The sequence below is a fragment of the Pseudoduganella sp. genome, assembly GCF_041914865.1.
Lineage (GTDB): Bacteria > Pseudomonadota > Gammaproteobacteria > Burkholderiales > Burkholderiaceae_D > Rugamonas.
Map to the genome: position 1 here is coordinate 20,424 of NZ_JAYSCO010000030.1, position 43,649 is coordinate 64,072.

44 protein-coding genes, 1 tRNA gene and 1 pseudogene are annotated in these 43,649 nt (G+C 64.3%); 21 read left to right on the top strand and 25 right to left on the bottom strand.

The features are described 5' to 3' along the window. The 3 genes from ACE3TQ_RS15195 to ACE3TQ_RS15205 all read left to right on the top strand — a co-directional run. Nucleotides 1-3,892, top strand: a 3,892-nt coding sequence (locus ACE3TQ_RS15195; RefSeq protein ID WP_374583123.1) for a beta strand repeat-containing protein, incomplete at its 5' end; no start/stop codon positions are given. Nucleotides 3,893-3,911: 19 nt separating this feature from the next. Then, nucleotides 3,912-4,550, top strand: coding sequence for a hypothetical protein (locus ACE3TQ_RS15200; RefSeq protein WP_374583124.1), 639 nt, complete (start codon nt 3,912-3,914; stop codon nt 4,548-4,550). A gap of 65 nt (nt 4,551-4,615) precedes the next feature. After that, a complete protein-coding gene (locus ACE3TQ_RS15205; protein ID WP_374583125.1) occupies nt 4,616-5,005 on the top strand; it encodes a VOC family protein in 390 nt (129 codons plus the stop codon). Between the two features lie 66 nt (nt 5,006-5,071). Here ACE3TQ_RS15205 and rsgA read toward each other — a convergent pair whose 3' ends face one another. From rsgA to ACE3TQ_RS15235, 6 genes are all read right to left on the bottom strand, one after another. Next, complete coding sequence (gene rsgA / locus ACE3TQ_RS15210; protein ID WP_374583126.1) at nt 5,072-6,097, bottom strand: ribosome small subunit-dependent GTPase A; 1,026 nt, start codon at nt 6,095-6,097, stop codon at nt 5,072-5,074. 224 nt (nt 6,098-6,321) lie between these two features. Beyond that, nucleotides 6,322-6,681, bottom strand: a complete 360-nt coding sequence (gene speD, locus ACE3TQ_RS15215; protein WP_374583127.1) for an adenosylmethionine decarboxylase — start codon at nt 6,679-6,681, stop codon at nt 6,322-6,324. Continuing rightward, on the bottom strand, nt 6,678-6,842 hold the full coding sequence (locus tag ACE3TQ_RS15220) for a hypothetical protein (RefSeq protein WP_374583128.1): 165 nt from the start codon (nt 6,840-6,842) through the stop codon (nt 6,678-6,680). The genes speD and ACE3TQ_RS15220 overlap by 4 nt, the downstream gene beginning before the upstream one ends. Next, nucleotides 6,839-8,326 carry a DUF4178 domain-containing protein gene (locus ACE3TQ_RS15225; RefSeq protein ID WP_374583129.1) on the bottom strand — a complete coding sequence of 496 codons (1,488 nt, stop codon included), beginning with the start codon at nt 8,324-8,326 and terminating at the stop codon, nt 6,839-6,841. Before ACE3TQ_RS15225 ends, ACE3TQ_RS15220 begins: the two co-directional genes overlap by 4 nt. Nucleotides 8,327-8,336: 10 nt before the next feature. Continuing rightward, entirely contained in the window at nt 8,337-9,383 is a 1,047-nt protein-coding gene (locus tag ACE3TQ_RS15230; protein WP_374583130.1) for an SPFH domain-containing protein, read from the bottom strand. A 19-nt stretch (nt 9,384-9,402) separates the two neighbouring features. After that, entirely contained in the window at nt 9,403-9,789 is a 387-nt protein-coding gene (locus ACE3TQ_RS15235) for a DUF350 domain-containing protein (protein ID WP_374583131.1), read from the bottom strand. Between the two features lie 64 nt (nt 9,790-9,853). Between ACE3TQ_RS15235 and ACE3TQ_RS15240 the strand changes: the two genes are divergently transcribed. After that, nucleotides 9,854-11,365, top strand: coding sequence for a polyamine aminopropyltransferase (locus ACE3TQ_RS15240; RefSeq protein ID WP_374583132.1), 1,512 nt, complete (start codon nt 9,854-9,856; stop codon nt 11,363-11,365). Then, nucleotides 11,365-12,969 carry an FAD-dependent oxidoreductase gene (locus tag ACE3TQ_RS15245; RefSeq protein WP_374583133.1) on the top strand — a complete coding sequence of 535 codons (1,605 nt, stop codon included), beginning with the start codon at nt 11,365-11,367 and terminating at the stop codon, nt 12,967-12,969. The genes ACE3TQ_RS15240 and ACE3TQ_RS15245 overlap by 1 nt, the downstream gene beginning before the upstream one ends. An 8-nt stretch (nt 12,970-12,977) precedes the next feature. Here the strand turns inward: ACE3TQ_RS15245 and ACE3TQ_RS15250 are convergent, their stop codons facing one another. The 4 genes from ACE3TQ_RS15250 to ACE3TQ_RS15265 all read right to left on the bottom strand — a co-directional run bounded on the left by ACE3TQ_RS15250 (nt 12,978) and on the right by ACE3TQ_RS15265 (nt 15,027). Then, nucleotides 12,978-13,334 carry a hypothetical protein gene (locus ACE3TQ_RS15250; RefSeq protein WP_374583134.1) on the bottom strand — a complete coding sequence of 119 codons (357 nt, stop codon included), beginning with the start codon at nt 13,332-13,334 and terminating at the stop codon, nt 12,978-12,980. A gap of 36 nt (nt 13,335-13,370) precedes the next feature. Next, nucleotides 13,371-13,580 carry a hypothetical protein gene (locus ACE3TQ_RS15255; protein ID WP_374583135.1) on the bottom strand — a complete coding sequence of 70 codons (210 nt, stop codon included), beginning with the start codon at nt 13,578-13,580 and terminating at the stop codon, nt 13,371-13,373. 37 nt (nt 13,581-13,617) lie between these two features. Next, entirely contained in the window at nt 13,618-13,896 is a 279-nt protein-coding gene (locus tag ACE3TQ_RS15260) for a hypothetical protein (protein ID WP_374583136.1), read from the bottom strand. A 75-nt stretch (nt 13,897-13,971) separates the two neighbouring features. Then, nucleotides 13,972-15,027 carry a hypothetical protein gene (locus ACE3TQ_RS15265; RefSeq protein WP_374583137.1) on the bottom strand — a complete coding sequence of 352 codons (1,056 nt, stop codon included), beginning with the start codon at nt 15,025-15,027 and terminating at the stop codon, nt 13,972-13,974. On the opposite strand from ACE3TQ_RS15265, the gene ACE3TQ_RS15270 reads away from it, so the two are divergent. Beyond that, nucleotides 15,026-15,631, top strand: coding sequence for a glutathione peroxidase (locus tag ACE3TQ_RS15270; RefSeq protein ID WP_374583138.1), 606 nt, complete (start codon nt 15,026-15,028; stop codon nt 15,629-15,631). The two genes, ACE3TQ_RS15265 and ACE3TQ_RS15270, sit on opposite strands and share 2 nt — an antisense overlap. Here the strand turns inward: ACE3TQ_RS15270 and ACE3TQ_RS15275 are convergent, their stop codons facing one another. After that, nucleotides 15,632-16,045 (bottom strand): rhodanese-like domain-containing protein, encoded by a 414-nt coding sequence (locus ACE3TQ_RS15275; protein WP_374583139.1) that lies wholly within the window; start codon nt 16,043-16,045, stop codon nt 15,632-15,634. It lies immediately after the preceding gene. A 97-nt stretch (nt 16,046-16,142) separates the two neighbouring features. On the opposite strand from ACE3TQ_RS15275, the gene ftrA reads away from it, so the two are divergent. Together ftrA and ACE3TQ_RS15285 are read left to right on the top strand one after the other, a co-directional pair. After that, entirely contained in the window at nt 16,143-17,105 is a 963-nt protein-coding gene (ftrA, locus tag ACE3TQ_RS15280; RefSeq protein ID WP_374583140.1) for a transcriptional regulator FtrA, read from the top strand. 22 nt (nt 17,106-17,127) lie between these two features. After that, nucleotides 17,128-17,487: a DUF1428 domain-containing protein gene (locus ACE3TQ_RS15285; protein ID WP_374583141.1), complete on the top strand. Its 360-nt coding sequence runs from the start codon at nt 17,128-17,130 to the stop codon at nt 17,485-17,487. Here the strand turns inward: ACE3TQ_RS15285 and pabB are convergent. The 3 genes from pabB to ACE3TQ_RS15300 are packed head-to-tail and all read right to left on the bottom strand — an operon-like array spanning nt 17,473 to nt 20,547. Beyond that, nucleotides 17,473-19,293 (bottom strand): aminodeoxychorismate synthase component I, encoded by a 1,821-nt coding sequence (gene pabB / locus ACE3TQ_RS15290; RefSeq protein ID WP_374583142.1) that lies wholly within the window; start codon nt 19,291-19,293, stop codon nt 17,473-17,475. The genes ACE3TQ_RS15285 and pabB overlap by 15 nt on opposite strands. Continuing rightward, entirely contained in the window at nt 19,290-19,865 is a 576-nt protein-coding gene (gene slmA / locus ACE3TQ_RS15295; protein ID WP_374583143.1) for a nucleoid occlusion factor SlmA, read from the bottom strand. Before slmA ends, pabB begins: the two co-directional genes overlap by 4 nt. Beyond that, complete coding sequence (locus ACE3TQ_RS15300) at nt 19,837-20,547, bottom strand: pyrimidine 5'-nucleotidase (RefSeq protein ID WP_374583144.1); 711 nt, start codon at nt 20,545-20,547, stop codon at nt 19,837-19,839. Before ACE3TQ_RS15300 ends, slmA begins: the two co-directional genes overlap by 29 nt. Nucleotides 20,548-20,565: 18 nt before the next feature. Between ACE3TQ_RS15300 and ACE3TQ_RS15305 the strand changes: the two genes are divergently transcribed. Continuing rightward, the gene (locus ACE3TQ_RS15305; protein ID WP_374583145.1) at nt 20,566-21,465 is read left to right on the top strand and encodes a TraB/GumN family protein; all 900 of its coding nucleotides are present in this window, start codon (nt 20,566-20,568) and stop codon (nt 21,463-21,465) included. Nucleotides 21,466-21,471: 6 nt separating this feature from the next. On the opposite strand, the gene ACE3TQ_RS15310 is transcribed toward ACE3TQ_RS15305, so the two are convergent. Together ACE3TQ_RS15310 and argB are read right to left on the bottom strand one after the other, a co-directional pair. Then, nucleotides 21,472-21,546, bottom strand: a tRNA-Thr gene (locus ACE3TQ_RS15310). A 39-nt stretch (nt 21,547-21,585) separates the two neighbouring features. Then, nucleotides 21,586-22,509 carry an acetylglutamate kinase gene (gene argB, locus ACE3TQ_RS15315; protein WP_374583146.1) on the bottom strand — a complete coding sequence of 308 codons (924 nt, stop codon included), beginning with the start codon at nt 22,507-22,509 and terminating at the stop codon, nt 21,586-21,588. Between the two features lie 122 nt (nt 22,510-22,631). On the opposite strand from argB, the gene ACE3TQ_RS15320 reads away from it, so the two are divergent. Together ACE3TQ_RS15320 and ACE3TQ_RS15325 are read left to right on the top strand one after the other, a co-directional pair. Continuing rightward, entirely contained in the window at nt 22,632-22,838 is a 207-nt protein-coding gene (locus ACE3TQ_RS15320) for a hypothetical protein (protein ID WP_374583147.1), read from the top strand. Next, nucleotides 22,838-23,113 (top strand): SemiSWEET family sugar transporter, encoded by a 276-nt coding sequence (locus ACE3TQ_RS15325; protein ID WP_374583148.1) that lies wholly within the window; start codon nt 22,838-22,840, stop codon nt 23,111-23,113. The genes ACE3TQ_RS15320 and ACE3TQ_RS15325 overlap by 1 nt, the downstream gene beginning before the upstream one ends. On the opposite strand, the gene ACE3TQ_RS15330 is transcribed toward ACE3TQ_RS15325, so the two are convergent. After that, entirely contained in the window at nt 23,043-24,086 is a 1,044-nt protein-coding gene (locus ACE3TQ_RS15330; protein WP_374583149.1) for a PHB depolymerase family esterase, read from the bottom strand. The two genes, ACE3TQ_RS15325 and ACE3TQ_RS15330, sit on opposite strands and share 71 nt — an antisense overlap. A gap of 67 nt (nt 24,087-24,153) precedes the next feature. Here ACE3TQ_RS15330 and ACE3TQ_RS15335 point away from each other — a divergent pair, with 67 nt between their 5' ends. The 10 genes from ACE3TQ_RS15335 to ACE3TQ_RS15380 all read left to right on the top strand — a co-directional run bounded on the left by ACE3TQ_RS15335 (nt 24,154) and on the right by ACE3TQ_RS15380 (nt 37,021). Continuing rightward, nucleotides 24,154-24,369 carry a DUF1289 domain-containing protein gene (locus tag ACE3TQ_RS15335; RefSeq protein WP_374583150.1) on the top strand — a complete coding sequence of 72 codons (216 nt, stop codon included), beginning with the start codon at nt 24,154-24,156 and terminating at the stop codon, nt 24,367-24,369. A 4-nt stretch (nt 24,370-24,373) separates the two neighbouring features. Next, the gene (locus ACE3TQ_RS15340) at nt 24,374-25,282 is read left to right on the top strand and encodes an MBL fold metallo-hydrolase (RefSeq protein ID WP_374583151.1); all 909 of its coding nucleotides are present in this window, start codon (nt 24,374-24,376) and stop codon (nt 25,280-25,282) included. Nucleotides 25,283-25,375: 93 nt separating this feature from the next. Beyond that, the gene (locus tag ACE3TQ_RS15345; protein ID WP_374583152.1) at nt 25,376-26,920 is read left to right on the top strand and encodes a hypothetical protein; all 1,545 of its coding nucleotides are present in this window, start codon (nt 25,376-25,378) and stop codon (nt 26,918-26,920) included. An 85-nt stretch (nt 26,921-27,005) separates the two neighbouring features. Beyond that, nucleotides 27,006-27,965 (top strand): NAD(P)H-dependent flavin oxidoreductase, encoded by a 960-nt coding sequence (locus tag ACE3TQ_RS15350; protein ID WP_374583153.1) that lies wholly within the window; start codon nt 27,006-27,008, stop codon nt 27,963-27,965. 238 nt (nt 27,966-28,203) lie between these two features. Continuing rightward, nucleotides 28,204-29,469, top strand: a complete 1,266-nt coding sequence (locus ACE3TQ_RS15355) for an ABC transporter substrate-binding protein (protein ID WP_374583154.1) — start codon at nt 28,204-28,206, stop codon at nt 29,467-29,469. A gap of 95 nt (nt 29,470-29,564) precedes the next feature. After that, nucleotides 29,565-32,141, top strand: a complete 2,577-nt coding sequence (locus ACE3TQ_RS15360; protein ID WP_374583155.1) for a TonB-dependent receptor — start codon at nt 29,565-29,567, stop codon at nt 32,139-32,141. A 61-nt stretch (nt 32,142-32,202) separates the two neighbouring features. Then, nucleotides 32,203-33,549, top strand: coding sequence for a sugar MFS transporter (locus tag ACE3TQ_RS15365; protein WP_374583156.1), 1,347 nt, complete (start codon nt 32,203-32,205; stop codon nt 33,547-33,549). Nucleotides 33,550-33,581: 32 nt separating this feature from the next. Beyond that, nucleotides 33,582-34,910, top strand: coding sequence for an ABC transporter substrate-binding protein (locus ACE3TQ_RS15370; protein ID WP_374583157.1), 1,329 nt, complete (start codon nt 33,582-33,584; stop codon nt 34,908-34,910). Beyond that, nucleotides 34,882-35,595: a response regulator gene (locus ACE3TQ_RS15375; RefSeq protein WP_374583158.1), complete on the top strand. Its 714-nt coding sequence runs from the start codon at nt 34,882-34,884 to the stop codon at nt 35,593-35,595. The genes ACE3TQ_RS15370 and ACE3TQ_RS15375 overlap by 29 nt, the downstream gene beginning before the upstream one ends. Continuing rightward, nucleotides 35,588-37,021: an ATP-binding protein gene (locus tag ACE3TQ_RS15380; RefSeq protein ID WP_374583159.1), complete on the top strand. Its 1,434-nt coding sequence runs from the start codon at nt 35,588-35,590 to the stop codon at nt 37,019-37,021. The genes ACE3TQ_RS15375 and ACE3TQ_RS15380 overlap by 8 nt, the downstream gene beginning before the upstream one ends. Nucleotides 37,022-37,030: 9 nt before the next feature. On the opposite strand, the gene ACE3TQ_RS15385 is transcribed toward ACE3TQ_RS15380, so the two are convergent. The 8 genes and pseudogenes from ACE3TQ_RS15385 to ACE3TQ_RS15420 all read right to left on the bottom strand — a co-directional run. Next, nucleotides 37,031-37,612 carry a hypoxanthine-guanine phosphoribosyltransferase gene (locus tag ACE3TQ_RS15385; protein WP_374583160.1) on the bottom strand — a complete coding sequence of 194 codons (582 nt, stop codon included), beginning with the start codon at nt 37,610-37,612 and terminating at the stop codon, nt 37,031-37,033. A 95-nt stretch (nt 37,613-37,707) separates the two neighbouring features. After that, nucleotides 37,708-38,964, bottom strand: a complete 1,257-nt coding sequence (locus ACE3TQ_RS15390) for a phenylacetate--CoA ligase family protein (protein ID WP_374583165.1) — start codon at nt 38,962-38,964, stop codon at nt 37,708-37,710. Further along, nucleotides 38,964-39,317, bottom strand: a complete 354-nt coding sequence (locus tag ACE3TQ_RS15395; protein WP_374583161.1) for an MmcQ/YjbR family DNA-binding protein — start codon at nt 39,315-39,317, stop codon at nt 38,964-38,966. The genes ACE3TQ_RS15390 and ACE3TQ_RS15395 overlap by 1 nt, the downstream gene beginning before the upstream one ends. 2 nt (nt 39,318-39,319) lie before the next feature. Continuing rightward, nucleotides 39,320-40,120, bottom strand: coding sequence for an ABC transporter ATP-binding protein (locus tag ACE3TQ_RS15400; protein ID WP_374583162.1), 801 nt, complete (start codon nt 40,118-40,120; stop codon nt 39,320-39,322). Nucleotides 40,121-40,127: 7 nt separating this feature from the next. Then, nucleotides 40,128-41,432 carry an ABC transporter substrate-binding protein gene (locus tag ACE3TQ_RS15405; RefSeq protein WP_374583163.1) on the bottom strand — a complete coding sequence of 435 codons (1,305 nt, stop codon included), beginning with the start codon at nt 41,430-41,432 and terminating at the stop codon, nt 40,128-40,130. Between the two features lie 30 nt (nt 41,433-41,462). Beyond that, nucleotides 41,463-42,521 carry a branched-chain amino acid ABC transporter permease gene (locus ACE3TQ_RS15410; RefSeq protein WP_374583164.1) on the bottom strand — a complete coding sequence of 353 codons (1,059 nt, stop codon included), beginning with the start codon at nt 42,519-42,521 and terminating at the stop codon, nt 41,463-41,465. A 3-nt stretch (nt 42,522-42,524) separates the two neighbouring features. Next, a complete protein-coding gene (locus ACE3TQ_RS15415) occupies nt 42,525-43,421 on the bottom strand; it encodes a branched-chain amino acid ABC transporter permease (RefSeq protein WP_374583166.1) in 897 nt (298 codons plus the stop codon). A gap of 5 nt (nt 43,422-43,426) precedes the next feature. Next, a pseudogene (locus tag ACE3TQ_RS15420) lies at nt 43,427-43,649 on the bottom strand (ABC transporter ATP-binding protein); the annotation flags it as partial.

Consider the following 43,649-nt stretch of genomic DNA (forward strand, 5'->3'; position numbering starts at 1 on the left):
CAACCCGACCGACAGCACCGTGGTGGAAGGCGCTTCGCTGCAGTACACGGTGACGCTGAACGCGGCCGGTGTGGTGGCGGGCGAGTTTTCGCTGACCCTGGGCGGCAGCGCGAGCGCGGGCGACCTGGGCGCCGTGTCGTTCAGCGATGGCGTAGCGTGGAAGAACGGCGATGCCAGCACTGGCATCGTGGTGGTGCCGGCCGGTGTGGCGAGCTTCAAGGTCACCGTGGCGACGGTGGATGATGCGGCCATCGAATCCGCCGAGAGCCTGGTGCTGACGGTCGGTGGCGTGGCTGCGACCGGGACGATTACCGATAACGATTCGCAGAGCGTGTCCGCAGTACTGGCGGAAGATGCGGCCAACACCGGCGCCAACCCGACCGACAGCACCGTGGTGGAAGGCGCTTCGCTGCAGTACACGGTGACGCTGAACGCGGCCGGTGTGGTGGCGGGCGAGTTTTCGCTGACCCTGGGCGGCAGCGCGAGCGCGGGCGACCTGGGCGCCGTGTCGTTCAGCGATGGCGTAGCGTGGAAGAACGGCGATGCCAGCACTGGCATCGTGGTGGTGCCGGCCGGTGTGGCGAGCTTCAAGGTCACCGTGGCGACGGTGGATGATGCGGCCATCGAATCCGCCGAGAGCCTGGTGCTGACGGTCGGTGGCGTGGCTGCGACCGGGACGATTACCGATAACGATTCGCAGAGCGTGTCCGCAGTACTGGCGGAAGATGCGGCCAACACCGGCGCCAACCCGACCGACAGCACCGTGGTGGAAGGCGCTTCGCTGCAGTACACGGTGACGTTGAACGCGGCCGGTGTGGTGGCGGGCGAGTTTGCGCTGACCCTGGGCGGCAGCGCGAGCGCGGGCGACCTGGGCGCGGTGTCGTTCAGCGATGGCGTGGCGTGGAAGAACGGTGATGCCGGTACTGGCATCGTGGTGGTGCCGGCCGGTGTGGCGAGCTTCAAAGTGACCGTGGCGACGGTGGATGATGCGGCCGTTGAGTCGGCCGAGAGCCTGGTGCTGACGGTCGGAGGCGTGGCTGCGACGGGAACCATTACCGATAACGATGTACAAAGCGTTTCCTCCGTCCTGGCAGAGGATGCCGCACATGCGGGTGCCAGCCCGACCGATTCCAGCGTGGAGGAGGGCGGTTCACTCCTGTACACCGTGGCGTTGAATGCCAGCTCGCCGGTCGCAACGGAATATACGCTTACCACTGGCGGATCGGCGGCTGGCGCCGATCATGGTGCAATGTCCTTCAGCGATGGCGTGGCCTGGAGGAATGGCGATGCGAATAGCGGCATTGTCGTGGTGCCGGCTGGTGTGACCAGCTTTAAAGTGACGGTTGCAACAGTTGATGACGCGCTGATCGAGTCGGCCGAGAGCCTGGTATTGACGGTGGGTGGCGTGGCTGGCACCGGCCACATTACGGATAACGATAGCCAGAGCGTGACCAGCGTTACGGCGGAGGATGCCGCCCATACCGGCGCTAACCCTGCCGACAGTTCGGTCGTTGAAGGCGCAAGCCTGCGCTACAGTGTGGTGCTGAACACCGCCAGCCCGGCTGCGTCGGAGTTTACGTTGGGACTGGGTGGTTCGGCTTCTGGTGCTGATGTCGGCGCGGTGTCCTTCAGCGACGGGGTGGCGTGGAAGAATGGCGATGCAGGCACTGGCATCATCGTCGTCCCGGCTGGTGTCGTGAGCTTCGCTGTCACGGTGGCGACTGTTGATGATGCCGTCATTGAGTCGGCCGAGAGCCTGGTGCTGACGGTTGGCGGTGTGGCCTCGGCTGGGACCATTACGGACAACGATTCGCAGTCGGTTACTTCGGTTTCGGCGTCGAATAGCGTAGTGGAGGGCGGTAACCTGGAATACGTGGTGGCCCTGAATGCGGCCAGCCCGTCCAGCACGGAATTCAGCCTTGCCGTTGGCGGTACTGCGGGTGTCGGGGATAGTAACGCCCTGGTGTTCAGCCACGGCGTGGCATGGAAGAATGGCGATGCGACGACGGGGATTGTCGTTGTACCTGCGCATGTGACTTCGTTTACGATCACTGCGCCGACCGTCGACGATGCACTGGTCGAGTCGGCAGAAAGCCTGGCGATTACGGTAGGCGGCGTGGCGGCCACCGGGACCATTATCGATAATGATGTCGCCCCGCCAGTGGTTGTCATTCCGCCAGTTGTTACCCCGCCGGTCGTCACACCGCCAGTAGTAACTCCACCTGTGGTCACGCCGCCAGTAGTCACGCCTCCGGTCGTAGTGACCCCGCCAGTGGTGCAGCCAATATTCGGCGCGGCACTTGATCCGACCACTGACGACGGTGCCAGCAATGCCGATCTCGTAACCAGCGTGATTGCGCCAGAATTCACGCTTTCCGGTGCCGGATTCTTCAGCTCCGGCGGCAGCGCGCGGCTGATGACTACTGACGGCAAGTCCCTGGCCTCGGTCTCGATCAGCGACGAAGCGCTGAAAACGGGCAAGGTGAACCTGGCAACCCCGAACCTGGATGACGGCGATTACACCTTCATTTCCCAAGTGCTTGACGCCAGCGGCAAGGTGGTCGCCGAGTCGCCAGTCAAGGTCACCATCGTGACCGACGTGGATGGTGTAGCGCCATCGATCGAGCTGGCCGCCAACGGCGGTGACTTCAATAAAGACGGCGTGGCGGACTGGCAGCAGCACGCCGTCGCACAGATGCCGCTCGCCTCCCTGGCCGAATTCGTGCTTGGCAAGAACGCCTCGCAAGCCAGCTTCGGCGCGATTATGGCCGGTACGCCCGATGCTGCCGCCCCGGGCGCGGCGGTGAAGCTGACCGCCGGGGCGCAACTGCTCGACTTGAGCCTGAGTGCGGCGCCGGCTCCGATGGATGCCAACACCACCGCCGTCTCGCCCATGTTCAACTTCTCCGTTAAAGCGCAGGAAGGCGGCGCCCCGTTGGCAGACATGGCGGCCGACATCGCCGGCCTGCAGACCCGCGTGGTGATCGACCTGGCCGCCGGCGGCGTGCAGGCTAATGACTTCATTAAATGGGACCAGGCCAACAAGCGCTGGTACAGTTTCCTCGATGATGGCCGCCTGGACACCTTCGACAACGGCGCCACCCTGGTCGATTCGAACGGCGACGGCAAGGTTGACCGCGTGGTCATCACCCTGACCGATGGCGGTTGGGGCGACGAGGACGGCCTCGCCAACGGCGTGATCGTCGACCCCGGCATGCTGGCCCAACACGTCGAGCCGCCCCACGTGGAAAACCCGGTTTATAGCGTGCGGCTGGCGAATGGCGACCGCTGCTACACTAGCAACGCGCAGGAAGCAGCCGTAATCGCCAAAGGCGCCGGCAACGTGTTCGAAGGCGCCAGGTTCGACGCGCTCAGCGCCGACCAGGGTGGCCGCCAGCTAAATGCCTATTACCAGCCTTACACCAAGGATTGGTACTTTGCCGCCGCCGGCGACAGTATGCCGTATGCCTGCTTTGAACTGGCCAAGGGCACAGGCTTCACTGCAGCCGCAGCGGGGTCCGGCGTTGGCGTCAATATCCACTTGTACCAGAACGCCATGGGCCAGACCCAGCTGCTGTCGCAAGCCGATGCCCTGGCCCTGGGATTGGGCGGCAAAGGCTTCAAGGACCTGGGCGCCAAGTTCAGCACTACGGTGGAAAGCGCATTCGCGTTTGATGTGGAAGGCTACCTTGTTGCAAACCGTGACAATGCAGGGGTGAAGGCTTTGGTACAGTCACTCGCAGGCAGTTATCGCAGCACATCCGACGCAGGCTTTGTAGAAGCGGTCGAACAGCATTACCTTGCGCAAGTAAGCCTGGTTGGCATTGCGCATGGCGGTGCCGCGGCGGCGGCAGATGTGAACGCGGTGTTCGGTACCGGTTTCGGGGCCTGACTTGCATAAGGAGCGGCGCATGAAAGCATTCGGCGGTCTGGTTGTTCTTTTGGGTTTGGCCGGAGGCGCGGCGGCGGCCGAGCCGGCCAGCTGGTATATGGCGGGTCACGTGGGGGTGAATAACCTGGACGACTGGCCCGCCAAGGTCGATTTCGGCGGGGTGGAAGCCAACGGTAAGCTGGGACTCAAGCGGGGAAACCATGCAGGCTTGATGGTGGGCCGCGAAACGGCGCACGCGCGCTATGAGCTGGAATTTGGCCACGGCCGCATCAAGATTGATTCGCTCGAATTGAGCGGAATCGCCGAACCGGGCGGGCAACGCGGACATTATGACGTGGTGCTGGCCAATATTTATCGGCATGATGCTGTGAGCGCATCGCTGCGCGTATTCGGCGGTATTGGCATAGGCTGGGGCAGGGCCAAATTGCCAACCCTGCGCTTTAGCAGCGGTTGCGAATGTCTTGGTCCGGCATCCCGGGGCGGACTGGCTTATCAGGGCCGTCTAGGTCTGGCTTATCAAGTTTCGCCAGGAAATAGTATTTCTTTTCAGTATAGTCACCTGAGCCTTGTCGGTCCACGCCGCGGCGGGACGCCATCGGTGGAATATGGCCGGCGCAGCTTTGGTGCATTATCGGGTGCTTACACCCGTTATTTCTGAAGTGCGCCGCGCTTGGCGCGGCAGTGTTACGCTGGCCATACAGTTTAATTGCCAGCGGAGGTACCATGATTCACCATTTTGGAATGGTGGTATCTGATTTCGTGCGGAGCGCGGCATTATATGATGCTTGCCTGGCGCCGCTGGGTATATCACGTACTGTGACAGATCTCGACTGGGCAATATATGCCCCAGTTTCCGGCCATCCATTTATCTGGATCGGCTCCGAAATTCCCAGTTATTGGAACAGCGAGCATGAAGCCTCGCGTAGTCCCATTCACCTCGCTTTCATTGCCCCGGACCGCGCGGCGGTGAATGCGTTTTATTATGCCGCAATGGACTTGGGGGCCGAAGATAATGGCCCGCCCGGTCCACGCCTCAATGAAGCGAACTTCTACAGCGCCTTCATTATCGATTACGACGGCAATAATATCGAAGCCACCGTGCAGGAAGGATAGGGCTGCGCGGCGTGGCATGAAAGCCAACTTCTGGTGCAATCATGCCACATTTTGGTCTAAGGAAACCTAGCTCCACTTCTGCTTGTTGCGCGCCGCCACTGATTTCATCAGGGCTTTCCACTTGTTGCGTTCAGCGATCCGTTCCAGCGCGGTTTGCTGGTTGCGGCGCACCTCGCGTTGCAATTTATGAAAATTGCGCAGGCGGTCAGCGTCGATATTCCCCACCACCGCACATCCCGGTTCACCGTCATGGCGGCAATCGCGGAATTGGCAATCAAGCGCCAGTGATTCAATGTCCGCAAAAGCGGACGATAATGAATCCGGACTCAGGCTTCTTAATCCAGGGGTATCGATAATGCAGGCGCCGGATGGGCAGATATGCATGGAGCGGGCCGTGGTGGTATGCCTGCCGCGATTATCTCCCTGGCGTACGCCGCCAGTTTCCTGGTCCGCTCCCGTTAAAGCATTGGTTAATGTCGATTTACCTGCGCCGGAAGAACCAAGCAGGCAAATGGTTTGGCCTGCGCCAAGCCAGCCGTTTAATTGCGCAACCGATTCGGGATCGGTGCCATTAATCTTGAATAAATCGGTGCCGGGGGGAATCCGTGCGATTAAGGCGGCGATTTTTTCATCCGCATCCGGAGAAATATCCGGTTTGCTGAGGATGATTAATGGCGTTATCTGCGATGCGGTAACCAGGGCGAGATAGCGTTCCAGGCGGCGTAAATTGAAATCGCCGTCCAGGCCCATCACCAATAATGCGGTATCGATATTGCTGGCGATTGGCGGCGAATCGGCGCGGGTGATCTGATTCATTGGGGATAAGCGCTGGCTTATCCACACCTCATTTAGCGGATTGGTTTCGGCAATAATCCAATCGCCCACGCAAAGCGGGGTCTCTTGCAACAGACGGGGCAGCGCGCGGGCGGAGAATTCAGCCGCGCCGTCGTGCAGGGTAATCCGGTCGCGCTGGTATTCGGTAATACGGCACAGGCGGCTGCTGGCGCTGGTGGCGCTAATGTCGGCCAGGCGCGAAATAATAGTGTTGTTAAGGCCGATACGGCGTAATGCTTCGTAGTCGAAGTCGATCATGATGAGCTTTTTCCAAGGATGAACACGGCCAGCCGTGCATGGCACGGCAAGCGGGATAAGTTTGGAAAGGTCGGCGCCTGCTCAGGCGCACAAGCTCAGTTCAGGATCGAGCGGGGACGCTGGAGGTCAGGCAGCCGACAGGAGGGCAATATCCAATTTACGCATGGGAGTTCTCCTGAAGGTTGTTGTAGAAGGCGCCAGTGTCGCACTGGCGCGGCGGCAAGTCAATGCGGCGGTGCGCGGTCGACCGTGCGCACTTCCGAGTATTCCGGCTGCAGCGCGTCCTCGATGGCTTCCAGCGCGACGTGGGGCTGGGCGGCGCCGCACATGAATATATCGGCGGCGGCAAAGCCGTTTTCTGGCCAGGTGTGGATGGAAATATGCGATTCCGCCAGCAGTACCACGCCCGTCACGCCGAGGCCCGGGCCAAAGCTGTGGAAATGGCTGTGCAGCACCTGGGCGCCCGCTGCCGTGGCGGCGGCGCGCAGCAACTGTTCAATGTGTGCGCAATCCACCAGCAGGCCAGGCTCAATGCCTGACATGTCGGCCAGCAGATGCGTGCCGCTAGGTTGGTGAATGCTCACTTATGGCCTCCGCCGCCACCGCCCCAGCTACCAGAGCTGGAGGACCAGCTGCTACCGTGGTAGCTGCTGCTGCCGCTGGATGGGCCGCTTGCCCAGCTGGTCCAGCTGCCGATGACGCTGATGGCAGTTACAAACAAAGCGTAGCCAAAGAATTTGCTCATTTTTTCAGCGTATCGTCGAGTGCATCAATAATGGCGGCGGGCACGTAGATGGCCGCCGCGGCGAACAGGGTGTAGACAATGGCGCTGCTGAAATTGAACAGCAGCGGGATCGCGTTCAGTGCAACCATGCCCATAATCCAGTTTTTGGCGGAGCGCTTGCAGCGGTCCGTGCTGAAGTCTTGCGCGATAGCGTGGCGCGGCACTTCCGGCGTTTTAACTTTTACGGCGTCGCCGAACCAAGCCTTGAGCTGGTCCACGGCCACCGGGGTGGAGCGCGACCAGCCGAGCTCGCTGGCCGTGGCTTCCGCCGCCAGCACGACTTGCTGGCGCTTGTACTCGTACACGTGGGTATGGTCGCCCACCTGGACGCGCCAGTTGAAGGCGCCGGCGGCATAGGTCACCACCGAGTTGTAGTCGTACAGCTTGTTGTAGTCGGCCTTGTCCAGTGTGACCTGGGGCGCGCCCAGGCCTTCCGAGTACGGCCACTGGTCCATGACGTTGGCGCGCGACCAGCCGTCCTCCGTCTCCACCAGCCAGGTGAAGCCGTTGCGGCTGCCGTACAGCAGGTATTCGGTCCAGCCGGTGCCTTCGTCGTCGGCGCGGCGCATGACGCCGATGACGGTGAAGTCCTGGTTGCCGAGCTTACCCTTGGCCCCGAGCGGCAGGGAGAAGTATTCCCTGTCGTGCTGTTCGCCTTTGGCGATGACTTCCGCTTTTGGGCTGGAAGCGTCGATCTGGGTCTGGCACGACTGGCATACCAGGCTGGCGGTCAGGCCCGGCAGGTAGTTGATCTGGGTGCCGCAACTCGGGCAGCCCAGGGTGTCCAGCTTGCCGCGATAGCGGCCGGTGGTGCGTTTGATCTCTTCGGGATCGCGCAGCAACTGGCATTGCATGCTTTCCAGCGTGACGCTGACGCCGGTGTACAGCAGGGGCGGGCCTTCGTCGGAGTAGTCCAGCGTCAGGAAATTGCTGCCGTGGCGGAAGTCGGCTACCTTCGCCTGCCAGCCGTCGCCGACCTTGAACGGCAGTTCGCCCTGGCCGCCGATGCATTGGGCGGTGCGAACGTCGGCCACCGTATACGGGGCGCCGACGAGGGTGTAGCGCTGGCCGGCGCGCAGCTCCTCGAATGACGGCACCTGCTTGGGCGGCGTACGCAGCATGGTGACGGTGTACTGGCCGGAGGCGTCGCCCAGCCAACCGTTGGCGCCGTCGTCGAAGATGAGGTACCACTCGTTCCACATGCCGGCGTCGTAACGCAGCTGGATGCGGCCCGCGACAGTGAAGTTGCGGCCGCCCAGCACGCCGCTGGTGCCGATCTGGATCGGGGAGTAGTCCTCCAGCACGGAGGAAATCTTGCCCAGGTCTTTGACGGCGCCGGCTTCCTTCAGTACGCGCGTGTTGCAGTACTCGCACACCGCCATGACGGAGGCGTGCGAGCGGAAGTTGACCTCTGCGCCGCAGCTGGGGCAGGAAACAGTTTGCATGCGGCCTGGCTTATCCGATCAGTTTTTTCAGCAGTTCAGCCTTGGTGGCGTCGTAATCGGCGGCCGAGATCAGGCCCTTGTCCAGCAGGGCTTTCAGTTTGCCCAGGCGGTCTTCGATCGACTCCTGCGCCGGGGCGGCCGGTGCTGCGGCGGGTGCGGCGGCCGGTGCGGCGCCCGGCTGCAGGGCCTGGCCCATGGCTTGGCCCATCACCTGGCCGACGGTCAGCCCGGCGCCCAGGCCGGCGCCGATGCCGGCCAGGCCGCCTTCGTTCTGGGCTGCCAGCGGAATGGCTTGCGCGGTCTGGTACTTGGTGTAGCCGGCCATCTTGTCGGCGCCCAGGCTGCCTTTCATGCCGGCCGAGATACGCTCGTCCAGCGCGGCTTGCAGTTCTTCCGGCAGGCTGACGCTGGCCACGTTGAATTCATCCAGGCCGATGCCGTAGCGCGCGAAAGCGTCGGCCAGGCCGCCTTTGACTTCCTGCGCCATCAGGGCCTGGTTGGCCGCCATGTCGAGGAAGGCGATCTGCGACGCGCCCAGCGAGTTGGCCATGGAGGCCAGCAGGATGCCGCGCAGCTGGTCTTCCACGTCTTCGCGGGTGTAGGTGTCGCGCGTGCCGCTCAATTCGGTGAAGAATTTGCGCGGGTCAGTCACGCGGTAGGAGTACATGCCGAAGGCGCGCACGCGGATCATGTCGAAATCCTTGTCGCGGATCGTGATCGGCTGCGGGGTGCCCCACTTGCGGCCGGTCTGCACGCGGGTGCTGAAGAAGTACACATCCGACTTGAACGGGGAGTCGAACAGCTTGTCCCAGTTCTTCAGGTTGGTCAGCACGGGCAGGGTTTGCGTGGTGAGCTTGTGCGTGCCGGGGCCGAACACGTCGGCGATCTGGCCTTCATTGACGAAGACGGCGATCTGCGACTCGCGCACGATCAGCACGGCGCCGTTCTGGATCTCGAAGTCCTGCATCGGGTAGCGCCAGGACAGCACGCCTTCCGTTTCTTCGTTCCACTGCAGTACGTCGATAAACTGCTTCTTGATAAAGCTGCCGATACCCATGATGTGACCTCTTTCAGGTTCAGGAAATGCAAGCGGCATTGATGCCGCCGATGGAAAGCGAAATAGTGCCGAGCAGGCCGCCGAAGGCGCTGTTGTCGGCTTCGATCTGGTCCTGCGCCATTTTCAGGCAGCGCGTGGTGACGGCGTAGCCGAGCGCCTGCACGATCATCGCACCGAACGCCCAGCCGACAAACTGCTGCACATTATTCGTGTGCAGGATGCTGGAGCCGATCGTCAGCGAGAAGCCGAGCATGGCGCCGCCCAGCGAAAATGCGGCGGCGTGGTTGCCCTGCCGGATCAGTTTTACTTCATCGTATGGCGTCAGCCAGGTGTAGGCCTTGAAGAACACGATCAGCAGCAAGGCGGCCAGTCCCAGATGGACCAGATAATTTAGGATGGCGTTCACGTCGATCCCCGGTTAAAGTGACAAGCTTGTACCAAAAGAAACATATTAGAACAAAAGCACCGAAATGACCAAAAAGATTCTCATAGTTTCAGTTTTCGTCGTCGCGTCATGCGGGCTCGCTTACGAACTGATCGCGGGCGCGCTTTCCAGCTACCTGCTCGGCGATTCGGTGCTGCAGTTTTCCACCATCATCGGCTGCTACTTGTTTGCGATGGGTGTGGGCGCTCACTTTTCCAAGTACGTGAAGGACGAGGACGTGCTGGCGCGCTTCGTCGACATCGAACTGGCGGTCGGCTTGATCGGCGGCCTGTCGGCAGCGGTGCTGTTCATGACCTACGCATGGGCGGCGGCGCCTTTCCGCACCATGTTGTACACCACGGTGTTCCTGGTGGGCGCCATGGTGGGCATGGAAATCCCGCTGGTGATGCGCGCGCTGAACGCGCGCCAGACCGAATTCAGCGAAATTGTCAGCCGCGTGCTGACCTTCGATTACCTGGGCGCGCTGGCGGTGTCGGTGCTGTTCCCGCTGGTGCTGGCGCCGCGGCTGGGCCTGGTGCGCACCGGCTTCCTGTTCGGGATGCTGAACATTGGCGTGGCCCTGTGGACAATTTACGTTTTCCGCACAGAGCTGGCCAATGTGGTGGGGCGGCTGTTGCGCGCCAGCGCGGTGATGCTGGCGCTGGTGGTCGGCTTTATCAGCGCCGACCGCCTGACCGCGTGGGGCGAGCATGGCCTGTTCGGCGATGAGATCGTGTACTCGACCAGCACGCCGTATCAGCGGCTGGTGATCACCAAGTGGAAGGACGACCTGCGCCTGTACATCAACGGCAACCTGCAGTTCTCCTCGCGCGATGAGTACCGCTACCACGAGGCGCTGGTGCATCCGGTGATGGAGGCGCTGCCATGGGCCAAGCGGGTGCTGGTGCTGGGCGGCGGCGACGGGCTGGCCTTGCGCGAAATCCTGCGTTATCGACAGGTGGAACATGTCACCGTGGTCGACCTCGACCCGGCGATGACGGCGGCCTTCACCCAGCGCGACGAGCTGGTGGCCCTCAACAAGGGTGCCTTCCGCGACAAACGGGTGCGCGTGGTGAATGCGGATGCGGCGGTGTGGCTGCAGCACAACCGGGAAATGTTCGATGCCGTGATCGTGGACTTCCCCGATCCGTCCAGCTTTGCCCTGGGTAAGCTGTATTCGGTGCCGTTCTATGGGGTGCTGAAAAACCATGTGGCGGCCAACGGCCTGGTAGTGGTGCAGTCGACATCGCCGTTCTTTGCGCCGCACGCCTACTGGACGGTGGATGCGACCTTGCGCGAGGTTGGCATGCGCACCTGGCCTTACCATGTGTATGTGCCGTCGTTCGGCGAATGGGGCTTTATCCTCGCGTCGCCGCAGCTGGATTACAAGCCGCCGGTGTCGTACCGGCTGCCGATGCGCTTTTTGAATGCAGATACCACGCGTGAGATGTTCAGCTTCCCGCCGGATATGCAGCGTTTGCAGATGAAGCCGAACCGCTTGAATACCCAGTCGCTGGTGCATGAATTCGAGCAGGACTGGCGCAGGGTGATCCGCTGATGCTGCGTCGCTCTTTCCTGGCCTGGGCCGGCGCCTGCGGCTTGGGCGCTGCCGCCAGCGTGGCGGGTTATATGCGCTGGCGCGAGATCACGCCGGTGGTGCATGCGCCGGGGCGCGAGGAGGGCCACTTCCTTCGCGACCGCAAGCCCTTGCCGGCGCCGTCGCAGGCATTGTCCACCGATGTGCTGATCCTGGGGTCCGGTGTTGCGGCCCTGACTGCGGCGTGGAAGCTGCGCAAGGAGGGGCTGGACGACTTCCTGATGCTGGACGGACCGGAACCTTACGGCAACGCGGCCGGCGGCCGTTTTGGCGAGCTGGCCTATCCCACCGGGGCGCACTACCTGCCATTGCCGACCGAGGACTGCTTCCATGTGCGCGAGCTGTTGTCTGACCTGGGTGTGATCGTGCGCGGCGCGGATGCGCGCCGTCCGTACTACGACGAGCGCTTTGTGCTGCACGGGCCGGAGGACCGCCTGCTGTTCAACGGCGCCTGGCAGGAGGGCGTGCTGCCGCATGAGGGCGTGCCGGCGGCGGAGTTGGCCGAGCATAAGCGCTTCTTCGCGCAGATCGATGCCTTGCGCGGCGCTGTCGGAGCGGACGGGCGGCGCCGGTTTACCTTCCCGAGCGAGCGTGCGTCGATGGATGCCGAGGCGCGGCGGCTGGATGCGATGAGCTTTGGCGCCTGGGCGGCAGGGAACGGCTATCGTTCGCCTTCCTTGCTGTGGTACCTGGATTACTGCTGCCGCGACGACTATGGCGCGGGGCTGGGCGAGGTCTCGGCATGGGCCGGGCTGCATTACTTCTGCGGGCGCGGCGGCGAGGCGGAGAACGCGGAGCAGGGCGCCTGGCTGACCTGGCCGGAGGGCTTGCAGGCGCTGGCCAGCGGGATGGAGCGCCTGGCGCGGCCGAAGCGGCTGTCCGGCAGCGCGGTGCGCGTGCGCACGGAGGCGGAGCGCGATCGCGGCGTCGAGGTGTTGTGCTTTGCGCTGGAACACGGCGTGGCGCGCACGTTCACGATCCGGGCGCGGCGCGTGATCTGCGCGATGCCGCTGCATGTCGCGGCGCGGGTTGTGGAAAACATGCCGGATGTCCACAAGCAAATTCATGCGCCGTGGATGGTGTCGAACTTTGTGATGAAGCGTTTCCCGCGCGAGCTGCCGTCGGCGCCGCTGTCGTGGGATAACGTGGTGCACGGCACACCGGGTTTGGGCTATGTGGTGTCGACGCACCAGGACATCCGCGTGACGCCGCCGGAAAAAACGGTTTTCACCAGCTATGTGGCGCTATCGGGCCGCGATCCGCGCGAGACGCGCAAGTGGATGACGACGGCGAGCGGTGAAGAACTGCTGGCGCTGGCCAGCGTCGATTTGCGCGCGGCCTACGGCATGCAGTTCGAGAGCTGCGTGGAGAGGGTGGACATCACGCTGCGCGGACATGCGATGGCGGTGCCGGTGCCGGGTTTCCGCAACGATGCGGGCTTGCTGGCGTTGCGGGAGATGGATGGTCCGGTGCTGTTTGCGCACTCGGATATGAGCGGCTTCTCCGTGTTCGAAGAAGCCTCCTGGTGGGGATACCGCGCCGCGCAGCGGGCGCTGCGCGGCTAGCACGGGGATTACTTGGCGGCTGGCGCAGGCGCTGCGGTGGCCGTGGCTGCAGCCGGTGCAGGCGCCGCGGCCGTGGTCGTGGCCGGGCTCGCCTTCACTTCGGACTTGGTTTCAGCCGGCTTCTCGGCCTTCTTGTGCGCGGCTTTGTGCACCGGCTTCTTCTCAACCTTCTTCTCGACCTTGGCTTCTGGCTTGGCTTCCGCCTTGGCTTCCACTTTTGCTTCAGCTTTCGCGCTGCTGCTGGAAGCCGCTGCTGCTGCTGCAGGGGCCGCGGCTGGCGCCGACGAAGCGGCAGGAGCTGGGGTGGTGGCGAAAGCAGCGGTAGCGAACAGGCCGGCGATCAGGGTAGCGATGGTCTTTTTCATGGTGTAGTGTCCTTTAACGATGAGATGGTTGTTTGATTACTTGCTTGCAGCGGTAGTTTGTTTCGCTTCTTGTTTCACTTCTTGTTTGGCTTCAGCCTTTACTTCCTGTGGCGCTTTTTGCGGGGCCTGGGTGCTTGCTGCAGGAGCCGGAGCGGCCGGGGCTGCGGCTGGCGCAGGGGCCGGGCTGTTGGCGAAAGCAGCGGTGGCGAACAGGCCGGCGATCAGGGTGGCGGTAATCTTTTTCATGGTGCGTCCTCGTAATTGGTATAAATTGTTTAGCTAATTACTTCTTTTCAGCGGCAGGCTTCTGGGCTTCTTGTTTTACTTCCTGCTTCGCTTCTTGCTTAACTTCAGCCTTTACTTCCTTGGACGCTGGTGCAGCAGGTGCTGCTGGAGCAGGAGCTTGTTGTGCGAATGCGGCGCTTGCGAACAGACCGGCGATCAGGGTTGCGATGACTTTTTTCATTTTTAAATCCTCACTGTTGGTTGATCTTTTGTAGCGCACTGTTTCCTGTGTCACTGAGCTGAAAACGGGCTCACTCAGCAGTGTGTTGACGGTCATTACAAACCCTTACATTTGTCACCGAAAAATAAAAACCCGCCTTGCGGCGGGTTGTTGTCGGTGCGGTTGCTGTGCTCAGGAACCGGTGGTCAGGCGGTCGGCCATCTGTTTGATGGCGCGCAGCTGGCGGCCGTTCTTTATCGAGTAGTCGGGATCGTCGTAGCCCCACCAGTCCCAGCACGCTTTCGGATTCGGCATGGGCGCGATGGCGGCGGCCTGAGGGTACAGCACGACGATGCGGTTGCTGTCGGCCCAGGCGTTGTAGCCAGCGTTGAGGGCGTACGTGTCTTTCAGCGTGCCGATATCCTGTACGCAGCCGTGCAGGGCGATGTGCAGCTTGCAGCCGGCACCGCCCGCCTCGCAGCTAGGCGGTATATATACATAGCCGGTATCGGCCATGCCGTGCGTGGTGGGCGCGGCCAGGAATTCGGCCTGGTTGAATTCGACCAGCTTGCCGGCTGCGGCGGCGCCCGCGCGGCGCGGCTGCAGCGGGCCGTAGATCCATTGCAGCAGCTGGCCGGCGGCGTCGTAGCCGCAGTTGCTGATGAAGGGTGGCGCCAGCGCATCGCATTTATTGCCGTAGGAGTCGGTGGGCATGGCGTGGCCTGCGGCCAGGTCGTTCTTGAACTGTATTTGCGCGGCCGGGATGAAGGCGGCGTAATAGCGCGCCAGGTCCGCTACCGTGGCGGGCGGCACCAGCGCGTCCTGCGTGCCGGAGAAGAGCCAGACGCGGTGCGTGGCCAGTTTTGCGACAGGATCGACCTGGCCGCTTGCGGCGCGCTGGCGGGTCAGGGCCGCCAGTTCCGCGACGTCGGCGCCTTTGCAGCCGCCCACCGCCGTCAGCATGCTGCCGCGGGCACAGTAATAGGTGCCGCCCGCGATGATGCCGGCGCCAACCACGCTGCCCGAATAGGCGACCTGGTATTGCACGGCCATATAGGCGCCCGACGACAGGCCGGAGACCGACACCTGCTGCGTTTTCATGGCCGGCAGCGGGGCGGCGGCCAGCGCCGCGTTCCCGCCCGGCAGCGTCGCCGCCAGCGCGGCGGCCAGCACCCCGGCCGACGCGAACGCGCGCCCGCCATTTGTCTTACAATCGGAAACTCGAACCAAACGGAAGAGACTACCCATGCCATCTATCCTCACCAAATTTGCCGCGCTGTCCGCGCTGAGCCTGAGCGCCGCCGCCGCCTTGGCCCAGGCGCCCGCCGCGCAACCTGCAACCGCCGCTGCCGCCACCGCGCCAGCATCGAGCTGCCCCGCTATCCTGAAACAGTCCTTCAACCGCCTGCAGGACGACGCGCCGCAGGACCTGTGCCAGTACGCCGGCAAGGTGATCCTGGTGGTGAACACCGCCAGCTATTGCGGCTACACCCCGCAGTACAAAGGACTGGAGGCAGTGTATGCGAAATACGCTGGAAAAGGGCTGGTCGTGCTGGGCTTCCCGTCGAATGATTTCGGCAAGCAGGAGCCGGGCAGCAGCAAGGAAATCGCTGACCTGTGCTACAACACCTATGGCGTGAAGTTCCCGATGTTCGCCAAGTCGGTGGTGTCGGGCAACAACCCGAACCCGTTCTATGCGCAGCTGATCAAGGCGACCGGCAAGACGCCGGCCTGGAACTTCCACAAGTACCTGATCGACCGCAAGGGCAATGTGATCGAGAGCTTCCCGAGCAAGGTCAAGCCGGAAGACAAGGCATTGACCGACGCGCTCGAGAAAGCCCTGGCAGGCTGATTAAGCGGCGGCGGTCACCGGCGCGGTGGCGAGGGCAAAGCCTTCGTCCAGCCAGCCGGTGATCCCGCCCGTCATGATCTTCACCGGCCGGCCCAGTTTCGCCAGGCGGATGGCGGCACGCGCGGCGCCGTTGCAGTGCGGGCCGGCACAGTAGGTCACAAAGAGCGTGCCGGCCGGGTACTCGGCCAGCTTGGAGGCGATGATCTTGCGGTGCGCCAGGTCGACCGCGCCCGGCACGTGGCCGGCGGCGTATTTTTCCGTTCCGCGCACATCGAGCAGCACAAAGTCCTGTTGCGGCGTGCCCATCACGCTGTGCACGTCCCAGCAATCCGTTTCAAAACGCAGTGAATCTTCAAAGTGGGCCAAAGCTTCTGTGCTGGGCGCGGCGGCGACTTCGGTGACGATGGATGGCATCTTGGTTCTCCTGTAGCGGTTGAAAGTAGAGCCATTGTCGGGTGGCGCCGCCTTGCGCGGCAGTGGCGCAAACGCCATATTGCGTTAAGATTGCGCCATGAGCGCGCAAAAACACCTGGTCGTGGCGCTGGCCTACGATGGCCTGTGCACTTTTGAATTCGGCTGCACCGTCGAGCTGTTTGCGCTCGAGCGTCCCGAGCTGGGCGTGCCGTGGTACGACTTTGCCGTGTGCGCCATTGAACCGGGACCGATCCGGGCGGCGGGCGGCATTACGGTGCAGGCGCTGTACGAACCGGCGCTGCTGGAGCGCGCCGACACCATCATCATCCCCGGCTGGCGCGATGCCGACGAAGAGCCGCCGCCGGCCTTGCTGGCGCACATCCGCGCCGCCCACGCGCGCGGCGCGCGCCTGTGCACCATCTGTTCCGGCGTGTTCGTGCTGGCCGCGGCGGGCGTGCTGGATGGCCAGCGCGCCACCACCCACTGGCGCTACGTGGAGCGCCTGCAGCGCCGTTATCCGCGCGTGCAGGTGCTGGCGGATGACCTGTATGTCGATGCGGGACAGATCATTACCTCGGCCGGCTCGGCGGCCGGGCTGGACATGCTGCTGCACCTGGTGCGGCGCGATTACGGCGCGCGGGTCGGCAATATGGTGGCGCAGCGGCTGGTGGTGGCGCCGCACCGCGAAGGCGGCCAGGCGCAGTTCCTGCCGCGTCCCATGGCGCATGATGAGCAAGGCAGGCTGTCGCGTTTGATGGACTGGCTGCGCAGCCATCCTGCCGAGCAGCACACGGTGGCCAGCATGGCCGAGCGCGCGGCCATGAGCCCGCGCACCCTGCAGCGCCAGTTCCAGGAGGCGACCGGCATGGGCGCGATCGAATGGCTGGCGCACGAGCGGGTGGCGCTGGCCAAGGATCTGCTCGAGTCGCCGGATATTGCGCTGGCCCAGGTGGCGGAGCGCGCCGGCTTCGGTTCGGAGGAATCGCTGCGCCACCATTTCCGCCGCATAGCGGCCACCACACCGGGCGCCTATCGTCGGGCATTCCTTGGTAAGCTGTAGCTCCATTAAAAAGGAGACAACCATGGCATACGTAGATGGCTTTCTGGTACCGGTTCCCAAGGACAAAATGGAGGCATACCTGGATATGTCGCGCAAATGCGGCAAGGTATGGCGCGAACACGGAGCGCTGCAGTACCGCGAGACCGTGGCTGACGATGTGAAAGTCGGCGTCCACACTTCCTTCCCGCAAGCGGTCAAGCTGGAAGAGGGCGAGGTGGTGGTGTTTTCCTGGATCGTCTACGAGTCGCGTGCGGAACGCGACCGTATCAACGAGGCGGTGATGGCGGACCCGCGCCTGAAAGAGATGATGGATCCGGCCAGCATGCCGTTTGACGGTAAACGGCTGATCTTCGGCGGCTTCGAAATGCTAATCGATATGTAAGCTGGCGCGCATGGCGCCGCGCAGGGAGTTGCAGACCACGATTTCCTCTGCGGCGAGCAGCATGTCGCGCGTGACGGGGCGTTCCTGCGCGCCCCACGCTTCCAGGATCACGGCGCGCATCACGCCCGGCAGCATGCCGCTGGATAAGGGCGGCGTTATCCACACCCCATCCTTGCGGATGAAGACGTTGCTGCGTCCTCCTTCCGTCAATTCGCCGCGCTCGTTGAAGAACAGCTGGTCGAAGGCGCCTTGGGCGTCGGCCGCTTTCCAGGCCGCGTCGTAGCGCTCGCGCAGGGTGGATTTGTGGCGCAGGAACAGGTCGCTGCTGTCGGTCGTTGCATCGGCCAGCAGCACCCGCACCGGTTCCTGCAGCGGCGCCAGCGCGCCGCTTTGCACGGCAAAGGCGCCGGCGGCGTTCATGGCCAGGCGCAGGCGGTGCGGCTGGCCGGGCGGCAGGGCCTGGCAGGCCAGCGTCAGGTAGGCGCGGGCGGCCGCCTCGTCCCAGTTGAAACCGAAGTAGCGCGCCGAGGCGGCCAGGCGCTGCAAGTGGCGTTCGAGATGGCGCGGGCCGGTTTCGCGCGTGGCCTGCATGGTTTCGAACAGCTCGAAATCGTTCGACAGGCCGGTGAGGAAGCGTGCCTTGAGCTGGCATTCGGCGAATTCGTCGTGCGGTTCGCTGTCGTAGACGATGCCGGCGCCGACGCCCATCACGCCCTGGCGCACGCCGTTGTGCGGCGCCTGCAGGGTGAGGGTGCGGATCGGCACGTTCAGGCAGAAGTCGCCGTCGGGCGCAAACCAGCCGATGGCGCCGGTGTAGATGCCGCGCGCTTCCGGCTCCAGTTCGGCGATGATTTCCATGGTGCGCTTCTTGGGCGCGCCGGTGATGGAGCCGCAGGGGTAGAGCGCTTGGAAGATCTCGTGCAGCGTGGCGTCGGGGCGCAGGCGCGCCTGCACGGTGGAGGTCATCTGCAGCACGCTGCTGAAACGGGTGACCTCGAACAGCTTCGGTACTTCCACGCTGCCGGTGGCGGCAATGCGGCCGATGTCGTTGCGCAGCAGGTCGACGATCATCAGGTTCTCGGCGCGGTTCTTCGGGTCGGCGGCCAGGGCGGCGGCGCGGCGCGCGTTTTCGGCGTCGTCGCCGGCGGCGGGTGCCGTGCCTTTCATGGGGCGCGCGGTGAGCAGCTCGCCGTCCTTGCGCACGAACAGTTCGGGCGACAGCGACAGCACGCCGCGCCCGTCCTCAAAGCCGATCAGGGCGCCGTACGGCACCGGCTGGCGCGCGCGCAGGCGCTGGTACAGCGCGAACAGCGAACCGAAGGCGTCGAAGTGCAGGCGGTAGGTGTAGTTGACCTGGTAGGTGTCGCCGGCCGCGATGTAGTCGCGGATGCGCTGGATGGCGTCCACGAACTGCGCCTCGCTGACGTTGGAGCGGATATTGGCCACGCCGGCCAGGCCTTCGCCGGCGTGCGCGGCAAGCCAGTCGGCCACTTCGGCCTGGGTCAGCCCGGCGCAGTGCTCAAACAGCAGCACCTGCGCCAGCGGCGGAGCATCGGCTCCTGCATCGGCATCGGCGCGCGGCGGCACGCCGACGATATGGTGGCCCAGCTCATAGCTGAGGACCGGCACCGCGTGCAGCCCGCGCGCGAGCGCCGCCTGCAGTTCGGCCAGCATGCCCGGCCAGGCGGCGAAGTCGCGGCAGGCGAGGGTGGCCTGGTGGCCGGTGTAGAGGCGGGAAGGCCGGCCAGCGCCGGTGGCTGGATCGACGCTCGCGTCGTCCAGCAAAGCAAAGGTAAAGCAGTTCAATTCAGCAGCAATGCAATCTGTACGGCGGCGTCTTGCGAAGGATTCGCCTTGAAGCCGCTCTTGGCGTATCGGTGCCAGCGCCCCAGCACGAAGCTGACCAGCAGGCCCGCGCGGGCCGCCACGTCGGCCTCGTGGGCCTGACCTTCGGCCGCTGCGGCTCGCAGCGCCTGTTTCAGTGCCAGCTCCACGCGGTCGTAGAACTGGTTCATGCGCTGTTGCAGGCGCTCGTCCTCGTTGACCAGCGCATCGCCGATCAGCACCCGCGTCATGCCCGGGTTGCTGCTGGCGAAATTCAGCAGCATGCCCAGGATATCGCGCGCCTGGGCCAGGCCGTCCGCCTGTTTGTCGGCGATCTGGTTGATCAGGCCGAACACGGACGATTCGATAAATTCAATCAGGCCCTCGAACATCTGGGCCTTGCTGGCGAAGTGGCGGTACAGGGCCGCCTCGGATACATCCAGCTTGCGCGCCAGCGCAGCCGTGGTGATCTTCTCTCCCTTGGGGTGCTCCAGCATTTCAGCCAGTGCCTGGAGAATTTGCAGCTTACGCTGTCCGGGCGGTGTACTTGCCATAGTTGTTATGTTTTGACAGATGTTTGACAGATTTTACTTTGACATCGAGCCAGGCCGGTCTTTTGCCCGGCTTGGTCAGGTATTGCGTTACCCACACGGTACGCATGCCCAGCGCATGCGCGGTACGCAAATTATCCAGCGTGTCTTCGACAAGGATACACCGGCGCGGGTCGAGCCGCTCCCGGCGCAACAGCCGCTGCAGCATCAGGCGCGACGGCTTGGGGCGCAGCTGGCGGTGTACATACATCGATTCAATCGTAATCTGGTCGGCGAAAGCACGGCCGATGCCCATATGCCCCACCACCTTGCGCGCATAGTCGCGCGGCGCGTTGGTCAGCAGGATCTTGCGGCCCGGCAGGCGGCGCAGCAGCTGGCCCAGGCCGCGCTCGTGGCGGATCATGGTTTCCAGGTCTGGCAGCTCGTGCGTCTCGCGCAGGAAGTGGGCCGCATCCACGCCATGGTGGCGCACCAGGCCCAGTAGCGTGGCGCCGTAGCGCCGCCAGTAGCGTTCGCGCGCCGCACTGATTTCCTCCTGGCTGGCGGGCGATTCGCCGTCGCCCAGCACGCGCGCCATGTACGCGTTCATCTTCTCCACCATGGCAGGGAAGATGGCATGCGAAGCATTGTGCAGCGTGTTATCCAGGTCGAACAGCCAGACCGGTGCCAAAGGTTTAATATTCACATTCATCGAGGAGGAACTATGCGACGCATGATTATAGTGATGTTTTGCCTGCTGCTTGGATTGGCCGCCGGCGCCGGGGCGCAGGAGGCGCCGGCACGCGGCGCGCTGTACAAGCTGGAATACGCGGGCAATACCTCCTGGCTGTTCGGCACCATCCACGTCGGCAAGAAGGAGTTTTATCCACTCGAATCGCGCGTGACGCAGGCCCTGGAGCGCGCCACCGCGGTCGCGCTGGAGATCGACCCCACGGCGGATCCTGCGCGTTCGATGGCTGTCATGCGCGAGTTCGGCCTGTACGCGCCCGGCAGCGGCAGCGCCATGACCGATATCCGCGCCGAATACCGCCCGCGCCTGGAGCGCATGCTGAAGAAGCACGGCCTGACGCCGGAGGCGGTGGCGCCGATGAAGCCGTGGCTGGTGGTGATGATGCTGACCATCGGCGAATACCGCAGCCTGGGCTACGGCCCCGAACTGGGCGTCGACCTGCAGCTGGCGCGCCTGGCGCACGGCCAGAAGAAGCGCGTGGTGGAGCTGGAATCGATCGGCGGCCAGGCAGCGTTGTTCGGCCGCCTGACGGTGCGCGACCAGGCGCGCTTCCTGGAGGACAGCCTGGATACCCTGGAAAACCCCAGGCAGGGCGTGCAGCCGCGCGACCTGCTGGATGCCTGGGCTTCGGCCGATGCCGCCAAATTCGAGGCGCTGGCGCGCGAAGTGGAAAGCGACCAGACTTTCTCCGGCAAGTTCATGAAACAGGTGCTGCTGAACGAGCGCAATCCCGTGCTGGCCGACGGTATCGTGGAAATGATGAAAAAGGAACAGCACAGCTTTGCCGCTATCGGCACACTGCATCTGGTTGGATCGGGGAATGTTGCGGAACTGCTGCGCCAGCGTGGCGTGAAAGTAGAGCGGATCTACTAGAGAGAATGGTGCCCTTGACGTGGATTGAACACGTGGCCTCTCCCTTACCAAGGGAGTGCTCTACCACTGAGCTACAAGGGCATTCACGTTTTTGGCGACCTTTGAAAGTCGCCAAAAAATTTAGTGAGACCGGATCATAGTGCCAAAAGCCTGTTCCGTCAAGACTTCCAGCAACAAACTGTGTTCGATACGGCCATCGATGATGTGAACGGTGTTCACGCCGGACTTGGCGGCGTCCAGCGCGGACGAGATTTTCGGCAGCATGCCGCCCGAAATCGTGCCGTCTGCGAACATTTCGTCGATTTCGCGCGCCGACAGGTCGGTCACCAGCTTGCCGTTCTTGTCCTGCACGCCGGCGATGTTGGTCATCATGATCAGCTTTTCCGCTTTCAGGATTTCCGCGATCTTGCCGGCGACGACGTCGGCGTTGATGTTGTAAGCCTGGCCATCCTTGCCGAAGCCGATCGGCGAAATAATTGGGATAAAGGCATCGTCCTGCAGGGCTTTCACCACCGCCGGGTTGATCGCCTCGATCTCGCCGACGAAGCCGATGTCCAGGAACTCGCCTGGTTTTTCCTTGTCCGGCATGGCCATCTTGCGGGCGCGGATCAGGCCACCGTCCTTGCCGGTTAGGCCCACGGCCTGGCCGCCGTAGTGGTTAATCAGCATCACGATGTCCTGCTGCACTTCGCCGCCCAGCACCCACTCCACCACTTCCATGGTTTCTTCGTCGGTGATGCGCATGCCCTGCACGAAGGTGCCCTGCTTGCCGATCTTTTTCAGCGCGTTGTCGATCTGCGGACCGCCGCCGTGCACCACGACCGGGTTCATGCCCACCAGTTTCAACAGGATCAGGTCGCGCGCGAAGCCGTGCTTCAGGCGCTCCTCGGTCATGGCGTTGCCGCCGTATTTGATGACGATGGTTTTGCCGTGGTAATTGCGGATGTACGGCAGCGCCTCGGCCAGGATCTGGGCCTTGACCTGGGGCGTTACGCCGCTCAGGTCAGTGGACATATCCGGGTCGGTGGCTGGCAGGTTGGTCATGGCGGGGTCCCACAAAATTAGATTTAAGGTCGATGGTGCGCATTATAGGGCCAATCGAGTTGTAATTTCCTGTTTGATCCGTTAGGCTGGACTTGATCCCTACGCATGATTGCAATGATGATATGAGCACCTGTGAGCGTTGCGGCGCCGAATTCCACTGCGCCATGGCGGACGCGCCGCCCGGCCAGCAGCCCACCGGCGCCCCTGGCGAGACGCCGTGCTGGTGTACCCTGCTGCCGCCGGCCGTGCCGCTGCCGGGCCAGGCCGCCGTCGGCTGCTGGTGCCCCGACTGCCTGCGCAGCCATATCGCCGCCCTGAAAGCCCCCTGATGTTGCCCGACCCCGAACTGCTCGGCTTTATAGCCGCCTTCTGCACCACCTTCGCTTTTGTACCCCAAGTGCTGCTGGTCTGGCGCCAGCGACATGCCGACGGCATCTCCACCGGCATGTACCTGTTCTTTTCCTTCGGCGTTTTCCTCTGGCTGCTGTACGGCCTGCAGCTGCAGGCCTGGCCGGTCGTGCTGGCGAACGGCATCACCCTGCTGCTGGCCCTGTGCGTGCTGGCGATGAAATGGCATTTTGCGCGCCGTTGCGCGCCGCGCTGAAGAAACGCATCATCTCGCGGCTGGCATCCGGCCCGCGCGGGTCGGTATAGCTGCCTTGCGCGCTGCCGCCGGACCAGGCATGGCCGGCGCCGTGGATCACCCAATGCTCGCCCAGCGGCGAGCCGTCCTCCAGCCAGTGCGCTTTCAATGTGAAGGCATGGCCATCCGGCACGCGGCCGGCCAGCGTGGCCGGATTGGCGCGCCCGCCCTGCGGGTGGCTGCGCAAACCCTGCGCCAGGATTTCTTCGCCATTGGCGGGGTGCACGGTGTTGTCCCGGTCGCCGTGGAAAACGATGATCGGCTGGCCGGCTGTCTGCGCCGCGCGCGCGCCGGCTGCGCCCAGGCGCATGGCATACAGGGCGGAGGGCAGGTCGCGTGCCGCCGCGAACGGCAGGCCTGAGTGCACGCCCACCGCCGCGAACAGGTCCGGATACAGGGTGCCGACGATGACCGCCATGGCGCCGCCGGCCGACAGCCCCGCGACAAAGACCTGGCTTTGCCGCACCGGGTAGCGCGCCATGACGTCGCGCGTCATGGCGGCAATGATGGCCGGCTCGCCCTGGCCGCGCTCCTGGTCCAGGGCGCTGAACCAGTTCCAACAGCGTGACTGGTTGGCTTCCGGCGACTGGGCCGGATACAGCACCAGGCAGCCGCGCTCCTCCGCCACCGCATTCATCTGCGTGCCGGCGGCGAAATCGTCGGGATCCTGGGAGCAACCGTGCAGCATTACCAGCAAGGGCATGGGCTGGCCGTTGTAGCAGGAAGGGACATACAGCTTGTAGGCGCGGCTGCCGGCGCCGCAATGAAAGACGCCGCTGCTGAACTGCGGCTGGCCGCTGCCGGGCCGGCCCAGGCGGCTGCGCGCCAGCAAACCCAGGGCGCGGGAGAACCAATGGCGATCGAGCTTCATATGCACCTCGGCGGCTGGTTGGTCGGGTGTCTCCTCGCCTTCGTCGTTGTAGTGGTGCGCCACCAGTATAGCAAAGTTGCCGAATTTACTATTCGGAAGCCTTTTGCCGCACTGCGGTAAAATGGCGGCCATGAGTACTGAACTGCCGCCAGGCGCGCCGGAACTGGCGACGCCCGTGCCATCCCCCTGCGTAAGCCTGTGCAAAATGAACCGCGATACCGGTTTTTGCGAAGGCTGCCTGCGCACCATCGACGAAATCGTCGCCTGGTCGCGCGCCGACGACGCCTACAAGCGCGCCGTGTGGGCTGAGCTGCGCCGCCGTGAGCAACTGATCGACTTTGACTGACGCAATGAAGCTACACCCCTCCATCCACGTTTTCGAACGCGGCTGGCTCTCGTCCAACAATGTGCTGCTGCTGGGCCGCCACGACGCGGCCATGATCGACAGCGGCTACGTCACGCACAAGCAGCAGACGCTGGAGCTGGTGCGTCACGCCCTGCGCGGCCGCCACCTGGACCGGCTGTACAACACGCACCTGCATTCCGACCATTGCGGCGGCAATGCGGCGCTGCAGGCGCATTTTGGCTGCGACACCTTCGTTCCCGAGGCCGAAGCGGACAAGGTGCGGCGCTGGGACGAGCAGGCGCTCAGCTTCAAGGCCACCGGCCAGCAATGCGAACGCTTCACCATCGACGGCGTGGTCACGCCGGGCGAGACGCTGGTGCTGGGCGACCTCGAATGGCAAGTGCTGGGCGCACCCGGCCACCATGCCCATTCCGTGATCTATTACTGCCCGTCCGAACAGGTGCTGGTTTCCGCCGACGCTTTGTGGCAGAACGGCTTCGGCGTCATCTTCCCCGAGCTGGAAGATGACGGAGGGTTTGAAGAAGCCGGCGCCACGCTGGACCTGATCGCCAGCCTCGATGTGAAGACCGTCATCCCCGGCCACGGCGCCGTGTTCGAAGACGTGCAAGCCGCCCTGGCACGCGCCCGCCGCCGCCTCGACTTCCTGTCGGCCGACCCCAAGCGCAATGCAGAATACGCGGTCAAGGTGCTGCTCAAATTCCTGCTGCTCGAACGCCAGAGCATGCCGCTGGCCGAGACCGGCCCATTGTTCGAATCGATTCCCCTTATGGTCGATATGGCGCGCCGCCACTTCGGCATGAGCGCCAGCGAGCTGGCCGCCTGGGCCGTCAAACAGCTGGTGCGCGCCTGCAGCGCGCGCATCGACAACGATATCCTCCTGAACGACGGCTGAGCCAGACACAAGCTCGGCTATACTGGGGGCATGAGCGCCCAATCCCCGCATGTAAAGCATGTTCGGCAGGTTCTGTTATGGCCTTTGCGGCTGATGCCGCCGGAGGGCGCTGAGCGGGCGCACCCGCGGCCCTGGGAGCTGCTGGGGGCGCAGTCGCCGTGGCGCGAGGTGACCTCGGCCCAGGATGCCAGCGCCGCTTTCCAGGAGCGCTACTACACGGAGTTCGTCAGCTTCCTGCCGTATGTGCAGCGCTTCCTGTTCGGCGCCGGCCAGCGGCGCGTCTTCCGCCGCAAGGATATTGCCCAGGTGCGGGTGACGACCCAGCCGGGTGCGGCGCCGCGCGTGCTGGAGGTCCACAACCTCTGCCTGCATTTCTTCTTCGACGTCGATATCGTGCTGCTGGTGCTGGAAGTGGGCAGCGGCGACCTGCCGTTCGATGCTGCCCAGGATTTGCTCTACCGTTTTGGCCGCGCCTATCCCGCCGGCTGGGATGGGGACGGCAACGCGCTGCATTGCATGCACGGTGTCGAGTGGCTGGATGCGGATGGCCGCACCCTGGCGCAGTCGGATGCGCAGGAACGCCAGGCGTTCATCGACCAGGTGGTGCGCCACCAGGCGCCGCGTATCGCCTCCCACTGGCGCTACCTGCTGGAGCCGATGGCGCCCGATGCACCGGGCGTTGCCGCGCCGTTGCGCTATCGCCAGGTGGAGTATTACCGCATGCCGATGATGGCGTACCTGGCCGTCGAGCGGCCGCGCGAGCTGCTGCCGGAGCACTTTGCGGCGCTGGGCACCATGGCGGGCACGCTGGCGGCGCCGCCCGGCGCGTCGCCGGCCGCCGCTGCGGGGGATGCGGTGCGCGTGCAGGCGGATGGCGTCGACCGGCGCTTTTTCTACGACCGTTTCTGGTGCAGCGCCGGGGCGGCGCCGTACACGCGCTATATCTGCAGCGGCTACGCGCTGGTGGTGGTGGGCGACGCCGACTCGCAGTTCTTCTGCTGCAAGGAGCGCGGCGTGCTGTCGCAATTCCGCCACCAGCACTTCCTGCTGTTCATGATCGCGCACCTGCAGAAGGCGTCGCTGCTGATGTTCTCCGACCGCCTGGCGGAAGCGCTGACGCAGTTGCAGGTGACGGACGCCGACAGCGTGCGCGCCTTCAAGCGCCGCATCCGCTACGCTTTCGAGGCATTCCTGCGCTTCACCCACCGCTACTGGTTCACCGAAATCTCGGACCAGCAGCAGATCCGCGCACTGTTCCGCATGTGCGGCCAGCACCTGGACCTGGAGCGCGCCTATGCTGAAGTGAAAACGCGCGTGGCCGACATGAACGGCTACCTGGAGGCGGACAGCCTGCGGCGCCAGGCCAACACCGTGGTGCGGCTGACGGTGGTCACCATCTTCGGCATGATCGGCACCATCACCACCGGTTTCCTCGGCATGAACCTGCTGGCCGAGGCCGATGCCCCCATGTCGCGCCGGCTGTGGTTCTTCATCGCGGTCTTTGGCGTGACCACGGCGCTGACGGTCTACACCATGGCCAAGTCCAAGCGCCTGTCCGATTTCCTGGACGCGCTGTCGGACGAACGGCTCTCGGCCTGGACCAAGATCAAAGCCCTGGCGGCGGTCTGGAAGCCGTGAGGCGGATTAGAGCCTGGCCTCGCAAGAATTCGCGCCGGGGCTGGCCTATAATCTTTTGACCATCCTCTCATACGAAGGCCGTGCCATGACCCTGCCAGCCGTATTGCAAGACCTGTCCCTTCCCGTCATCGCTTCCCCCATGTTTATCGCCAGCGGTCCCGCGCTGGTGGCGGCGCAGTGCAAAGCCGGCATCGTCGGCTCCTTCCCGGCGCTGAACGCACGCCCCAAGGAGCTGCTCGATACCTGGCTGACCGACCTGCAGAAGGAGCTGGCCGACTACCAGGCCGCCAACCCTGGCGTGCGCGTCGGTCCCATCGCGGTGAACCAGATCGTGCACCACTCGAATGAGCGGCTGGAGCACGATGTGGAGGTCTGCGTGCGCCACAAGGTGCCGATCATCATTTCCTCGCTGCGCGCGCCGCCTGTGGAAATGTTGGATGCTATCCACAGCTACGGCGGCATCGTGCTGCACGACGTGATCAACATCCGCCACGCGCAGAAGGCGCTGGAGGCGGGCGTCGATGGCCTGATCCTGGTGGCCAGCGGCGCCGGCGGCCATGCCGGCACCTTGTCGCCGTTCGCGCTGGTGGGCGAGGTGCGGCGCTTCTTCGATGGGCCGCTGGCGCTGTCCGGCTCGATCGCGACCGGCGATGCGATCCTGGCGGCGCAGGCCATGGGTGCGGACTTTGCCTATATCGGCTCGCGTTTCCTGGCGGTGCAGGAATCCAACGTCACCGAGCAATATCGCGAGGCGATCATCGAATCGTCGGCGGCGGACGTGGTGTACACCAACCTGTTCACGGGCGTGCATGGCAATTATCTGAAGAAGTCCATCGTGGCTGCCGGCCTCGATCCGGATAACCTGCCGGAATCGGACAAAACCAAGATGAGCTTCAACAGCGGCACGGCCAAGGCCTGGCGCGATATCTGGGGCGCGGGGCAGGGCGTCGGTTTGATGCACGACGTGCCGACCACCGCCGAAATGGTGCAGCGTTTGAAGTCGGAATACAACGCTGCGCGCGCCCGCCTGGGGCTTCCTGCGTAATAAATGCGCGCGTTTCGTAATGTTTTGTAAGCGCGCCTTGCCGGGCGCGCACGTCAATCCGGGGCCGCCGCCGCCGCTCTGTAAAGTTTTGTAAGCGCGGCCCCCGCCTTCATTAAAAATCCTCATAAGAATCAACGATTTGCGTTGCGCCTTGTCGTGCAGGGCGCGCGCTGGCGTCACATTTTTCACGGTGCTAGCATGAATTTACTGATCGACAACACACCGTGGAGGCGTCATCGTGCCAAGCAGCCGTATCCTGAGTGCCGCATTGTTACTGGCGCTGTCCTGCGCCGGCTTCGCGCGCGCCGGCACCCTGGTGCTGGAGAGCTGGCGCGTTGACGACAAGGCGCTGTGGGAGACGGTGCTGCTGCCGGCCTTCGAGCGCAAGCACCCTGGCATCACGGTCAAGTTCTCGCCCACGGCGCCCACGGAATACGACACCAGCCTGGCGGCACGCCTGGGCAACGGCACCGCCGGCGATGTACTGGCCTGCCGCCCGTTCGACACCTCGCTGCTGCTGTACCGCCGCGGCTACCTGGAAAAGCTGAACGGCAAGGCCGGTATGGAGAACTTCGCCCCCGGCGCGCTGGTGGCGTGGCAGACCGACGACGGCAAGGACATCTTCTGCATGCCGGTGGCATCGGTGATCCACGGCTTCCTGTACAACAAAAAGATCTTCCGCAAGCTGAACCTGCAGCCGCCCGTCACCGAGGCCGAGTTCTTCGCCGTGCTGGAGGCTGTGCGCAAGAGCCAGTACGCGCCGCTGGCGCTGGGCACGGCCGATGAATGGCTGTCGCACCAGACGGTGTTTACCAATATCGGCCCGAATTACTGGGGCGGCGAGAAGGGGCGGCGTGCGCTGATCGCCGGCAAAGCCAGGTTCACCGATCCGCCGTTCGTGGCCGCTTTTGAGTTCGGGGCGCGCCTGGCGCCCTACCTGCCGAAGGCGGCGCCGATGCAGGCTTACCGCGACGCGCAGCTGCAGTTTGCCCAGGGCGGCACGGCAATCTATCCGGCCGGTTCCTGGGACATCTCGTACTTCAACCAGTTCCCCGAGCTGGAGCTGGGCGTGTTTGCGCCGCCGCTGCAGCACGCGGGCGACCGCTGCCAGATTTCCGACCATATGGATATCGGCATCGGCATCAACCGCAAGTCACGCAACAAGGCCGACGCCTACAAGTTCCTGGCCTGGCTCGGCTCGCAGGAATTCGCCGACCTGTACACCAACCGCGTGATCGGCTTTTTCACGCTGTCGAACCACCTGATCGCGGTGCGCGACCCGCTGGCCAAGCAGATGGCCGCATGGCGCAACAGCTGCGATTCGAACTTCCGCCTGAATGCGCTGATCATGAACCGCGGCTTGCCGAACATGGAAAGCGAGCTGTGGTCGGTGAACGCGCAAGTCCTGAACGGCAAGCTGGGCGCGCGCGAGGCGGCGGCGCGCATCCAGAACGGTTTCTCGAAATGGTATCTGCCGCAGCAGGAAGGATCACACTCCCCCTAAAAGTGTGTTGGCCCCGGCATGGGGAGTACGCCGGGGATTTTTTTGCATCGCTTTGAAAAGATAAGGAAAAAGAAATGAGTGGAGCACGGCTTGGAATGAAGAGACTACCGCAGTTGATCGCGCTGATGTTCGGCACGCTGGCACTGCCGCATGTGCAGGCGGCGGACGACAACGACGCGCTGCAGACGGTGGAAGTGCGCGGCATCCGCGAGACGCTGAAGCGCAACCTGGCGGAGAAGCGCGATTCGCTGAATGTGGTGGACTCTGTCAGCGCGGAAGACCTGGGCAAGTTCCCGGACAAGAACGTGGCCGATTCCCTGCAGCGTGTTCCCGGCATTTCGGTCGACCGCACCTGGGGCGAGGGCCGCGATATCTTTGTGCGCGGCACCGACAAGAACCTGAACATGACGCAGCTGAACGGCCAGTCGGTGGCTTCCGCCTACTGGTGGAAGAACGATGCGCAAAGCCGCGGCTTCAACTACGACATCCTGCCGTCCGAGCTGGTGGGCAGCCTGGATGTGTACAAAAGCCCTTCGGCCGACCTGGACGAGGGCAGCATCGGCGGCCTGGTGATCGTCCGCACGCGCAAGCCGCTGCAGTTCAAGAAACCGTTCACCGCGCAGGTGTCGGCGGAAGCAACGTACAGCGACCTGCCGAAGAAGACCGACCCGCAGTTCTCAGGCATGGCGAACTGGATCAACGAAGCCAAGACCTTCGGCGTGCTGGTGGCGCTGAGTCGCCAGGAGCGCACCATGCGCCGCGATGGCCTGGAAAACTTCACCGACGCCACCAAGTACAACATCGTCGACCAGAACGGCGTGGTGACGCCGAATGTATATGCCTCCTGGGGCGGCGGCACGCCGATCTTCCGCCAGGACCGCGAACGCACCACCGGCAACATCACCTTGCAGTTGCGCCCGACCCCGCAATCCGACATATCGCTGAATTACATGAATTCCGATATGAGCATGGACAACAGCAACCAGAACTACCTGTGGCAGATCGGCGGCCTGGCCGATGCGCAGAACAACATCCGCATCGATAACCCGCGCTTCATTTCCAACTCGGATGGTGGCAAGTCGGTGGTGGGCGGCACCGTTGGCCCGGTGACCGGCGTATCCTTCGAGCCGATCTACCGCGAAGCCTATGTGAAGTCCAAGGTGCTGGACCTGGAAGGCACGTACGACGGCGACAACTGGCGGCTGCATGCGCAGGCCGGCACCACCTCCGGCGCCGGCGGCAGCGAGCATGACCGCAACTTCTGGTTCACCGGGAATACGCGCGCCACGATCAACATCGCGCCGGATACCTATGAGGTGAAATACCTCGATATGAGCCCGCTGGACGGCACAAAACTGACGCTGCAGGGTGCGCGCGACTGGATCCGCCGCATGGAGAGCAAGGAGAAGTATGCCCAGGCCGACCTGACGCTGGACCTGGACAACCCGTTCATCAAGTCGGTCCGTACCGGCCTGAAATTCCGCGACAACAAGGTGCAGAACCGCCGCACCATCGGCACCGTGGGTCCGGGCAGCCCGGGCTGGATCTCGTACACGCTGGCTGACCTGTCGACCGGCGCCTCCCCCCTGATCAGCCAGGAAGCCGCCACCGCCGGCTCGCTGACGCAGTTCGCGTGGGTCAACGACGCGCTGGCTTCGAGCAAGGGCTTCGCCATGTACGACAAGGGCATGGTCTACAAGGAGGCGAAGGGCGAGTATTACCGCATCAAGGAGAAAATCTCGGCTGGCTATGTGCGTGCCGACTTCGCCAGCGGCAAATGGCGCGGCGATTTTGGCGCGCGCCTGGTGCGCACCCAGCAGACGTCCGAGGCCTACCAGGACCTGGATGGCAAGGGCAACTACGTGCTGGGCAGCGTGAAGCGCAGCTACTCGGACGTGCTGCCGAACGTGAACGTGGTGTACGACTTCCGCAAGGACCTGCTGCTGCGCGCAGCCGCCTCGCGCGTCATGGCCCGCAACACCTTCAGCGACCTGAGTGCCAGCACGGAGGTGAGCGGCACCACCAACGCCGCGACTGCCGGCAATCCGCTGCTTAATCCTTACCACGCCAACCAGGTTGAAATCGGCGCTGAATGGTATTTTGCGGACGCGTCGCTGCTGTCGGCCACCGCTTTCGCCAAGAAGCTCGACACCTTCATCTACACCTCGACGGCGATGGAGAATGTGGCGGGCGTGCAGCGTCCGGTGACCCGTCCGCACAACGCCGACAATGGCGCCAAGGTGAACGGCATCGAGCTGCAGTGGCAGCAAGCCTTCGGCAGCACGGGCTTCGGCACGGTGGTCAACTTCACTTACACCGACGCCAAGGCCGGCGCGCTGGCCGGCGGCCGCCGCCTGAACGTGGTCGGCAACTCGAAGAACCAGCTGAATGCCAGCGTGTTCTACGAGAAGAACAGCTACAGCGTGCGCCTGTCGTACAACTACCGTTCCAAGTCCTACGGTGGCCTGAACCAGGGCGGCCAGGACGTGAACAGCGCTTACGGCCAGTGGGACGCCACCGCCAACTGGGATATCACCCCGCAGTACAGCATCTATGCCAGCGCCGTGAACCTGAACAATGAACTGATCCGCACCAACACCACGGACGGCTTGCCGGTCGGGGTGTACGAGAACGGCGCGCGTTACAGCGTCGGCCTGCGCGGCAAGTTCTGACCTGCCGCAACGCCTCCCTCCGGCCGGAGGGAGGCTTTCCCTTCTTCGCTTCTGGATTCACATGCAAAAAGAACAGACCTTCGAGATGGACGGAATGGCCGGCGCGCCACCCGTCGCGGGCGGCAGCGTAGTGGTTGCCATGACTTTCATTGGCCTGATGTTTTTCATCCTCGGCTGCGCGACCTGGTTGAATGGATCGCTGATCCCCTTCCTCAAAATTGCCTGTGAGCTCAACAACTTCCAGTCACTCTGGGTGACTTTTGCTTTCTACATCGCCTATACGCTGATGGCGCTGCCGTCCGCCGCCGTCTTGCGCCGCACCGGCTACCGCGCCGGCATGTCGATCGGCCTGGCCGTGATGGCGCTGGGCGCCTTGCTGTTCATCCCCGCCGCGCGCGCCACGTCTTACGCCATGTTCCTGCTGGCGCTGTTCACCCTGGCCAGCGGCATGACCTTGATGCAGACCGCGATCAATCCCTACATCGTGTGCATCGGCGCGCGTGACAGCGCGGCCATGCGCATCAGCATCATGGGCCTGTTCAACAAGACGGCGGGCGTGCTGGTGCCGCTGGCCTTCAGCGGCATGATGCTGTCGGACTTCGGCAATTACTCCGACGCGGCGCTGGCCGCCATGAGCGCTGCCGACGGCGCGCTGCTGCGCAGCCAGCTGGCGCAGCGCCTGGTGCTGCCTTACGGCCTGATGGCGGCCGGCCTGCTGGCCATGGCCGTGGTCGTACGCTTTTCGCCCTTGCGCGAAATCCCGGAGCAGCAGGCCGCGGAGGAGGCGGGCCCCTCGCGCTGGGGCGTGCTGCAGTTCCCGCAACTGGTGCTGGGGGCGCTGGCGCTGTTCGTCTATGTCGGCGTGGAGGTGATCGCGGGCGACACGATCGGCCTGTACGGGCATAGCCTGCACGTGGAGAACTTCGGCGTGCTCACTTCCTACACCATGGCTTTCATGGTGGCGGGCTATGTGGTCGGCATCGTGGCCATCCCGCGCTGGCTGTCGCAGAAACAGGCCTTGCTGCTGTCGGCAGTCTGCGGCATTGTCTTTTCGTTTGGCGTGATCCAGGGCTCGGCGACCGCCAGCGGCCTGTCGCAGGTCATGCTGGGCTGGGCCGGCGTGCCGGCGGTGCCGGACACCGTGATGTACCTGGCCATGCTGGGCTTCGCCAACGCCCTGGTGTGGCCGGCCATCTGGCCGCTGGCGCTGGAAGGCCTGGGGCGCTATACCGCCAGTGGCTCGGCGCTGCTGATCATGGGTATTGCCGGCGGCGCGCTGCTGCCCATGCTGTACGGGCATTTCTCGGACAACGTCGGTTCGCAGGCGGCGTACTGGCTGCTGCTGCCTTGCTATGCCCTGATCCTGTTCTATGCCGTAAAAGGACACAAAATGACGTCATGGAGATAGAATTGCCAGATCGTTATCTGCTGGAGTAGTAGGTGCCCAAGTTTTCCCGGCGTTTGCAGGTTGCGCGCCTGGCGTGCCTGCTTTCACTTCCTTTGCTGCTGTTGCCGACGCCGGGCCGGGCGGCGGGCGCGCCGTCCCTGCAGGTACTGCACTGGTGGACCTCGGCCGGTGAACGGCATGCCGCCAAAGTATTGGCGGCGCGGCTGGCCGACGAAGGCATCACCTGGCAGGATGCCGCCATTCCCGGCGGGGCAGGGCTGGGCGCCGGCAAGGTGCTGCGCAGCCGGGTGCTGGCGGGCGATGCACCGGACGCCACGCAGATCATCGGCGTTTCCATCGGCGAATGGGCCGAACTTGGCCTGCTGCTGGAGCTGGACGGCGTGGCCAACAGCGGCAACTGGAACAAGGCGCTGTTCCCCACTGTGCGCGAGCTGGTGCGCCATCGCGGCCACGTGGTGGCGGCGCCGCTCGGCATCCATCGCATCAACACCCTGTTCTACAACCGCAAGCTGTTTGCGCGCCTGAACCTGGCGCCGCCGACGACCTGGCCCGAGTTCGAGCAGGCCGCGCGGAAACTGCGTGCCGCAGGCGTGGCGCCCCTCGTGCAAAGCAGCGAGCCGTGGCAGGTTGCCACGTTGTTCGAGAACCTGCTGCTGGCAAGCGGCGGCCCGGATTACTACCGCGAGCTGTTCGTGCGTCAAAGCCCGCAAGCCGCCGCCGACGTGCGCCTGGCGCTGGCCTTGCAGCGCCTGCGCGCCGCCAAGGCGTGGATGCTCAACCCGGCCGAGGAGCAGCCGTGGACCGAGGCCGTGAAGCGCTTCGGGCGCGGCGAGGCGGCCATGTTCGTCATGGGCGATTGGGCCAAGGCCGAACTGGGCGAGCTTGGCTACGCGATCGACGCCGACTTCTCCTGCGTGCCGCTGCCCGGCACCGACAACTACCACCTGTACAGCGTTGACACGCTGGCCATGTTCGTCAATGACTACTCGCGCCAGGGCGCGCAGGAAAAGCTGGCGAAAGCCGTGATGTCGCCGCTGGCGCAGCAGCAGTACAGCGCGGCCAAGGGCTCGGTGCCGGTGCGGCGCGACGCCAGCCAGGCCGCGATGGACAGCTGCGCGCGATCCTCGTGGCGGGCTTTCGGGCGCGGCGCCGCAGCGCAGGCGCCCAGCCTGGTGCACCGCATGGCGGCGGATGAGGAAAGCCGCGACGCCATCATCGCCGAGATACACCGCTTTTACATGGACGACAGCATGGCGCCGGCGGAGACCCAGCGGCGCCTGGCCGGCCTGCTGCGGACCCTGAACACCCGATCACACAAACAAGGAAGCACCCATGGCGCGCAAGATCCTGATCGTCGATGATGACCAGAAAACCAGGCTGCTGCTGAAGGCCTACCTGGAGAAGAACCAGTACGAGGTAATCCTCTCGCATAATGGCGAGAGCTTCCTGGCCGAGCTGCAGGCGCATGCCGAGCAGCTGTCGCTGGTCATCCTGGACGTGATGCTGCCCGATACGGACGGCTTTGCGCTGTGCCGCATCGTGCGCAAGCGCTCCAACCTGCCGATCATCATGCTGACCGCCAGTTCCGACGAGACCGACCGCGTGGTCGGCCTGGAGCTGGGGGCGGACGACTATATCGCCAAGCCCTACAGCCCGCGCGAGCTGCTGGCGCGCATCAAGGCCATCCTGCGCCGCGCCGGCGCGGAAGCTGCGCCGGCCGTGCGCGCCTACCATTTCAACGGCTTCACGCTGGACCTGGCCGAGCGCACCGTGGTCGATAGCGCGGGCGTGCCGCTGGCGCTGACCGGGCTCGATTTCCAGCTGCTGAAGTACTTCGTCGAGCACCCGGGCATTGTGCTCGACCGCAGCCAGCTGTGCGAGGAAACGCGCGGCCGCGACGCCGGCCCGCTGGACCGTTCGCTGGACGTGCAGATCAGCCGCCTGCGCCTGCGCCTGAACGACGACGGCAAGCAGCCCATGCTGATCAAGACCGTGCGCGGCGCCGGCTACGTATTCTCCGCCACGGTGACGGTGACGCATGCGTAGGATCTGGCCGCAGTCGCTGCTGGCGCGGCTGTCGCTGGTGATGGTGGCGGGCCTGCTGCTGACGCAGGTGGCTGGCAGCGTGCTGTGGACCATGCAGCTGCGCGACAAGACCGAGGCCGACGTGAAGTCGGCGGCGCAGTACCTGGGGCAGGGCGCCGCCAGTTCGATCCGCTTCTTCCGCAGCCTGCCGCCCAGCTACCGCAGCCTGTTGATCCAGCAGTTCCGCGAGATGGGCGGCACGCGCTTCTACGTCGCGCTGAACCGCGGCGAAGTGGAAGTGCAGCAGATTGCGCCGCAGCCGCTGGCGCAGACGGCGCTGGCCGCGCTGGAAGCGACGCTGCGCACCGACCTGGCCGGCGAAAGCCGCCTGCGCCTGGCCTTCGCCTGGCCCGAACAGCTGGCCGTGTCGCCGGACGGCATCCGCGTCGGCGACCTGCCGGAGGCCTGGGTGCGCCATATCCTGCTGCTGAAGCCCGATCCGGCGCCGATCCTGGTGATCCAGACCGAGCTTGAGCCGGGCAACTGGCTCTACCTGGCCACGCTGATGCCCAACCCGTACTTCCTGAACAGTAACGACCCGCTGTCGCGCGACAAACTGGTGGTGCAGGGCGTGTCGCTGGCGGTCCTGCTGCTGCTCTCTTTCCTGATGGTGCGCTCGATCACGCGCCCATTGGCGGCGCTGTCGGAGGCGGCGGAGGCGTTCGGCAAGGATGACCAGGCGCCGGCGTTGCCAGCATCCGGCAGCCGCGAAATCGTCAGCACGGCGCGCGCCTTTGGCGCCATGCGCGAGCGCATCGCCAAGTACATCAAGGACCGCGAGCGCCTGTTCATCTCCATCTCGCACGACCTGCGCACGCCGATCACGCGCCTGAAGCTGCGCGCCGAACTGCTGGACGACGACGCGCTGCGCGAGGAGTTCGAGGAAGACCTGGACGAACTGGACATGATGGTGAAGGGCGCGCTGCAATGCGTGAAGGACAGCGACATCCACGAGAACCCGACGGAGGTGAAGCTGGACCCGCTGATCCGGCGCCTGGTGCGCAGCGCCCAGCTGGCGGGCCACAGCGTGGCCTACGAGGACAGCGGCGTGGCCGTGCGCGCCAAGCCGCTGGCGTTGAAGCGCGCCATCGGCAACCTGCTGGATAACGCCTTGTTCTACGGTGAACGCGCCGAGATCAGCGTGCGCGCGCTGCCGGGCTGGATCGAGATCGCGGTGCGCGACCACGGCCCCGGCGTGCCGGAGGAGGCGATTGCCAGCCTGCTGGAGCCGTATGTGCGCCTGTCCCATGGCCGCGCCCACAACGACGCGGGCCTGGGCTTGGGCCTGGGCATTGCCAACGGCATCGTGGAAGGACATGGCGGCCAGCTGCTGCTGGCCAACCATCCGGAAGGCGGCCTGAATGCCGTGATCCGGCTGCCGCTTTAAGCTTGCCGCCTAGCGCGAGCTCAGGTCGTCCGGATTGATGGCCCACAACCCCGGCAGATTGCGCCAGTAGCCGTAAGCGTCCATGCCGAAGCCGACCACGAAGCGGTTCGGGATGGTGATGCCGACCAGGTCGGCCTTCACCGGCTTCACCTTGCCGATATCCTTGTCGCAGAAGACGGCGATGATCACTTCCTTGGCGCCCATTTCCAGCAGGCGCTCCTTGACGTGGGCCAGGGTTTCGCCTTCGTCGAGGATATCGTCCAGCACGATGACGGTGCGGCCCGATACGGTCGGTCGCGGCACCACTTTCCACACTACTTTGCCGCCCTGGTCTTCGTCGCCGTAACGGCTGACGTGGATGTAGTCGAATTCGAGCGGGAAGGTCAGTTGCGGCAGGATGTTCCCGGTGAAGACCACGGCGCCGCCCATGACGCCCAGCACCAGCGGGAATTCCTGTCGGGATGAGTCGCCATAACGGTCGTTGAGTGCGGCGGCCATGCGGCTGACCGCAGCTTGCACCGTTTCCTTGTCGTAGAGTTCTTCCGCGTTTTCGAGCAGGGCGCGCGCGCGGTTGTGGTGAAAGTCTTGCATGATGTTTCTGCGGCAGGTCAAGAATGGCTTAATTATCCCGCCATTCCGCCGCCTGCCCTAGAAACAGTTGGATTTACACCACAGGCATCCTGATCTCAACTGTAATCGCGCACATCGTCGATGATCTTGCCGTCATTTGGCAAACTGCCGCGCGCCGTAAACTTCACTTCGCCGCGCAGTTTGGTGATGTCGCGGATGCTGGCGACGATGTCGGCGGCCTGCGATTCAATGGCGGGATCGTCGGTTTCGCAGTGCAGCGTCATGACTTCGTCGGCGATTTTTCCCGACACCACCAGGCGCGCCTTGCCCAGGCCCGGGTGGCGGCGCGTGATCTCGTGCACCTGCGACGGGTGGACGAACATGGCGCGCACCTTGGTGGTCTGGTCGGCGCGTCCCAGCCAGCCTTTGATGCGGGTGTTGGTGCGGCCGCAAGGCGAGGGGGCGGTGTCGGGCAGCACGGCCGACAGGTCGCCGGTGGCGAAGCGGATCAGCGGGTAGTCGGTATTGAACAGCGTGACCACCACTTCGCCCACTTCGCCCGGCGCCACCGGGTCGCCGGAACCGGGGCGCACGATCTCCAGCAGCACGTCCTCGTCCAGCACCATGCCGGGATTGAGCTTGCCGTTGCTGCGCGTTTCGTACGCCATGCTGCCCACGTCGGCCGAGGCGTAGGTTTGCAGCACTTCCGGCACGCCGTGGTCGGCGAACCACTGGCGCAGCGATTCGGGCAGGGCTTCGGCACCCATCAGCGCGCGTTTCACGCTGCTGATGTCGGCCCCCATCTCGGCCGCCTTCTCGATGATCAGCTTGAGGAAGGAGGGTGTGCCGATATAGGTGTCGGGCCGCAGTTCGGCCATGGCCTGCACCTGCAACTCGGTCTGGCCGGCGCCGGCCGGGATCACGGTGCAGCCGATGCGCTGGGCGCCGCCCTCCACCATGAAGGCGGCTGGGGTGAAGTGGTAGGAGAAGCAGTTCTGCACCAGGCCACCGGGCCGCACGCCGGCGGCGTACATCGGGCGCGAGAAGCGCCACCAGTCGGTGCCGCGGCCCTCCGGGTCGAAGATCGGGCCGGGTGACATGAAGATGCGTCCCAGCTTGCCGGCCGGGGTGCTGTTCAGGCCTCCGAAGGGGCGCTCCTGCGCCTGCAGCGTCTTCAGGTCGGACTTGCGCGTGACCGGCAGCTGCGCCAGGGCGGCGCGGCTGTTGATGCTGGCCGCGTCGATGCCGGCCAGGATGCGCGCCCATCCCGGGGCCGCCTGGGCCTGCGCCACCAGCAGCGGCAGGCGCTGCATCAGGTCGCGTTCGCGTTCGGCGTGCGGGCGCGTTTCAAGGCTGTCGAGGGTTTCGGCCATCATGCCGCTCCTTCAATCTCGCGTTGCAGTTTCTTGGTCAGTTTGGCGAACACCAGCTCGTGCGAGCGTTTGACCATGGCTTTGGCCTCCGCCTCCGGCAGCTTGGCCAGGTCTTCCACCAGCACCCATTTCATGCGCGCCAGGTAGGGCGCGGGGATGATGCCGGGGCGGTCGGTCAGCTCCAGGAAGCGGTCGTCGTCCACTTTGAGCGCGATGGCCTTGGCCTTCGCGTTGTCATCCATCACGGCGAACATCTTCATGCCGACCGAGAACACCAGGTTGTCGCCCCATTTGATGTCTTCGGTAACGCCCGGCAGGCTGCGGCAGAACTCTTTAGCTTTGTTCAGATTCATGGTTAGGCGAGCCAGCGTTTGCGGCGGCGGTAGAATTTCATGTCGCGGAAGCTCTTGCGTCCCGCGCCCGACATGCCAAGGTAGAACTCCTTGACGTCCTCGTTGTTGGCCAGCTCGCTGGCCGCGCCTTCCATCACCACGCGGCCGTTTTCGAGGATGTAGCCGAAGTCGGCGTAGCGCAGCGCCACATTGGTGTTCTGCTCGGCCAGCAGGAAGGACACGTTTTCCTTCGCGTTCAAGTCTTTGACGATGCCGAAGATCTCGTCCACGATCTGCGGCGCGATGCCCATGGAGGGCTCGTCCAGCAGGATCATGGAAGGCTTGGCCATCAGCGCGCGGCCGATGGCGCACATCTGCTGTTCGCCGCCGGAGGTGTAGCCGGCCTGGCTGTTGCGGCGCTCGCGCAGGCGCGGGAAGTAGTGGTACACCTTGTCCAGCGATTCTTTCAGCTCGCTGCGCGAAAGGCTGCGCGTATAAGCACCTGTCAGCAAATTCTCCTCGATCGTCAGGTGGCCGAAGCAATGGCGTCCCTCCATCACCTGCGACAGCCCGCGTTTGACCAGCTCATTGGGCGTAAGCTGGTCGATGCGCTCGCCCTTGAACTGCACCTCGCCCTTGGTCACGTCGCCGCGCTCGCCGCGCAGCAGGGTCGAGATGGTCTTCAGGGTGGTCGACTTGCCGGCGCCGTTGGCGCCCAGCAGGGCCACGATCTTGCCCTGTGGGACCTGCAGCGACACGCCCTTCAGCACCAGGATCACGTGGTCGTATATGACCTCGATGTTATTCACCGACAGGTAGCTCATTGGCTTCTCACTTCAGGCAGGCGGGGGTGATTTTCTTTTCGGCGGCGTACTTGCCCGACGATTCGTCCACCAGCTTGCGCAGCAGGACCTTATCGCCCACCACCCAGTTCGGGGTAATGGCCTTCCATGTTTTGCCGTCCCATTGCTGCACTTTCACGGCGCCCGACCCTTCATGGTCGTCGCAGGAGGTCTTCACGGTCGGGAACATATTGTGCACGCCGAGCACCTTCTGGCGCGCTTCGTCGATGTTCAGGTTTTCCAGGCCCCAGCGCAACTGCTCGCCGGTGACCGGCTTGCCTTTTCCGAACTTCTCCTGCGCCGTGCGCATGGCTTCCACGTACATCACGCCGGCGGTCAGGCCGCGCATGTGGTAGACCGAGCCGATGCGGGTCTGGTCGGCCAGGTTGCCTTTGCCGCCGGCATAGATCTTCTTGCGCAGCTCGTCCAGCAGCGGGTAGTTGCCCGGGGTGTTGAAGGTCATCGAGGTGTAGCCCTTGGCGGCGTCGCCCGATGGCACGGTATCTTCTTCCGAGCCGGCCCACCATACGCCCAGCATCTTGTCGCGCGGGAAGCCGTTGCGCTGCGCGGTCTTGATGGCGACGGAATTCATCACGCCCCAGCCCCACAGGATCACGTAGTCAGGCCTGGCCTGGCGGATCTGCAGCCATTGCGACTGCTGCTCGCTGCCCGGCGGCGCGACCGGGATCTTGATCAGTTCAAAGCCGTACTGGCCGGACATGGCTTCCAGCACCGGCAGCGGCTCCTTGCCGAAGGCGGAGTCGTGGTACAGGTGCACGATCTTCTTGCCTTTCAGCTTGTCCATCCCGCCGCTCTTGTCGCCCAGGTACTTGATCATGCCGGCGGCCTGGCTCCAGTAATTGGAGATCAGCGGGAAGACGTAGGGGAAGACCTTGCCGTTGGCGGCGTCCGAGCGGCCGTAGCCGAGGGTGGTCATCGGGATCTTGTCCTGCGGGATGCGGTCCAGGATGCCGTAGGCGATGCCGGTCGACAGTGGTTCGACCACGGTGGCGCCGCCGTTCTTGGTTTTCAAGCGCTCATAGCATTCCACGCCGCGCGAAGGGTTGTACTCGGTTTCGCATTCCTCCCAGCTGATCTTCACGCCGTTGACGCCGCCGTTGGCGTTGACCAGGTTGAAGTAGTCAATGATGCCGCCATAAAAGCCGGAGCCGCCCGCCGCGTAGGGGCCGACGCGGTAGGAGGGCAGGGCGACGAACTGGTCGCCTGGCTGCGCCCATGCGCTGCTGGCGGCGATGCTGCTTGCTACGGCAAGTCCAAGTACGAGCGATTTCATGTGATGTCTCCAGGTTTATAGTTGGTCCGCTTAATGTGGGAAGGGCCACAGGCGGAGTTTCTCTTTACCGATTTGCCACAAACGCGCCAGACCGTGGGGTTCCACGATCAGGAAGAAAATGATCAGGGCGCCGAACACCATCAGCTCCAGGTTGGAGGCGACGGTGGTGGGCAGGGCCAGGCCGTGCGCCAGGATGTTCAGGAATACCGGCAGCAGCACGATGAAGGCGGCGCCGAGGAAGGAGCCGAGCACGGAACCGACGCCGCCGATGATGATCATGAACAGGATGCGGAAGGACAGGTCCAGGTTGTAGGCTTCCGGCTCCACGGTGCCGAGGTAGGCGTAGGCGTACAGCGCGCCGGCCACGCCGCAGTAGAAGGAGCTCACCGCAAAGGCCAGCAGCTTGGTGCGCATCAGGCGGATGCCGATCACCTCGGCCGCCACGTCCATGTCGCGCACCGCCATCCAGGAGCGGCCCACATTGGAGCGGATCATGTTCTTCGCCAGCAGGGCCATGACCGCCACGATCGCCAGCACCAGCAGGTACTTGCGCGCCGGGGTGTCGAAGGCGTAGCCCAGGATCTCCATTTTCTGCGCCGTGATCACGCCGGAGGAGCTGTAATTCGTCAGCCAGCCGATCTTGGTCAGGCACCACACCACGAAGAACTGGGTGGCCAGCGTGGAGGCGGCCAGGTAGAAGCCGCGGATGCGCAGCGAGGGCAGGCCGAACGCCATGCCGACCATGGCGGCGCACAGTCCCCCCAGCACGAAGGCCAGCAGCAGCGGGATGCCGGGGATGCGCAGCACGAAGTTGTAGGCCGAGAAGGCGCCCACCGCCATGAAGGCGGCCGTGCCCAGCGACAGCTGGCCGGCATAGCCGGTCAGGATGTTCAGGCCCAGTGCCGCCAGCGAGAAAATCAGGAAGGGGATGAAGATGGCCGACAGCATATAGGGCGTGGCCGCCAGCGGCAGCACCAGCAGCGCGATGGCCAGCATGGTGAACAAGGCGATGCGGTCCTGGCGGATCGGCAGGATCTGGCCGTCCGCTTCGTAGCTGGTTTTGAATTGTCCTGCTTCGCGGTAGAACATCGCTCAGATCCTCCGGATGATTTTTTCGCCGAACAGCCCTTCCGGGCGGACCAGCAGGAACAGCAGGGCCAGCACGTAGGGGAACCAGCCTTCGATGCCGCCGCCCACGTGCGGGCCGATATAGACTTCGGCCAATTTTTCCGAAGCGCCGATGATCAGGCCGCCCACGATGGCGCCCGGCACGGAGGTGAAGCCGCCCAGGATCAGTACCGGCAGCGCTTTGAGCGCGATGAAGGTCAGCGCAAACTGCACGCCATTGCGCGCGCCCCACAGCAGGCCGGCCACCAGGGCCACCATGCCCGCCACCGCCCACAGGATGCCCCAGATGCGCTGCAGCGGGATGCCCACCGCCTGCGCCGCCTGGTGGTCGTCCGCCACCGCGCGCAGGGCGCGGCCGATCTTTGTCTTGGCGAACATCAGCGCCAGTGTCGCCACCATCACGCCGCAGATCGCGGCGGCAGTCAGGTCGAACTTGGAAATGACGATGTTGAACTTCTCCATCAGGTACTCGCTCGGCACGTCCTCGATCGGGATTTCCAGCTTATGCACCTGCGAGCCCCAGATCAGCTGCGCCAGCCCCTCGATGAAGAAGGCCAGGCCGATGGTGGCCATGAACAGCGTGATTTCAGGCTGGTTCACCAGGGGCCGCAGCACCACGCGCTCGATGGCCAGGCCAAGGATGACCATGGCCAGGATGGTGGCCGGAATCGCCAGCCAAAGCGAAAGGCCGAACTTTTCCATGAAGCCGACCGTGGTCAGAGCCGCGAAGAACACCATGGCGCCCTGGGCGAAGTTGAACACGCCGGACGCCTTGTAGATCAGCACAAAGCCGATCGCCACCAGCGCGTACATCACGCCCGACAGCAGGCCGCCGATCAGCACTTCGGCAAAGAAGGTCATATCCATCAGTGGGCCACTCCAAGGTAAGCGTCGATCACATCCTGGTTGGTGCGGACTTCGTCCGGCGTGCCGTCGCCGATCTTTTTGCCGTAGTCCAGCACCACCACGCGGTCCGAGATATCCATCACCACGCCCATATCGTGCTCGATCAGCACGATGGTGGTGCCGAACTGCTCGTTCACGTCGAGGATGAAGCGGCACATGTCCTGCTTCTCTTCCACGTTCATG

Coding starts and splice junctions, on each gene's coding strand:
- ACE3TQ_RS15200 (WP_374583124.1), top strand. CDS start 3,912: ATGAAAGCATTCGGCGGTCTGGTTGTTCTTTTGGGTTTGGCCGGAGGC.
- ACE3TQ_RS15205 (WP_374583125.1), top strand. CDS start 4,616: ATGATTCACCATTTTGGAATGGTGGTATCTGATTTCGTGCGGAGCGCG.
- rsgA (WP_374583126.1), bottom strand. CDS start 6,097: ATGATCGACTTCGACTACGAAGCATTACGCCGTATCGGCCTTAACAAC.
- ACE3TQ_RS15220 (WP_374583128.1), bottom strand. CDS start 6,842: ATGAGCAAATTCTTTGGCTACGCTTTGTTTGTAACTGCCATCAGCGTC.
- ACE3TQ_RS15225 (WP_374583129.1), bottom strand. CDS start 8,326: ATGCAAACTGTTTCCTGCCCCAGCTGCGGCGCAGAGGTCAACTTCCGC.
- ACE3TQ_RS15230 (WP_374583130.1), bottom strand. CDS start 9,383: ATGGGTATCGGCAGCTTTATCAAGAAGCAGTTTATCGACGTACTGCAG.
- ACE3TQ_RS15240 (WP_374583132.1), top strand. CDS start 9,854: ATGACCAAAAAGATTCTCATAGTTTCAGTTTTCGTCGTCGCGTCATGC.
- ACE3TQ_RS15245 (WP_374583133.1), top strand. CDS start 11,365: ATGCTGCGTCGCTCTTTCCTGGCCTGGGCCGGCGCCTGCGGCTTGGGC.
- ACE3TQ_RS15250 (WP_374583134.1), bottom strand. CDS start 13,334: ATGAAAAAGACCATCGCTACCCTGATCGCCGGCCTGTTCGCTACCGCT.
- ACE3TQ_RS15255 (WP_374583135.1), bottom strand. CDS start 13,580: ATGAAAAAGATTACCGCCACCCTGATCGCCGGCCTGTTCGCCACCGCT.
- ACE3TQ_RS15260 (WP_374583136.1), bottom strand. CDS start 13,896: ATGACCGTCAACACACTGCTGAGTGAGCCCGTTTTCAGCTCAGTGACA.
- ACE3TQ_RS15270 (WP_374583138.1), top strand. CDS start 15,026: ATGCCATCTATCCTCACCAAATTTGCCGCGCTGTCCGCGCTGAGCCTG.
- ACE3TQ_RS15265 (WP_374583137.1), bottom strand. CDS start 15,027: ATGGGTAGTCTCTTCCGTTTGGTTCGAGTTTCCGATTGTAAGACAAAT.
- ACE3TQ_RS15275 (WP_374583139.1), bottom strand. CDS start 16,045: ATGCCATCCATCGTCACCGAAGTCGCCGCCGCGCCCAGCACAGAAGCT.
- ftrA (WP_374583140.1), top strand. CDS start 16,143: ATGAGCGCGCAAAAACACCTGGTCGTGGCGCTGGCCTACGATGGCCTG.
- ACE3TQ_RS15285 (WP_374583141.1), top strand. CDS start 17,128: ATGGCATACGTAGATGGCTTTCTGGTACCGGTTCCCAAGGACAAAATG.
- slmA (WP_374583143.1), bottom strand. CDS start 19,865: ATGGCAAGTACACCGCCCGGACAGCGTAAGCTGCAAATTCTCCAGGCA.
- ACE3TQ_RS15305 (WP_374583145.1), top strand. CDS start 20,566: ATGCGACGCATGATTATAGTGATGTTTTGCCTGCTGCTTGGATTGGCC.
- argB (WP_374583146.1), bottom strand. CDS start 22,509: ATGACCAACCTGCCAGCCACCGACCCGGATATGTCCACTGACCTGAGC.
- ACE3TQ_RS15320 (WP_374583147.1), top strand. CDS start 22,632: ATGAGCACCTGTGAGCGTTGCGGCGCCGAATTCCACTGCGCCATGGCG.
- ACE3TQ_RS15325 (WP_374583148.1), top strand. CDS start 22,838: ATGTTGCCCGACCCCGAACTGCTCGGCTTTATAGCCGCCTTCTGCACC.
- ACE3TQ_RS15335 (WP_374583150.1), top strand. CDS start 24,154: ATGAGTACTGAACTGCCGCCAGGCGCGCCGGAACTGGCGACGCCCGTG.
- ACE3TQ_RS15340 (WP_374583151.1), top strand. CDS start 24,374: ATGAAGCTACACCCCTCCATCCACGTTTTCGAACGCGGCTGGCTCTCG.
- ACE3TQ_RS15345 (WP_374583152.1), top strand. CDS start 25,376: ATGCCGCCGGAGGGCGCTGAGCGGGCGCACCCGCGGCCCTGGGAGCTG.
- ACE3TQ_RS15350 (WP_374583153.1), top strand. CDS start 27,006: ATGACCCTGCCAGCCGTATTGCAAGACCTGTCCCTTCCCGTCATCGCT.
- ACE3TQ_RS15360 (WP_374583155.1), top strand. CDS start 29,565: ATGAAGAGACTACCGCAGTTGATCGCGCTGATGTTCGGCACGCTGGCA.
- ACE3TQ_RS15365 (WP_374583156.1), top strand. CDS start 32,203: ATGCAAAAAGAACAGACCTTCGAGATGGACGGAATGGCCGGCGCGCCA.
- ACE3TQ_RS15375 (WP_374583158.1), top strand. CDS start 34,882: ATGGCGCGCAAGATCCTGATCGTCGATGATGACCAGAAAACCAGGCTG.
- ACE3TQ_RS15380 (WP_374583159.1), top strand. CDS start 35,588: ATGCGTAGGATCTGGCCGCAGTCGCTGCTGGCGCGGCTGTCGCTGGTG.
- ACE3TQ_RS15385 (WP_374583160.1), bottom strand. CDS start 37,612: ATGCAAGACTTTCACCACAACCGCGCGCGCGCCCTGCTCGAAAACGCG.
- ACE3TQ_RS15390 (WP_374583165.1), bottom strand. CDS start 38,964: ATGGCCGAAACCCTCGACAGCCTTGAAACGCGCCCGCACGCCGAACGC.
- ACE3TQ_RS15395 (WP_374583161.1), bottom strand. CDS start 39,317: ATGAATCTGAACAAAGCTAAAGAGTTCTGCCGCAGCCTGCCGGGCGTT.
- ACE3TQ_RS15400 (WP_374583162.1), bottom strand. CDS start 40,120: ATGAGCTACCTGTCGGTGAATAACATCGAGGTCATATACGACCACGTG.
- ACE3TQ_RS15405 (WP_374583163.1), bottom strand. CDS start 41,432: ATGAAATCGCTCGTACTTGGACTTGCCGTAGCAAGCAGCATCGCCGCC.
- ACE3TQ_RS15410 (WP_374583164.1), bottom strand. CDS start 42,521: ATGTTCTACCGCGAAGCAGGACAATTCAAAACCAGCTACGAAGCGGAC.
- ACE3TQ_RS15415 (WP_374583166.1), bottom strand. CDS start 43,421: ATGACCTTCTTTGCCGAAGTGCTGATCGGCGGCCTGCTGTCGGGCGTG.